60 protein-coding genes (2 of these 60 cut by a window edge) are annotated in these 57671 nt (G+C 53.1%); 32 read left to right on the top strand and 28 right to left on the bottom strand.

The genetic code is table 11. The features are described from left to right. Together glgB and asd are read right to left on the bottom strand one after the other, a co-directional pair. Positions 1-313, bottom strand: partial view of a 1,4-alpha-glucan branching enzyme gene (gene glgB, locus OGX98_RS01950; RefSeq protein WP_048222925.1) — the 5' end (the start) only. It extends 1871 nt beyond the left edge of the window; the window shows 313 of its 2184 coding nt (coding positions 1-313); the start codon lies at positions 311-313; its stop codon lies off the left edge, out of view. Between the two features lie 361 nt (positions 314-674). Next, positions 675-1781, bottom strand: a complete 1107-nt coding sequence (gene asd, locus OGX98_RS01955; RefSeq protein WP_045448491.1) for an aspartate-semialdehyde dehydrogenase — start codon at positions 1779-1781, stop codon at positions 675-677. Between the two features lie 190 nt (positions 1782-1971). Between asd and yhgN the strand changes: the two genes are divergently transcribed. Further along, positions 1972-2565 (top strand): NAAT family transporter YhgN, encoded by a 594-nt coding sequence (yhgN, locus tag OGX98_RS01960; RefSeq protein WP_045448493.1) that lies wholly within the window; start codon positions 1972-1974, stop codon positions 2563-2565. Positions 2566-2671: 106 nt separating this feature from the next. Here yhgN and gntU read toward each other — a convergent pair whose 3' ends face one another. From gntU to OGX98_RS01985, 5 genes are all read right to left on the bottom strand, one after another. Continuing rightward, positions 2672-4012 (bottom strand): gluconate transporter, encoded by a 1341-nt coding sequence (gntU, locus tag OGX98_RS01965; protein WP_045448495.1) that lies wholly within the window; start codon positions 4010-4012, stop codon positions 2672-2674. Continuing rightward, the gene (gene gntK / locus OGX98_RS01970; protein WP_045448497.1) at positions 4012-4542 is read right to left on the bottom strand and encodes a gluconokinase; all 531 of its coding nucleotides are present in this window, start codon (positions 4540-4542) and stop codon (positions 4012-4014) included. The genes gntU and gntK overlap by 1 nt, the downstream gene beginning before the upstream one ends. Before the next feature lie 141 nt (positions 4543-4683). Then, positions 4684-5679 (bottom strand): gluconate operon transcriptional repressor GntR, encoded by a 996-nt coding sequence (gntR, locus tag OGX98_RS01975; RefSeq protein WP_045448499.1) that lies wholly within the window; start codon positions 5677-5679, stop codon positions 4684-4686. Positions 5680-5809: 130 nt separating this feature from the next. Next, positions 5810-6505 carry a quercetin 2,3-dioxygenase gene (gene yhhW / locus OGX98_RS01980; protein WP_045448501.1) on the bottom strand — a complete coding sequence of 232 codons (696 nt, stop codon included), beginning with the start codon at positions 6503-6505 and terminating at the stop codon, positions 5810-5812. 123 nt (positions 6506-6628) lie between these two features. Beyond that, positions 6629-7666, bottom strand: coding sequence for an oxidoreductase (locus OGX98_RS01985; protein WP_045448503.1), 1038 nt, complete (start codon positions 7664-7666; stop codon positions 6629-6631). Between the two features lie 459 nt (positions 7667-8125). On the opposite strand from OGX98_RS01985, the gene yhhY reads away from it, so the two are divergent. After that, positions 8126-8614 carry an N-acetyltransferase gene (yhhY, locus tag OGX98_RS01990; protein WP_045448505.1) on the top strand — a complete coding sequence of 163 codons (489 nt, stop codon included), beginning with the start codon at positions 8126-8128 and terminating at the stop codon, positions 8612-8614. 45 nt (positions 8615-8659) lie between these two features. Then, a complete protein-coding gene (locus tag OGX98_RS01995; RefSeq protein WP_286594754.1) occupies positions 8660-9544 on the top strand; it encodes a hypothetical protein in 885 nt (294 codons plus the stop codon). A 47-nt stretch (positions 9545-9591) separates the two neighbouring features. Here the strand turns inward: OGX98_RS01995 and ggt are convergent, their stop codons facing one another. Further along, the gene (gene ggt / locus OGX98_RS02000; RefSeq protein WP_286594755.1) at positions 9592-11337 is read right to left on the bottom strand and encodes a gamma-glutamyltransferase; all 1746 of its coding nucleotides are present in this window, start codon (positions 11335-11337) and stop codon (positions 9592-9594) included. A gap of 117 nt (positions 11338-11454) precedes the next feature. Between ggt and OGX98_RS02005 the strand changes: the two genes are divergently transcribed. Then, positions 11455-11898: a DUF2756 family protein gene (locus OGX98_RS02005; RefSeq protein ID WP_045448511.1), complete on the top strand. Its 444-nt coding sequence runs from the start codon at positions 11455-11457 to the stop codon at positions 11896-11898. On the opposite strand, the gene ugpQ is transcribed toward OGX98_RS02005, so the two are convergent. The 10 genes from ugpQ to livK all read right to left on the bottom strand — a co-directional run bounded on the left by ugpQ (position 11895) and on the right by livK (position 22052). Then, positions 11895-12638, bottom strand: a complete 744-nt coding sequence (gene ugpQ, locus OGX98_RS02010; RefSeq protein ID WP_048222942.1) for a glycerophosphodiester phosphodiesterase — start codon at positions 12636-12638, stop codon at positions 11895-11897. The two genes, OGX98_RS02005 and ugpQ, sit on opposite strands and share 4 nt — an antisense overlap. Next, the gene (locus tag OGX98_RS02015; RefSeq protein ID WP_200013234.1) at positions 12635-13705 is read right to left on the bottom strand and encodes a sn-glycerol-3-phosphate import ATP-binding protein UgpC; all 1071 of its coding nucleotides are present in this window, start codon (positions 13703-13705) and stop codon (positions 12635-12637) included. The genes ugpQ and OGX98_RS02015 overlap by 4 nt, the downstream gene beginning before the upstream one ends. A gap of 2 nt (positions 13706-13707) precedes the next feature. After that, complete coding sequence (gene ugpE / locus OGX98_RS02020; protein ID WP_045448517.1) at positions 13708-14553, bottom strand: sn-glycerol-3-phosphate ABC transporter permease UgpE; 846 nt, start codon at positions 14551-14553, stop codon at positions 13708-13710. Continuing rightward, positions 14550-15437, bottom strand: coding sequence for a sn-glycerol-3-phosphate ABC transporter permease UgpA (gene ugpA, locus OGX98_RS02025; protein ID WP_045448518.1), 888 nt, complete (start codon positions 15435-15437; stop codon positions 14550-14552). The genes ugpE and ugpA overlap by 4 nt, the downstream gene beginning before the upstream one ends. Positions 15438-15537: 100 nt before the next feature. Then, entirely contained in the window at positions 15538-16854 is a 1317-nt protein-coding gene (gene ugpB / locus OGX98_RS02030) for a sn-glycerol-3-phosphate ABC transporter substrate-binding protein UgpB (protein ID WP_286594756.1), read from the bottom strand. A 304-nt stretch (positions 16855-17158) separates the two neighbouring features. Then, the gene (gene livF / locus OGX98_RS02035; RefSeq protein ID WP_136345540.1) at positions 17159-17872 is read right to left on the bottom strand and encodes a high-affinity branched-chain amino acid ABC transporter ATP-binding protein LivF; all 714 of its coding nucleotides are present in this window, start codon (positions 17870-17872) and stop codon (positions 17159-17161) included. 1 nt (position 17873) lies between these two features. Next, positions 17874-18641, bottom strand: a complete 768-nt coding sequence (gene livG, locus OGX98_RS02040; RefSeq protein WP_003023438.1) for a high-affinity branched-chain amino acid ABC transporter ATP-binding protein LivG — start codon at positions 18639-18641, stop codon at positions 17874-17876. Continuing rightward, positions 18638-19915 (bottom strand): branched chain amino acid ABC transporter permease LivM, encoded by a 1278-nt coding sequence (gene livM / locus OGX98_RS02045; protein ID WP_045448520.1) that lies wholly within the window; start codon positions 19913-19915, stop codon positions 18638-18640. Before livM ends, livG begins: the two co-directional genes overlap by 4 nt. Then, on the bottom strand, positions 19912-20838 hold the full coding sequence (livH, locus tag OGX98_RS02050; protein ID WP_045448521.1) for a high-affinity branched-chain amino acid ABC transporter permease LivH: 927 nt from the start codon (positions 20836-20838) through the stop codon (positions 19912-19914). Before livH ends, livM begins: the two co-directional genes overlap by 4 nt. Before the next feature lie 104 nt (positions 20839-20942). Continuing rightward, positions 20943-22052 (bottom strand): high-affinity branched-chain amino acid ABC transporter substrate-binding protein LivK, encoded by a 1110-nt coding sequence (gene livK / locus OGX98_RS02055; protein WP_045449822.1) that lies wholly within the window; start codon positions 22050-22052, stop codon positions 20943-20945. A 526-nt stretch (positions 22053-22578) separates the two neighbouring features. Here livK and panM point away from each other — a divergent pair. After that, positions 22579-22962 (top strand): aspartate 1-decarboxylase autocleavage activator PanM, encoded by a 384-nt coding sequence (gene panM / locus OGX98_RS02060; RefSeq protein WP_045449824.1) that lies wholly within the window; start codon positions 22579-22581, stop codon positions 22960-22962. Between the two features lie 211 nt (positions 22963-23173). On the opposite strand, the gene livJ is transcribed toward panM, so the two are convergent. The 5 genes from livJ to ftsY all read right to left on the bottom strand — a co-directional run bounded on the left by livJ (position 23174) and on the right by ftsY (position 28899). After that, positions 23174-24277 carry a branched chain amino acid ABC transporter substrate-binding protein LivJ gene (gene livJ, locus OGX98_RS02065; protein WP_200013230.1) on the bottom strand — a complete coding sequence of 368 codons (1104 nt, stop codon included), beginning with the start codon at positions 24275-24277 and terminating at the stop codon, positions 23174-23176. A 270-nt stretch (positions 24278-24547) separates the two neighbouring features. After that, positions 24548-25402 (bottom strand): RNA polymerase sigma factor RpoH, encoded by an 855-nt coding sequence (gene rpoH, locus OGX98_RS02070; RefSeq protein WP_045448525.1) that lies wholly within the window; start codon positions 25400-25402, stop codon positions 24548-24550. A 254-nt stretch (positions 25403-25656) separates the two neighbouring features. Next, a complete protein-coding gene (gene ftsX / locus OGX98_RS02075) occupies positions 25657-26715 on the bottom strand; it encodes a permease-like cell division protein FtsX (RefSeq protein WP_045448527.1) in 1059 nt (352 codons plus the stop codon). Continuing rightward, positions 26708-27376, bottom strand: coding sequence for a cell division ATP-binding protein FtsE (ftsE, locus tag OGX98_RS02080; protein ID WP_006687468.1), 669 nt, complete (start codon positions 27374-27376; stop codon positions 26708-26710). Before ftsE ends, ftsX begins: the two co-directional genes overlap by 8 nt. A gap of 2 nt (positions 27377-27378) precedes the next feature. After that, positions 27379-28899 (bottom strand): signal recognition particle-docking protein FtsY, encoded by a 1521-nt coding sequence (gene ftsY / locus OGX98_RS02085; RefSeq protein ID WP_286594757.1) that lies wholly within the window; start codon positions 28897-28899, stop codon positions 27379-27381. 151 nt (positions 28900-29050) lie between these two features. Between ftsY and rsmD the strand changes: the two genes are divergently transcribed. Further along, entirely contained in the window at positions 29051-29647 is a 597-nt protein-coding gene (rsmD, locus tag OGX98_RS02090; protein WP_286594758.1) for a 16S rRNA (guanine(966)-N(2))-methyltransferase, read from the top strand. Further along, positions 29637-29912 (top strand): DUF1145 family protein, encoded by a 276-nt coding sequence (locus OGX98_RS02095; RefSeq protein WP_045448534.1) that lies wholly within the window; start codon positions 29637-29639, stop codon positions 29910-29912. The genes rsmD and OGX98_RS02095 overlap by 11 nt, the downstream gene beginning before the upstream one ends. A 44-nt stretch (positions 29913-29956) precedes the next feature. Here OGX98_RS02095 and OGX98_RS02100 read toward each other — a convergent pair whose 3' ends face one another. Continuing rightward, positions 29957-30316: a DUF2500 domain-containing protein gene (locus OGX98_RS02100; protein ID WP_048222956.1), complete on the bottom strand. Its 360-nt coding sequence runs from the start codon at positions 30314-30316 to the stop codon at positions 29957-29959. Positions 30317-30457: 141 nt separating this feature from the next. Between OGX98_RS02100 and OGX98_RS02105 the strand changes: the two genes are divergently transcribed. Further along, the gene (locus OGX98_RS02105; RefSeq protein WP_045448538.1) at positions 30458-31084 is read left to right on the top strand and encodes a lysoplasmalogenase; all 627 of its coding nucleotides are present in this window, start codon (positions 30458-30460) and stop codon (positions 31082-31084) included. 75 nt (positions 31085-31159) lie between these two features. Continuing rightward, positions 31160-33358 carry a Zn(II)/Cd(II)/Pb(II) translocating P-type ATPase ZntA gene (gene zntA, locus OGX98_RS02110; protein ID WP_286594759.1) on the top strand — a complete coding sequence of 733 codons (2199 nt, stop codon included), beginning with the start codon at positions 31160-31162 and terminating at the stop codon, positions 33356-33358. Positions 33359-33408: 50 nt separating this feature from the next. On the opposite strand, the gene tusA is transcribed toward zntA, so the two are convergent. After that, positions 33409-33654 (bottom strand): sulfurtransferase TusA, encoded by a 246-nt coding sequence (tusA, locus tag OGX98_RS02115; protein ID WP_003827551.1) that lies wholly within the window; start codon positions 33652-33654, stop codon positions 33409-33411. A 168-nt stretch (positions 33655-33822) separates the two neighbouring features. Between tusA and OGX98_RS02120 the strand changes: the two genes are divergently transcribed. Both OGX98_RS02120 and OGX98_RS02125 read left to right on the top strand, forming a co-directional pair. Further along, positions 33823-34488 carry a 7-cyano-7-deazaguanine/7-aminomethyl-7-deazaguanine transporter gene (locus OGX98_RS02120; protein ID WP_045448542.1) on the top strand — a complete coding sequence of 222 codons (666 nt, stop codon included), beginning with the start codon at positions 33823-33825 and terminating at the stop codon, positions 34486-34488. Between the two features lie 72 nt (positions 34489-34560). Continuing rightward, positions 34561-35118, top strand: coding sequence for a DcrB family lipoprotein (locus OGX98_RS02125; protein WP_045448544.1), 558 nt, complete (start codon positions 34561-34563; stop codon positions 35116-35118). 3 nt (positions 35119-35121) lie between these two features. On the opposite strand, the gene OGX98_RS02130 is transcribed toward OGX98_RS02125, so the two are convergent. Continuing rightward, a complete protein-coding gene (locus OGX98_RS02130; RefSeq protein ID WP_045448546.1) occupies positions 35122-36339 on the bottom strand; it encodes an MFS transporter in 1218 nt (405 codons plus the stop codon). A 132-nt stretch (positions 36340-36471) separates the two neighbouring features. On the opposite strand from OGX98_RS02130, the gene OGX98_RS02135 reads away from it, so the two are divergent. From OGX98_RS02135 to nikR, 21 genes are all read left to right on the top strand, one after another. Further along, positions 36472-37518: an AI-2E family transporter gene (locus tag OGX98_RS02135; protein ID WP_045448548.1), complete on the top strand. Its 1047-nt coding sequence runs from the start codon at positions 36472-36474 to the stop codon at positions 37516-37518. Positions 37519-37970: 452 nt separating this feature from the next. Next, the gene (locus OGX98_RS02140; RefSeq protein ID WP_144243109.1) at positions 37971-38348 is read left to right on the top strand and encodes a hypothetical protein; all 378 of its coding nucleotides are present in this window, start codon (positions 37971-37973) and stop codon (positions 38346-38348) included. A gap of 68 nt (positions 38349-38416) precedes the next feature. After that, positions 38417-39478 (top strand): class I SAM-dependent methyltransferase, encoded by a 1062-nt coding sequence (locus tag OGX98_RS02145; RefSeq protein ID WP_045448552.1) that lies wholly within the window; start codon positions 38417-38419, stop codon positions 39476-39478. A 40-nt stretch (positions 39479-39518) separates the two neighbouring features. After that, entirely contained in the window at positions 39519-40241 is a 723-nt protein-coding gene (locus tag OGX98_RS02150) for a beta-ketoacyl synthase chain length factor (protein WP_286594761.1), read from the top strand. Then, the gene (locus tag OGX98_RS02155) at positions 40238-41053 is read left to right on the top strand and encodes a lysophospholipid acyltransferase family protein (protein ID WP_045448556.1); all 816 of its coding nucleotides are present in this window, start codon (positions 40238-40240) and stop codon (positions 41051-41053) included. The genes OGX98_RS02150 and OGX98_RS02155 overlap by 4 nt, the downstream gene beginning before the upstream one ends. Beyond that, positions 41034-41291 (top strand): phosphopantetheine-binding protein, encoded by a 258-nt coding sequence (locus OGX98_RS02160; protein WP_016154854.1) that lies wholly within the window; start codon positions 41034-41036, stop codon positions 41289-41291. Before OGX98_RS02155 ends, OGX98_RS02160 begins: the two co-directional genes overlap by 20 nt. Before the next feature lie 12 nt (positions 41292-41303). Next, positions 41304-41555, top strand: coding sequence for an acyl carrier protein (locus OGX98_RS02165; RefSeq protein WP_005121566.1), 252 nt, complete (start codon positions 41304-41306; stop codon positions 41553-41555). A gap of 6 nt (positions 41556-41561) precedes the next feature. Next, entirely contained in the window at positions 41562-42143 is a 582-nt protein-coding gene (locus OGX98_RS02170) for a COG4648 family protein (protein WP_045448560.1), read from the top strand. Then, a complete protein-coding gene (locus OGX98_RS02175) occupies positions 42140-43501 on the top strand; it encodes an AMP-binding protein (protein WP_048222965.1) in 1362 nt (453 codons plus the stop codon). The genes OGX98_RS02170 and OGX98_RS02175 overlap by 4 nt, the downstream gene beginning before the upstream one ends. Continuing rightward, entirely contained in the window at positions 43488-43841 is a 354-nt protein-coding gene (locus OGX98_RS02180; RefSeq protein WP_045448564.1) for an ApeI family dehydratase, read from the top strand. Before OGX98_RS02175 ends, OGX98_RS02180 begins: the two co-directional genes overlap by 14 nt. After that, entirely contained in the window at positions 43832-45523 is a 1692-nt protein-coding gene (locus OGX98_RS02185; RefSeq protein WP_048222967.1) for a glycosyltransferase family 2 protein, read from the top strand. The genes OGX98_RS02180 and OGX98_RS02185 overlap by 10 nt, the downstream gene beginning before the upstream one ends. A gap of 3 nt (positions 45524-45526) precedes the next feature. After that, positions 45527-45949, top strand: a complete 423-nt coding sequence (locus OGX98_RS02190) for an acyl-CoA thioesterase (protein WP_045448568.1) — start codon at positions 45527-45529, stop codon at positions 45947-45949. Continuing rightward, positions 45946-46551, top strand: a complete 606-nt coding sequence (locus OGX98_RS02195; protein WP_045448572.1) for a LolA family protein — start codon at positions 45946-45948, stop codon at positions 46549-46551. The genes OGX98_RS02190 and OGX98_RS02195 overlap by 4 nt, the downstream gene beginning before the upstream one ends. Further along, a complete protein-coding gene (locus OGX98_RS02200; protein ID WP_286594763.1) occupies positions 46520-48838 on the top strand; it encodes an MMPL family transporter in 2319 nt (772 codons plus the stop codon). The genes OGX98_RS02195 and OGX98_RS02200 overlap by 32 nt, the downstream gene beginning before the upstream one ends. Beyond that, on the top strand, positions 48835-49419 hold the full coding sequence (locus tag OGX98_RS02205) for a DUF3261 domain-containing protein (protein WP_048222974.1): 585 nt from the start codon (positions 48835-48837) through the stop codon (positions 49417-49419). The genes OGX98_RS02200 and OGX98_RS02205 overlap by 4 nt, the downstream gene beginning before the upstream one ends. A 1-nt stretch (position 49420) precedes the next feature. Continuing rightward, positions 49421-50590: a beta-ketoacyl-[acyl-carrier-protein] synthase family protein gene (locus OGX98_RS02210; RefSeq protein ID WP_286594764.1), complete on the top strand. Its 1170-nt coding sequence runs from the start codon at positions 49421-49423 to the stop codon at positions 50588-50590. Beyond that, a complete protein-coding gene (locus tag OGX98_RS02215; protein ID WP_045448585.1) occupies positions 50587-51063 on the top strand; it encodes a hotdog family protein in 477 nt (158 codons plus the stop codon). The genes OGX98_RS02210 and OGX98_RS02215 overlap by 4 nt, the downstream gene beginning before the upstream one ends. Next, positions 51060-51791: a 3-ketoacyl-ACP reductase FabG2 gene (locus tag OGX98_RS02220; protein WP_045448588.1), complete on the top strand. Its 732-nt coding sequence runs from the start codon at positions 51060-51062 to the stop codon at positions 51789-51791. The genes OGX98_RS02215 and OGX98_RS02220 overlap by 4 nt, the downstream gene beginning before the upstream one ends. Beyond that, on the top strand, positions 51788-53017 hold the full coding sequence (locus OGX98_RS02225) for a beta-ketoacyl-ACP synthase (RefSeq protein ID WP_045448590.1): 1230 nt from the start codon (positions 51788-51790) through the stop codon (positions 53015-53017). Before OGX98_RS02220 ends, OGX98_RS02225 begins: the two co-directional genes overlap by 4 nt. A gap of 1 nt (position 53018) precedes the next feature. Continuing rightward, positions 53019-53597, top strand: coding sequence for a 4'-phosphopantetheinyl transferase AcpT (acpT, locus tag OGX98_RS02230; RefSeq protein ID WP_048222979.1), 579 nt, complete (start codon positions 53019-53021; stop codon positions 53595-53597). 49 nt (positions 53598-53646) lie between these two features. Beyond that, positions 53647-54048 (top strand): nickel-responsive transcriptional regulator NikR, encoded by a 402-nt coding sequence (nikR, locus tag OGX98_RS02235; protein ID WP_137366917.1) that lies wholly within the window; start codon positions 53647-53649, stop codon positions 54046-54048. A 63-nt stretch (positions 54049-54111) separates the two neighbouring features. Here the strand turns inward: nikR and OGX98_RS02240 are convergent, their stop codons facing one another. Beyond that, positions 54112-55236 (bottom strand): ABC transporter permease, encoded by a 1125-nt coding sequence (locus tag OGX98_RS02240; RefSeq protein WP_045448595.1) that lies wholly within the window; start codon positions 55234-55236, stop codon positions 54112-54114. Further along, positions 55236-57671: the 3' portion of a ribosome-associated ATPase/putative transporter RbbA gene (gene rbbA, locus OGX98_RS02245; protein WP_048222982.1), read on the bottom strand. It continues 312 nt past the right edge of the window; 2436 of the gene's 2748 nt are visible here — the last part of the coding sequence; its start codon lies off the right edge, out of view; the stop codon is at positions 55236-55238. Before rbbA ends, OGX98_RS02240 begins: the two co-directional genes overlap by 1 nt.

Raw genomic sequence — 57671 nt, forward strand, 5'->3', positions numbered from 1 at the left:
TTAATGGGCCAAAACGGTAAGGGTCATCAATCAGATTCTGCTGTCCATGCCAGACAACAGCCAGTTGATAGCGAAAGAAATTTTTACGTCGGGGAAGTACAGCACAGAAAAAACCGCGAGAGTCGAGACAGTCCAGTTTGCCGACTTTGCGTCCGGTTTTAGGTTCGATCACCCACACTTCGGTGGCGTCAGGCAATAGGGCACGGACTTCAAGTCCCGCTTCAGTTTGGTGCATACCGAGTACGGAAAAAGGATCCGCAAAATGGCCTGCAATTAGCGCATTAATCACGTCTCTATCAACACGAACGGACATGGTTGTCATCCTGTTTTATGTGTCACCCCTTCCAACTGATTTTCGACATCAGGTAGTGACATTTTTTTGACCTGAACGGCGCAGCACAATTGTGCATCCTCTCTGCGTCGTCCCACCTTCAGGCAACAACTTAATACCTCCGGTACTAAGCCACCCTTAAAGAATAGCCAATGCTTTATCTTACTCCCGGTAAAAAATGAAACATCTGCGCTTACTCCTGTATTACGCAAAAAAAAGGGCGACTCAGCACCCATTGTTTACACATGATTATCATCTACCTGATGACGAACTCGTCTAACCTGGCCTACTGACTCACGTCATGTGCAGGCCAGATAAATAGAGTGCCGTCAGGCAGTCATCATTACGCCAGTTGACGCAGCATCCGGCGCAGTGGCTCAGCAGCACCCCAGAGCAGTTGGTCGCCAACGGTAAAGGCTGACAGGAACTCCGGTCCCATATTCAGCTTACGCAGACGGCCTACTGGCGTGGAAAGCGTACCGGTTACGGCCGCAGGGGTTAACTCACGCATAGTGATATCCCGATCGTTAGGCACCACTTTCGCCCATGGATTGTGAGCTGCCAGCAGTTCTTCCACGGTCGGAATTGACACATCTTTTTTCAGTTTAATGGTGAACGCCTGGCTGTGGCAGCGCAGTGCGCCTACGCGCACGCAAAGACCATCCACCGGGATCACGGAAGACGTGTTGAGAATTTTGTTGGTTTCTGCCTGCCCTTTCCACTCTTCGCGGCTCTGACCGTTATCGAGCTGTTTGTCGATCCACGGAATCAGGCTCCCGGCCAGCGGTACGCCAAAGTTATCAACCGGCAGGTCACCGCTGCGGGACAGGGTTGTCACTTTACGTTCGATATCGAGAATAGCAGAAGAAGGGGTCGCCAGTTCATCGGCCACATGGCTATACAGATGGCCCATCTGGGAGAGGAGTTCACGCATATGACGTGCACCGCCGCCGGAAGCCGCCTGGTAGGTTGCTACGGATACCCAGTCCACCAGATCGTTGGCAAACAGGCCGCCGAGTGACATCAGCATCAGACTAACGGTGCAGTTACCGCCGACAAAGGTCTTAACGCCTTTGTTCAGACCGTCGGTAATCACATCCTGGTTAACCGGATCGAGGATAATGATGGCATCGTCTTTCATACGCAGCGAAGATGCCGCATCAATCCAGTACCCTTGCCAACCGCTTTCACGAAGCTTTGGATAGATTTCGTTGGTATAATCGCCGCCCTGACAGGTCACAATGATGTCGAGCGCCTTCAGCGCTTCCAGATCAAATGCATCCTGAAGCATGCCAGTGGAGGTCGTACCAAACGTCGGTGCCGCCTGTCCGAGCTGGGAAGTAGAAAAGAAAACAGGGCGAATGGCGTCGAAGTCACGTTCTTCTACCATGCGTTGCATGAGTACAGAGCCGACCATACCGCGCCAGCCGATAAAACCAACATTTTTCATAGCGTTTTTTCCTGCAGAGATGTGTGCTGTGTATGCTAACCAGTATCCTACTGGCCTATCCTTCACCATACAAAAAGCAGCCAAAGTCGCAAGTGAAATTAATCAATGATAGCGAAGCCATCAGTAATGCGACTTATCCCGCTGCGCAAGCAAGCAGAAAGTCCGCTGTAATTATCAGGGAATTTGACTTATGAATGAAATCATTTCTGCGGCAGTTTTATTGATCCTGATTATGGACCCGCTCGGAAATCTGCCCATTTTCATGTCCGTATTGAAACATACCGAACCTAAACGTCGTCGCGCGATTATGGTTCGCGAGCTGTTTATTGCGCTGTTGGTGATGCTGATATTCCTGTTCGCGGGCGAGAAAATTCTGGCATTTCTTAACCTGCGAGCGGAAACCGTCTCCATCTCCGGGGGCATCATTTTGTTCCTGATTGCCATCAAGATGATTTTCCCCAGCGCAACCGGCAATAGCACCGGACTTCCGGCGGGTGAAGAGCCCTTTATCGTGCCGTTGGCCATTCCACTGGTTGCAGGACCGACTATCCTGGCATCGTTGATGCTGTTATCGCATCAATACCCGAATCAGATGGGACATCTGGTGATTGCACTGCTGATCGCCTGGGGCGGTACATTTGTGATCTTGCTGCAGTCATCGCTGTTTTTGCGTCTGCTGGGCGAGAAAGGTGTTAATGCGCTGGAACGCCTGATGGGGCTGATTCTGGTGATGATGGCGACCCAGATGTTCCTGGATGGTGTGCGGATGTGGATGAAGGGGTGATGTACTCGTTTTACGCCGGGAGGCGGCTTCGCCTTACCCGGCCTACGGTGTGGATATGTGCCAGTTTGTAGGCCCGGTAAGCGCAAGCGCCACCGGGCTTTCTAACTCAGCTCAGGAGCTGAAAGGCAATCATACCGACAATTGCACCGACCGTTCCGAGGATAGTTTCCATCATCGTCCAGGTCTTCAGCGTTTGTGCTTCAGTCGCACCGGTGAATTTACCGAACAGCCAGAAACCAGCGTCATTGACGTGGCTGACCACGATAGAACCACCCGCGATGCAAATAGACAGCGCCGCCATCTGCGCCCCGGAGAAGTTCAGCTGTTCAATCACTGGCATCACCAGACCGACCGCCGTTAAGCAGGCCACCGTCGCGGAACCCTGGATGATACGAACCGCAGCCGCCAGCACAAAGCAGGTAATGGCAATTGGCAGCCCCATGCCGGTTAACGCTTCACCCAGTGCCGGACCGACACCAGAATCCACCAGCACCTGCTTGAACACGCCGCCAGCACCAATCACCAGCAGAATAATCCCCGCAGGTTGCAACGCGTGACCACAGATCTCCATCACGCGGTCCTTCGCCATACCCTGACGGATTGCCAGACCATAAATAGCGACCAGGCAGGCGACCAGAATCGCGGTGAACGGGTGACCAATAAACTCAAACCATTCGTAAGCGGTAGAACCGACCGGCACAAAGCGAGCAGCAATGGTTTTCAGGCCAACCAATACCAGCGGCAGCAGGATAAGCGCGAGACTGAAACCAAAGGACGGCATTTTGCCTTCGCCCAGATGCGGCTCGGTAATATCGTCCGGCACATGCAGTTCAACGAAACGACTGATGAAATTGCCCCACAACGGTCCGGCGATAATCATGCCAGGAATTGCCGCACACAGGCCAATCAGGATCATCCAGCCGAAATCGGCGTGCATCTGAGAGGCCAGCAGCATTGGCGCAGGCCCCGGCAGCAGAAACGCTGCAGCCGCCGCCACACCCGCAAACAGCGGGATAACCAGCTTCACGAGGTTGGTGCCCGTATGACGCGCCATAGAGAACGCCACGCTTATCAGCAGCACAATCGCAACTTCAAAGAACAGCGGCAGCGCGCAAATCAGGCCGGCCAGGCCAATCGCATAATGCGCGCGGCTGTGGCCGAAAGACTTCAGCATTTTGACGGCAATCTGATCGACCGCCCCGGTCTCATGCAAAATCTTACCGAACATCGCTCCCAGAGCGACCACAATCGCCAGGAAACCGAGTGTGCCTCCCATCCCTTTTTCCATAGTCGCAGCGATTTTATCGAGCGGCATACCGGAAAAGAGACCTGCACCTATAGAAACCACCATCAAAGCAACGAAGGCGTGCATACGCGCCTTCATCACTAAAAACAGCAGTAATAAAACGGACCCTACTGCTGTTAAAACAAGCGTTAATGTACTCACTACTTACTGCCTTGGTTAATGACCTCAATGGTGCTTGCTACCACACCGTCCAGCGGCTGATCGATATCCACCACCAGAACATCACTTTCGTTCGCACCCGGTTCTTCCAGCGTTTCAAACTGGGTCACCAGCATCTGCGTTTTGAAGAAGTGGCCTTTACGCTCCTTCAGGCGGCTTTCGATAACGTCAAACTCCCCTTTCAGATAGATGAAAGAGAGATTCGGGTTACCTTCACGCAGCAGGTCACGATAGTGTTTTTTCAAGGCAGAACAGACGATAAGCGACACTTTGTTGGTACGCTGCATCGCAAAAGCGGCGTCATTCAGCGCCTGTAACCACGGTTTACGGTCATCATCGTTTAACGGCTCACCGGAAGCCATTTTCATGATGTTGCTGCGTGGATGGAGAAAATCGCCATCAAGAAACGCGGCCTGCAGTTGATGCGCCACTTCGCTGGCGACAGCAGATTTACCGCTGCCCGATACGCCCATCAGAACGTAAACGTGGTGATCATGATTAGTCGTGCTCAAAGCGTTGCCCCCACTGGTACAAGAATCAGGAAATTGTTACGGGTAACTGTTATCGGTAACATTGTCCGACCGGATAAATGGAGAAGCAATATCCATTCGTGCCAGAAGTGTATAAGTGTGAGCTACTTCAAACTTGTTGGGCTAAATAGATCCGCCCGGTGACAAGGTGAAACCTAAATCTAACATTTTAGGGGTAACTGTTTCACCACGGATACGCGCCAGCAGACGTTCTGCGCCAATGCTGCCCATCCGTTCACGCGGCGTGAGCACACTCGCCAGGCGTGGCTCCATCACCTGCCCGATATCGTGACCGTGGAAACCAGCAATCGCCATATCATCAGGGATTTTCAATCCTAACCGCTGGCATTCAAATGCCGCCCCGACAGCCAGGTCATCGTTGGTACAAAAGACACCGTCCAGTTGCGGATATTCACGTCGCGCCTGGCGGATTAGCTCAATACCGGAGGAGTAAGAAGAGGATTGTTCCACCATCACGCTGTAAGGCACCAGGTTCGCATCCCGCATTGCCTGTTCGTAGCCTCTTTGTTTGATGATAGTACGTTCATCAAGACGCGCGCCAAGATAAGCAATATGGCGATGTCCGCGAGCAATGATGGCGGCGGTCATCTGGCGAGCAGCCTCGAAGTTGTCAAAACCCACAGCGATATCAAGACACGGAGTCTGGCTATCCATCAGCTCAACCACCGGGATCCCCGCGACTTCAATCATTTTTAACGTGCGGGGAGTATGACTACGTTCGGTGAGGATCAGACCATCGATATTCCACGACAGCATCGATTCCAGACGCTCTTGTTCCATCTCGGGTTTATAGCCATAGTGCGCCAGCATAGTCTGATAACCGTGAGCGTCAGTAACGGCCTCAATACCGCGTAATACTTCAGCAAAAACCTGGTTGGTAAGAGATGGTAACAGTACGCCGATAGCGCGGCTGGTAGCGTTAGAAAGGATATCAGGAGCACGATTGGGAATATAACCCAGCTCATCAAGTGCAGCGGCAATTTTGCCCCGCAGCGCGACGGAGACCTGCTCCGGATTACGCAAAAAGCGGCTGACCGTCATTTTGGTCACACCCACGCGGTCGGCTACATCCTGAAGTACGGGTCTTTTCTTTTTCATCGTCCTGAAGTATTAAAAAGGGGATAGATATCCCCAGTTTACCACGGACGCGCGGAATTAATGACAAACGATGAAAAGCCGGATGTCGACGCTTTCGCGTTTTATCCGGCCTACAAAGGGTTACAGCACATTAGACTGGCGGCAGGTCAAACAGTAACACTTCACTATCACTGTCGGCATGGATAGAAATCGCCTGCTCGTCCCAGATAGCCAGTCCATCACTGGTGGACGCTTTGGTTCCATTAATAGTCACATTGCCTTTTACCACCTGGATCCAGACGCGGCGTTCAGCGGCAATCTGATGCACTGACTGCTCATCTTTGACCAGCGCCCAACGGTACAGCTCCATATCCTGATAAACCTTAAGCGAACCATCGCGAGCATCCGGCGAAAGCACCAGTTGTTTGCCCTGAGCGGCATCGAAACGACGTTGCTCGTAACGCGGCGTAATACCGTTCTCCTGCGGAATGATCCAAATCTGATACAGATGCAGCTTCTCAGTATCGCTCGGATTGTACTCCGAGTGACGGATCCCCGTCCCGGCGCTCATAATCTGGAATTCACCAGCCGGAACCTGCTCTTTGTTGCCCATGCTGTCCTGATGCTCTACCGCGCCTTCGAGCACGTAGGTCAGGATCTCCATATCTTTATGGGGGTGAGTACCAAAACCCTGACCTGCGTCGATAACGTCGTCGTTAATCACGCGCAGTGCAGAGAACCCCATAAAATTCGGGTCATAGTAGTTGGCAAAAGAGAAGGTATGCCAGGAATCGAGCCAGCCATGATTAGCATGACCACGGTCGTTAGCTTTGCGTAAATAGATCATTGTGTTCACCCCCAGATGTTTTCGATGAAGTAAGTGTGGACTTAATCAGTCTGGGATCATAGAGGGTGAAAATTGACTCCTCTGTTCAAAAAATATGAACAAACCCAGAGGAGTCGGTAAACGCTATTTGGCGAGCGTTATCGTCGCAGGAGATGCCTGTTCAAACGCACGTTCGAGGATTTCCAGGTTGGTAAGAACTTCAGATTCCTTGACGTAATTGGGCGTACCGGATGTCAGTGTCTGGTACAGCGCATCATAGACGCGACCATAGTCTCCCACTTCCGGTTTCACCTCTTCTTTCACCGTCACACCTTCATCATTGACGTACTCCAGCATCCCAATGGAATCGTCGGCGGCAAAACCGGGTTCACCCGGCATGATATTCGCTTTCAGGCTGGTTTCCTGTTGGTCGATACCGTACTTCACAAACGAGCCGTTCGTACCGTGGACGATAAACTTCGGGTAGTCGATTTTCACCAGATGACTGGTTTTGACAATCGCCTTCAGATCGCCGTAGAACAGTTGTGCTTCAAAGGTATCATCCGGATTCGCTTTGTTGCGCAGACTACGGATGTCATACGCCACATGATCGGGGCGGCCAAACAGCGAAATAATCTGATCCATCGTGTGCACGCCCAGACCATAAAACGCACCGTCCTGCGGCAACCCTGGTTTGGTTTCCGCAACAGGTCGGTAGTAGTCGAAATGGCTTTCAACCTCAACAATCTCGCCCAACTTGCCGCTCTCTATCGCTTTTTTGGCGGTAAGGAAGCAGGAGTCAAACCGACGGTTCTGATACGGAGTAACGGTGAGTCCCTTACTTTTCGCCAGTTCGAACAACACTTTCGCTTCAGCCAGCGTCGGGGTGAAAGGTTTCTCGACCAGTACACTTTTCCCTGCTTCCAGCGCACGTTTGGCGTATTCAAAATGGCTATCGGCGTGGGTGCAAACGATCACCAGTTTCACCTGCGGATCGTTTAAGATCTCGTCGAGGTCGCTGGTGAAGTGAATATGTGAATACTGGGGTGCCTGCTCTTCCGGTTTAGCATGACGACGGAAGATATGAGCAACATTCCAGCTCTCTTTACGGTTAAGGACGTATGGCAAATGGTAGCGCGTGGTGCTTTTACCAAAACCAATGAATGCGCAGTGTAAGGTCATGGGACAGTCCTTTTGAAGGTGATTGTCTACACCATAGCGCAAAGTGGGGGGAGACTGAATATTGGATTCTTTGCCAGATGTGGCGCGGCCTTATCCGGCCTACAAAACAAAAAGATCGACCATCGGCGTCGCCGTCAGTTTGTTCGCGGCAAGCGCGCAGGGCCAGGAGCGTACACAGAGTATGTGAGGATTGTGAGCACAGCCCGGGATTAAGCTGGCAAGCAAACTAGTCCGAAACCGAGCCAAAAAAAAAGCCAGCGCAAGGCTGGCTAAAGTAATACTGGAAGCAATGTGAGCAATGTCGTGCTTTCAGGTTCTCCGTAGGGTTCCCCTGAACGCAGAGCAATAATAATCATTCTCATTCGCACTTGTCCACTTCTTTTTGCAAAAAAATGCAGTTGACGGCATTTTCAATCTCAGCGAGTGTAAATACACAATTAACCCTGCAGGAGATAAGGAATGAGTGAGATAGTGATACGCCACGCTGAACCGAAAGATTACGACGCAATTCGTCAGATCCATGCCCAGCCGGAGGTGTACCACAACACGCTACAGGTTCCTCATCCTTCTTTGGAGATGTGGCAGGAAAGACTCGCCGAGCGATCTGGAATTAAACAACTGGTCGCCTGTGTTGATGATATTGTCGTTGGGCATCTTTCCATTGAAGTCGCACAGCGCCCGCGCCGTAGCCACGTCGCCGATTTTGGTATCTGTGTAGATGCCCGATGGCAGAACCGCGGCGTTGCCAGCGCGCTAATTCGCACGATGATCGATATGTGCGACAACTGGCTGCGCGTCGATCGTATCGAGCTCACAGTGTTTGTCGATAATGAACCTGCTGTTGCGGTCTATAAGAAGCATGGTTTTGCAATCGAAGGCACAGGCAAGAAATACGGCCTGCGCAACGGTGAATACGTTGATGCTTACTTTATGGCGCGGGTGAAATAATTTTTTGGGCGAGTTATATCGCCCTTTATCTTGAAAGGACGCATTGTGAAAAAGGTTTTTTCGCTGGTTCTGCTGGCAGCAATCTTCCCCGGCTATGCCACGACCGTACAGAATCTGGACTCCGTACCCAGCGCCATTCACCATCCGGAAGGTAAGCAGATCTTCGCCGAACAAATGATGGGTGCGACACCTGCCAAAGGGTTTGGCGAACTTCCGCAAGGATTAGAGGTGGCCCAATGGATTGCCTGGGTTGCGCCGAATGAAGACCCCAAAAACCTGATCATGAGCGGTGCCAAAGCCTGGGGCAAAAACGGGAAATACATTGGTGTTGCCTGTTTTGCAGATAATCAGGCAGAGGCAGAACAAACCAGGAAACGCGCAGATAACGGCTGTCCGGAAAATTACAGTACCAGCCGCGTCAATAAATTATATCTCGGCGTATTTTCCTGGCAGAATCAACAGTTGCAGCCGATCGCACGTTCAGAAAAACCGCTGGACCAGCTCTCAACATGGAATAACGCTGCCGAGAAAGAGAGCAATGATGAATCGGTCAGACCGCTGGCCTATTACACCAAACTGGATCTGGCCCCTTATCGGATCGCACCCGATACCCTGGCATTCGGGGTACGCGGCGGATACTCTGATGCGTATTCCGGCGGCGGTGCCTTCTATGAAGTGCTGGAGCTCTACGCGATCAAAGATAACAGGATAATCAACGTCTTTTCCGACCTTGTTTACCAATATCAGGATCTCGCCGGAGACTGGAATCAGGATGGAACGCGACAGCACGACATCAGCGAAAGTAAATACATCCTGAAAATGCGCTCAGCAAAAACCGAGGGGTTTTATGACCTGGAACGCGTTGATCTACAGGATAAAAGCAGTCACATATTTCGCTGGTCCGAATCGCAGCAACGGTATCTCCCGTAACCGACAGATAAGGCCTACAGCGTTCCAGACGATGTAGGCCACTAACCTTAGAACCCTGCTGTTAAATCATCCACAGAGCGTGGATCGGAAGCTCCGTACAGTGCGCCGTCCGGTCCAACCATGATGCTCTGGGTGCTACCCATAGCCTCTTTCAGCACCACTTTCTGCCCCTTCTGCTCCAGCAGCTTGATAGTATCCGGGCTGAAGCCTTTTTCCACACGCAGTTCATCCGGCAACCACTGGTGGTGGAAGCGCGGCGCATTGGTGGCTTCGGCAACGTTCATCCCAAAGTCGATACTGTTCACCACCATTTGCAGCACAGTGGTGATAATTCGGCTACCGCCGGGGCTGCCAGTGACCAGCCAGGTTTTACCATCTTTGACCACGATGGTCGGTGACATCGACGACAACGGACGTTTCTTCGGACCCACGGCATTGGCATCGCCGCCTACCAATCCGTAGACATTCGGGACTCCTGGCTTGGCAGAAAAATCATCCATCTCGTTATTGAGCAAAATGCCTGTGTTACCCGCCACAATACCAGTACCAAAGGTGGTGTTCAGGGTGTAGGTCACCGCCACAGCATTACCGTCTTTATCCACCACCGAGAAGTGGGTGGTCTGGTTACTTTCATATGGAGCAAGCTTACCTGGCTTAATCTGGCTTGAAGGCCTGGCCTTATTGATATCAATCTGATCGGCAAGGGATTTGGCATAGGCCTTATCGGTGAGTGCCTGCCACGGAACCTTCACAAAATCCGGATCGCCGAGATACTCTGAACGGTCGGCGTAGGCATGTTTCTCCGCTTCCGCCATCACCTGCATGGCATCGGCACTGCCAAATCCGTATTTCTTCATATCGAAGTTTTCGAGAATATTAAGGATCTGCACGATGTGAATACCGCCAGAGGATGGAGGCGGCATCGAGAAAACCTGATACCCACGATAGTCGCCGCTGATTGGCGTACGCTCCACAGCTTTATAGGCGGCTAAGTCCTCTTTGGTCATCAGACCACCGTTCTTCTTCATCTCCGCGGCTATCTGATCGGCAATCGCCCCTTTATAAAACGCATCCGGGCCGTTCTCAGCAATCATTTCCAGGCTTTTCGCCAGGTTTGCCTGTACCAGCTTGTCGCCTTTTTTCAGCGGCTCACCGTCTTTCCAGAAAATGGCTTTGCTGTTCTCGTGGTTTGGGATCACTTCACTGCCGTAGGTCTTTAGATCGTCGGCCAGCGCATCGTTAACCACAAAACCCTCTTCGGCCAGCTTCATCGCCGGGCGCACCACTTTATTCAGCGGCAGGGTGCCATACTTTTCCAGAGCCAGCGAGAAACCCGCCACAGTGCCAGGCGTGCCGGAAGCCAGATGTGAAGTCAGCGACTTTTTCGCATCAGCGTTGCCCTGTTCATCGAGGAACATATCACGGGTTGCGCCAGCAGGCGCCATTTCACGGAAATCAATCGCGGTAGTCTTTCCGTTTTTGGTGCGCAGCAGCATAAACCCACCGCCACCCAGGTTCCCCGCCTGAGGATGCGTCACCGCCAGCGCGTAGCCAACGGCAACGGCGGCGTCTACAGCATTGCCACCCTGCTTAAGGATATCAACGCCAACCTGCGTAGCCAGCGCATCCACGGAGGCCACCATCCCCTGCTGCGCGCGCACAGGATGGAACACATCTTCCTCAACACCGTATGACACCGGTGAGGGTGTCGGCGGTGCGGCGGCAACACTAAAACAACTTCCTGAGAGCAGAGCAGCAATGGCTACCCGGCGTAAAAACGTCGGTTTTATCATCGTTATTCTCCAGATGTATGGGGTCAGCCCCCACTAAGCCTGGTGCATAACTCTGAAATAATCATCGTAACGGTGAATAAGGAGTAAACTTAAGAGATCCCCGGGAGGAGAAAAGCGATGAAACGACTCTTGATATTAGCCATGCTATTGCCGTTTGCAGGCTTTGCACAGCCCATCAACACCATGAATAACCCGAATCAACCGGGTTATCAGATCCCGAGTCAGCAGCGTATGCAGACGCAAATGCAGACACAGCAAATTCAGCAGAAAGGGATGCTCAACCAGCAGTTGCAATCGCAGACGCGTATGCAACAGCAGCATATGGAAAATCAAATCAACACCAACTCCCAGCGAGTACGTCAGTCTCAGCCAGGGGAGTTGAATTCCACCCAACAGCAAATGCTGCCCAACAACAACGGTGGGATGTTAAACGGAGCCCGTAATCCGGACAGCTCGCTGAATAAACAGCAGCAAATGCTTCCGGAGAAAAAGAACGGCGACATGCTGAGACCCTCCAACACGCCGCAGCCTAACGTTCCGTTAAAAACGATTGGGCCTTAATCGGGCTGAAAATCAGGGCCAATCACATCAATAGCATCAGTACAAATGCAGTCCACTCCCCAGCGCAACAGCTCAGCAGCGCGCTGGGGCCGGTTGACGGTATACACCAGAATTCTTAAACCCGCATCGCGCAACGCGTCCACTCTCGCCTCATCCAACAGCTTATGGTTAAGATGAATCGAGATGCAGCCCAGGCGCGCGGTGAGTTCTCGCCAGTCTTCACGCCACTCGTCAAGCAGTAGCCCACGCGGCAGTTCAGGAACAGCCAATTGCGCCGCTTCAAGGGCGTCAATCTCGAATGATGAAAGCAGCGGCGGCGTCATTTCAGCCCATAATTCACGCGCGGCGAGCGCGACGGCTTTCCCCGTGATGGTTCCGCTACCCGTGGTAGGTTTAATCTCTATATTCGCCATCATACCGTGCTGGCGACAGCGCTCAGCCACCTGTGAGAGCAACGGCAACGGCTCGCCTTTGAACTCACCGCTAAACCAACCACCAGCATCCACACGCAGCAAATCCTGCCAGTTCAGTTCACCGGCAACGCCCCAACCGTTGCTGGTACGCTCGAGGTTGTCGTCGTGCAGTAAAAAGATCTCGCCATCCTTCGACAATTTAGCGTCAAATTCAATCATGGTATGCCCGTATCGCGCCCCCATGTCGATTGCCGCCAGGGTGTTCTCCGGAGCCAGTTTGCCGCCACCACGGTGGGCGACAATATGAGGATAAGGCCAGTTACTCATACGCGTTGTCCTGTTTCGCCATCAAAGAGATGCAAATGATTTTCTGGCAGATGCAGCCATAGCGTACTGCCAGCCGTCGGGCGATGCTGATGTGCCAGTCGCACCACCAACTTTTGCTCACCCCAACGTCCGTGTGCCAGGTTATCTGCTCCCAGCATTTCCAGCGTGTCTACAACCAACGGCACGCCGCCTTCGGCTTGCGAGCTTAGCGCAATATGCTCCGGGCGGATACCCAACGTCATTTTCCGTCCACTATAGCGACGATAGTCATGACCGGCAGGCAACGCCATGCCCCCCTCCAGTTCAAAATGGGTACCCGAGGCGCTGATGTGTCCGTTCATCAGGTTCATGGCCGGGCTACCAATAAAACTCGCCACAAAGCGGCTGGCGGGTTTTTCGTATACCTCGACCGGGGTGCCAATTTGCTCAGCGACACCTTTGTTCATCACCAGCACGCGCTGGGCAAGTGTCATGGCCTCAACCTGATCGTGCGTAACGTATAGCGAGGTGGTTTTCAGTCGGCGGTGCAGATGTTGTAACTCAAGGCGCATCTGCACACGCAGCTTGGCATCAAGGTTAGAAAGCGGTTCATCGAACAGGAATACCGCCGGATCGCGCACAATCGCCCGCCCCATCGCCACACGCTGCCGCTGACCACCGGAAAGCTCACGCGGGCGGCGTTTGAGCAGTTCACCCAGTTCAAGAATACGCGCGGCTTCTTTCACCCTCTCCGCAATATGTTCCTTGCCCATCCCGCGGATTTTTAACCCCCAGGCCATATTTTCTTCCACGCTCATATGCGGGTAGAGCGCGTAGTTTTGAAACACCATGGCAATACCACGATCCTTTGGCTCCATCTCAGTGACGCGCTTACGATCAATCCAGATGTCACCGCTAGTCACCCGTTCCAGCCCGGCGACCATTCGCAGCAGCGTGGACTTACCGCAGCCCGACGGGCCGACCATCACAATAAATTCCCCGTCCGCAACATCCAGCGTCAGCGGTTGAATAACCTGGGTTTTACCGTCCCAGCTTTTAGTTACTGCCTGTAGTTTTAAACCAGCCATTTTTATTTCTCACTGTCTACTAAACCACGCACAAATGCGCGCTGCATGGCTAACACGATGATTACCGGGGGGATGAGCGTCAGCAGCATGGCTGCCATTACGTGGTTCCACTGCGTGGTGCCTTCGCCAGTGGCGATCATGCCTTTGATGCCTGCCACGGCCGTGCCCAAATTAACGTCGGTAATAATTAACAACGGCCAAAGGTACTGATTCCAGCCGTAGATAAAAGTGATGACAAACAGCGCCGCCAGGTTGGTTTTCGACAACGGCAGCACGATGTCCCGGAAGAAACGCATTGGAGAAGCGCCGTCAATACGCGCCGCTTCGACCAGTTCATCCGGCAGAGTCATAAAGAACTGACGGAACAGGAAGGTGGCGGTAGCCGACGCCATCAGCGGTAGCGTCAGGCCTGCATAACTGTCAAGCATCTTCAGGTTGGCGATAACCTCCACCGTTGGAAAGATACGCACCTCAACCGGCAGCATCAGCGTGATAAAGATCATCCAGAAAAATAGGTTACGCAGCGGGAAGCGAAACCAGACAATGGCAAACGCAGAGAGCATGGAAACCGTAATTTTCCCCACCGTAATGCTGAACGCCATGATGAAACTGTTCAGCATCATCAGCCAGAACGGCGCGCTATTGACGCCCACGCCGTTGACCCAGATGGTGTACATGTTTTCCAGCAGATGCGTACCAGGAACCAGCGTCATCGGCGTTTCAAACACCGCTTTGTTATCCAGCGTCGCCGCGACGAACGCGACGTACAGTGGAAAAAGGATCACCATAATCCCCAGAATCAACATGGTATGGCTGAATATTGTCAGCCCGCGACGATTCTCAATCATTGGTAACGCACCTTACTTTCGACATAGCGGAACTGCACCACTGTCAAAATAATGACAAGGAACATCAGCACCACTGACTGTGCGGCGGAAGCTGAGAGATCCAGTCCAACAAACCCTTCACGATAGATCTTATAAATCAGCGTAGTGGTCGCCTGTACCGGCCCACCTGCAGTCGCTGCATCGATAACCGGGAAAGTGTCAAAGAAGGCATAAACCAGATTCACCACCAGCAAAAAGAAGCTCACCGGGGCAATTAACGGCAGCGCCAGTTTAAAGAAACGGCGAATCGGCCCTGCACCATCAATTGCAGCGGCTTCTATCAGCGAACGAGGGATAGACTGCAAGGCAGCAAAGAAGAACAGGAAGTTGTAACTAATCTGCTTCCAGACGGACGCGAACACCACCAGGAACATCGCCTGGCCACTGTTTTGCGCATGGTTCCAGTCATAGCCAAATTCACCGAGAAAATGCGTAATCAGCCCACGTCCAGGGTTGAACAGGAAGATCCACAGCACGGCAGCGACGGCGGGGGCCACGGCGTAAGGTAATAGCATCAGCGTCTGGTAAAGACGGCTACCACGCACCACATAATCCACCAGTGCGGCAAAAAACAGCGAAACCAGCAGGCCGCTTGCCGTGACCAGCGTACTGAACTTCATCGTTGTCCAGAAAGAGTCGAGGTAGTAGATGTCATGGAACAGGGCGACGAAGTTATCCAGGCCTACAAACTGGCTGGAAAGACCAAACGGATCGACGCTTTGCAGTGAATACCACAGCGCTTCACCTGCGGGCCAGATAAAGAAAATAACGGTGATGACCAACTGCGGGGCAACCAATAAGTAGGGAAGCCAGCGCGAGCGGAACACCGGACGGGATGAGGACATTGAGGTTTGATTCCTGAACAGCGCCGGATGGCGCTACGCTTATCCGGCCTACGCGCATTTGTAGGCCGGGTAAGGCGAAGCCGCCACCCGGCATTTCACATTAAGACTTGGTCGATTGCTCAAAGCGGCGCAGCAACTGATTCCCACGCTCAACAGCGGAATCCAGCGCCTGCTGTGGCGTTTTCTTACCGGTCCATACGCTTTCCAGTTCCTCATCCACGATAGTGCGGATTTGAGGCATATTGCCCAGACGCAGACCTTTGGTAAACGACAACGGCGGTTTGTTCAGCATCTGACGTGTAGCGATATCCGCCCCCGGATTCTTGTCATAGAAACCCTGCTCACGGGTCAGATCGTACGCGGCGGTAGTAATCGGCAGATAACCTGTTTTCTGGTGCCATTCGGCAGCGATTTCAGGTTTCGCCAGGAAGTTGAGGAACTGCGCCACACCCTGGTAGGTTGCTTTGTCTTTACCCTGCATCACCCACAGGCTCGCACCGCCAATAATCGCGTTCTGCGGCGCGCCTTTCACGTCGGCATCGTATGGCATCATGCCTACACCGTAGTTGAATTTAGCGTAGTGACGAATATCAGCCAGAGAACCCGAAGAGGCGGTAGTAATTGCGCAGTCACCGTTGTAGAACTTCTCAGTGGATTCATCTTTGCGCCCGAAGTAGCTGAAATCCCCTTTCTTGTTCAACTCTTCCAACAGAGCAATGTGTGTCACCTGCTCTGGCTTATTGAACTCCAGAACTGCATCGGTACCGTCAAAGCCATTATTTTTGGTTGCAACGGGTAAGCCGTTCCAGGCGCTGAAGTTTTCAATCTGGATCCACCCCTGCCAGCCGCTGGCGTAACCGCACTTCATGCCTGCTGCTTTCAACTTCGCGGTGTATTCGGCCAAATCCTGCCAGGTTTTCGGCGGCTGATCGGGATCTAAACCGGCTTTTTTAAAGGCATCTTTGTTGTAATACAGCACCGGGGTGGAGCTGTTAAATGGCTGAGAGAGTAAGTGCCCGGTTTTAGAGTCGGTGTAATACCCGGACACCGTCGGCACAAACTGGGACTCATCGAAGTTAATTCCGGCCTCTTTAAACACTTCGAAGACTGGCTTAATCGCTTTCGAAGCCATCATCGTCGCCGTACCAACTTCATACACCTGCAGCAGCGCAGGCGCGTTTCCGGTACGGAAGGCGGCAATACCTGCGCTCAGACTCTGCTCGTAATTACCTTTGTACTGCGGAACAATTTTGTAATCGGGGTTGGATTCATTAAAACGTTGCGCCAGTGAATCAACTTCTTTACCCAGTTCGCCTTCCATTGAATGCCAGAATGGGATGGTAGTTACTGCCAGAGCCTGACCTGCAAATGCCAGACTGAGAGCCAGTCCTAAAGCTGTATGTCGTAACGATATCATCGGTTATCTCTCTTGTTGTGCCGGATGCGCGATATCACGCGTTTTATGCTCGCGGGGGTAACATGACATGCTCGAATGACAGAAAAATAACTTTTTTATTACAAAAAAAAGATAGTAAGGCGACAAACAGATGGCAAGGCAGTGAAGGTTATGAGAGGAGAAAGTGGGAGCTAAGACACGTATAGATACGGTGCTGCTTATGAACACTCTGCAGGATGACAACGCTGGTGCGTTTAATCCGGCCTACGATCACGTGTAGGCCGGATTAAGCGTTTACGCTGCCATCCTGTAGTGCCGCAAAGGGCTAACCGCCGAGATACGCGCTGCGTACCGCTTCGTTGGCAAGCAAGGCGTCACCGGTATCGGATAGCACCACATGACCGTTTTCCAGCACGTATCCGCGGTCGGCGAGCTTCAGCGCCTGGTTGGCGTTCTGCTCAACGAGGAAGATTGTCATCCCCTGCTCGCGTAGCTGCTCGATGGTGTTAAAAATCTGCTGGATAATGATCGGTGCCAGCCCCAGGGAAGGTTCATCAAGTAGCAGCAGGCGCGGTTGACTCATCAGTGCACGACCAATCGCCAGCATCTGCTGCTCGCCGCCGGACATGGTCCCTGCGCGCTGGATACGGCGCTCATGCAGGCGGGGGAACAGATCATATACCCACTTGATGCGTTCCTGAAACTGGTCACGCTCAGCAAAGAAGCCGCCCATCGCCAGGTTCTCTTCCACCGTCATACGGGAAAACACACGACGTCCTTCCGGAACAATCGCTACCGCTTCACGCATAATTTTCGCCGTCTGCCAGTCGGTAATATCTTTACCGTCAAAGACAATATGCCCGCTTGTAGCACGCGGATCGCCGCACAGCGTACCGAGCAGCGTCGTTTTCCCTGCACCGTTGGCACCAATCAGCGTCACGATTTCACCCTGGTTAATATACAGGCTGACGTCGTGCAGCGCCTGGATCTTGCCGTAGTGGGCACTGACTTTGTCAAAGGACAACATGACTTTTTCCATCTTACGCCTCACCAAGGTATGCGCGGATCACGTCCGGGTTATTACGAATCTGTTCCGGCGTCCCGTTCGCCAGCGGCGTGCCCTGGTTCACCACATAAATACGGTCAGAAATGCCCATCACCAGTTTCATGTCGTGTTCAATCAGCAAAATGGTAGTGTTGTGATGATTACGTAGTTCGGCAATCAGCTCGTCCAGCTCTTTAGTCTCTTTCGGGTTGAGACCTGCAGCGGGTTCGTCGAGCATCAGGATTTCCGGCTGCGTGACCATACAACGGGCTATCTCCAGGCGACGCTGATCACCGTACGCCAGGTTACTGGCCTGACGGTTGGCATGCTCCAGCAGACCAATACGCTCCAGCCAGGTAGCGGCGCGGTCCAGCGCTTCACTCTGTGCACGACGGAACGACGGAGTCTTCAGCAAACCAGAGAACACGCCCGTTTTCAGTTGCTGATGTTGTGCTACCAGCAGGTTTTCAATCACCGTCATTTCACGAAACAGACGCACATGCTGGAAGGTGCGCACCACGCCCATACGGGCGATTTGCTGGCCCGGTAGCCCTTCCAGGTGCTGGTCACGCAACTTGATCGTGCCGCCGGTCGGCTTATAAAAGCCGGTCAGGCAGTTGAAGACCGTAGTTTTTCCCGCGCCGTTTGGCCCGATTAACGAAACGATCTCCTGCGGCCTCAGCTCCAGCTCAACGTTGTTGACCGCCAGCAGTCCACCGAAGCGCATCATCAGGCCGTTAACGGATAATAATGGCTGACTCATGCCTGCTCTCCTTTTGCTTGACCGTTTTTCAGCTTCAACTGTGGACGGGTCATCGGCAGCAAGCCCTGTGGACGCCAGATCATCATCAGTACCATTAAACCACCCAGCATCAACATGCTGTATTCATTGAAATCGCGCATCAGCTCGCGTGATACAACCAGCAGGACAGCCGCCAGGATCACCGCAAACTGCGACCCCATTCCCCCCAGGACGACAATCGCCAGCACAAAGGCGGATTCGGCAAAGGTAAAAGATTCCGGGCTGACAAAGCCCTGGCGAGCGGCAAACAACGTTCCGGCAAAGCCGGCAAACGCAGCGCTGATAGTAAAAGCGGTCAGTTTGATGCGCGTTGGGTTTAGGCCCAGCGAACGACAGGCAATTTCATCTTCACGCAACGCTTCCCATGCGCGACCCAGCGGCATACGTAACAGACGGTTAATGACGAAAAGCGAGAAGACCACCAGCAGCAGCGCCACCAGATAAAGGAAAATCACGCGGTCAGACGGATCATACTTCACGCCAAAGAAGTTGCTGAAGGTATCCCAGCCGCCTTCGCGGGCACTACGACTGAACTCAAGGCCGAAAAAGGTTGGTTTCGGGATCTGGCTGATACCGTTCGGACCACCGGTCACTTCAGTATTGTTGAGCAACAGAATACGAACGATCTCGCCAAAGCCCAGCGTCACAATCGCCAGGTAGTCACCACGCAGGCGCAGCACCGGGAAGCCGAGCATAAAGCCTGCAGCTGCCGAAACCAGCCCCGCCAGTGGCAGGCAGGTCCAGAAACCAAGACCGTAATAGTGGTTCAGCAGCGCGAAGGTGTAAGCGCCAATCGCATAAAAACCACCGTAGCCCAACACTAACAGACCGGAAAGACCAACCACGACGTTTAAGCCCAGACCGAGGATGATATAAATCATCGTCAGCGTGGCGATATCCACCGTCCCACGTGACACCATAAATGGCCATGCCACGGCAATGACCAGCAGCGCCACCAGGAACAGCTTTTGTTTGACAGTTGAGCCGTCAATCGCTGGCAGAATAAACTTCGGTCCGGAGACGCTTTTCAAGCTCTTCTGGAACACCGGACGCAGCAGCTGGAACAGAAAAACGACTCCAGTGCCAATAAACACCCACTGCCAGCGAATATCACTGGCGACATCAACAACCAGCTTAGTGCCATCCAGCTCTAGCTGGACGCCCATAAAGACACCCGCCAGGATGAAAAACATAACGGCAGAGAGCAGCGCCATCGCAAAATGCATTGGTTTCATACTTTCTCTACCTCCGGACGACCCAGAATACCGGTCGGCATCACCAGCAGCACCAGAATCAGCAGTGCGAACGACACCACGTCTTTGTATTCCGTACTCAGATAAGCAGAGGAAAGCGCTTCAGCTACGCCCAGAATCAGGCCGCCGATCATCGCACCAGGAATGCTGCCAATACCGCCGAGAACCGCAGCAGTAAAGGCTTTCATCCCGGCCATAAAGCCAATATACGGATTAATTACGCCGTAGAACTGACCGAGCAGCACACCCGCCACCGCCGCCATCGCAGCACCAATCACAAAGGTCAGCGCAATGACGCGGTCAGTGTTGATACCCAGCAGACTGGCCATTTTCAGGTCTTCCGCACAGGCGCGGCAGGCGCGTCCCATACGTGAATAACGGATAAAAATGGTCAGCGCCAGCATCGCCATGAAGGTCACTATCCAGATAACCAACTGCATGGTAGTGATGGAGGCAGAAAAGTTTTCGCTACTGCCGATAGTCCATTGACCGTTAAACAGGCTTGGCAGCGCCACATCACGCGAGCCTTCCGTCAGGCTGACGTAGTTTTGCAGGAAGATAGACATCCCGATCGCAGAAATCAGCGCAATCAGACGCTTGGAGCTACGCACGGGCCGGTATGCCACGCGCTCGATACTCCAACCGTAGGCGCTGGCAATCACGATAGCACCGATAAATCCGGCCGCCACCAGCAGCCAGCTGGTATCAATGCCCATCATCATCAGCGCGGCGATAATCATAAAGGAGACATAGCTGCCGATCATATACACCTCGCCGTGGGCGAAGTTGATCATGCCGATAATGCCGTACACCATCGTGTAACCGATGGCGATCAGCGCATAGGTGCTTCCCAGCGTGACGCCGTTAAACATCTGCTGCAAAAAATAGAGGAACTGCTCGGACATAAAATAACCTTTCCAAACCCGCCCGGACGGGATATTGAATCCACTCTAAATAATTCGAGTTGCAGCCAACGCACCTGCGATTCGAAGTATAACGAGTGGCTGCCTTATTTGGCGGCGGTGGAAGAACCATCCGCGTGCCACTGGAAGACACCAAACTCAAATCCCTTCAAATCGCCTTTTTCGTCCCAATTCAGCGGCCCAATCACGGTGTCAGCCCCGTGAGCTTTCAGATCTTTCACCAGCTCCAGCGGTTCTTTGCTACCGCTACGATCCATAGCTGTCGCCAGCGACTGTACGGCGGCGTAGGTGATCCATACATAAGGTCCGGTTGGATCTTTCTTGTCAGCTTTGAGCGCATCCACGATACCTTTATTCGCCGGATCCTGGTCATAGCGTTTTGGCATCGTAACCAGCATGCCTTCAGCGGCATCACCTGCAATGTTGGACAGTGAGGCATTACCCACACCTTCTGGTCCCATAAACTGAGTTTTCAGACCAACAGAACGGGCCTGGCGCAGCATTTGTCCCATCTCCGGGTAATAGCCACCGTAGTAAACGAAGTCGATGTTCTCTTTTTTCAGGCGAGCAATCAGCGCAGAAAAATCTTTTTCACCCGCGGTGATCCCATCAAAGAAGACAATATTGGCTTTGCCCGCTTTCAGGCTGTCTTGTACCGAACGCGCAAGACCTTCGCCGTACTGCTGTTTATCGTGGATGATGGCGATACGCTGGGGCTTCACCGTCTCCAGAATGTATTTCGCGGCGGTCGGTCCCTGGGAGGAGTCCAGACCTGCGGTACGCATGATGTGCGCGTAGCCGCGTTGCGTCAGTTCCGGGTTGGTGGCTCCCGGGGAGATCATCAAAATACCTTCGTCTTCGTAGATATCGGAGGCTGGCTGAGTGGAGGACGAGCACAGGTGACCAATAACATACTGAATGCCGTCGTTAACGATTTTGTTCGCCACAGCCACAGCCTGTTTCGGATCGCAGGCATCGTCATATTCCACGCCCACCAGCTTGTCGCCTTTGATCCCGCCTTTAGCATTGATATCTTTAATTGCCTGACGTGCGCCATTAAATTCCATATCGCCCCACTGCGCGACCGGGCCTGACATCGCTCCGACAACAGCGACCTTAATATCTTCCGCCATGGCAGTGTGCGACATTGCCAGTGCTATCACTCCCGCGATGATTGTTTTCGCATTCCGTTTCATTAACTGAATCCCCATTCGTGATGTGTTTATACTTCATCCTTCAAGCTGCCTCAGTGTTGGCTGTTCAAATTCGTTCCAGACGAATTTGTCACTCCCTTGCCGCCTTGATGCAACTTGAATGATTTTGCGTATATATTTTGTATTTATATGGTTAAAAAGCAGACTGTGCTTTTTTTGAACTGCGCTATTTTTACCAGTCTCATTAATGGCTTAGCGCAGCTTTTTAAGCATAATCAGGCTAAAATCTCTATTTTTCAGTCGATTAAGAAAAGATAATATTCTGCTTTTCACTATAGATAAACAAAAAAAAGTGCGTTTGTCAGCATAAAATAACGGCATAATGAGCGGAATAAAATGCTGCATTCCAGGGTATTATCCTGCCTGTTTTTCAATCTCTAATGTTTCAAACTGTCATTATCGTTGTTACAAAACTATTAACCTGGTTATTCGCATAAAAAAGAGAAAGCGTCCGGGTGAATTATTTCGGTACACTGATTTCATCTTTTGTGATTTGGACATGCTGTCAATGAAGCTGACCATCATTCGTTTAGAAAACTTTAGCGCTCAGGATCACATCGATCTGGGCAAAATCTGGCCTGAATATTCCGCCTCATCCTTAAGCGTAGATGACGCCCACCGGATCTATGCTGCGCGTTTTAACGAGCGTCTGCTGGGAGCGGTACGTGTGACACTGAGCGGTACGCAAGGCGCGCTGGATTCATTACGTGTTCGTGAAATCACGCGTCGTCGAGGCGTCGGGCAGTATTTAGTTGAGGAGGTTCTCCGGGATAACCCGGACGTTTCATGCTGGTGGATGGCGGATGTTGGCGTCGAGGACCGAAATACCATGGCCGCGTTTATGCATGCGTTAGGGTTTACTGCGCAGGCGGATGGCTGGGAGAAAAGATAAAAAAACCGCCTCGCAATTTTCCAAGAATTTCGCGTTGCAGGAAGGCGGCAAGGGAGTGACAAATTCGTCTGGAACGAATTTGAACAGCCAAAGGCTGCCTTCGGTGAGGGACAGGGATGTCCCTCATTAAATCCCCGGGAACTTACATAAGTAAGTTCCCGGGGGAGAATAACGCAGCCAACGCCCCTGCAGCGCGAAAGGCGCAGGAAAATTATTTGGCGTCGGTTGCAGTACCGTTAGCGTGCCAGTCGAACACGCCAAACTCGAAGCCTTTCAGATCACCCTTCGAATCCCAGGACAGCGGCCCCATGACGGTTTCCACTGAGTTTGCTTTCAGGTATTTGGCAATTTCAGCTGGATCTTCAGACTGGTTCAGACCGGCCTGCAAAGACTGCAGTGCAGCGTAGGTCGTCCACACGAAGGCTCCGCTCGGATCCTGTTTCTTGGCCTTAATCGCATCTACGATTGGTTTGTTCGCAGGAACCTGATCGTAGTTCTTCGGCTTGGTTACCAGCAACCCTTCAGCAGATTCACCGGCAATGTTAGACAGCGATACGTTCGCAACTCCTTCCGGCCCCATAAACTGCGTTTTCAGACCTGCGGCGCGCGATTGACGTAAAATCTGCCCCATTTCCGGGTGATAACCACCATAGTAAACAAAGTCGATGTTCTCTTTCTTCAGGCGCGCTACCAGGGTAGAGAAGTCTTTCTCACCGGCGGTGATCCCGTCAAAGAATACTACGTTGGCGTTGCCTTTTTTCAGACCGTCCTGCACTGCGCGCGCCAGACCTTCACCATACTGCTGCTTATCGTGGATGATAGCGATGCGCTGCGGCTTCACTTTTTCCAGAATGTATTTCGCGGCGGTTGGCCCCTGATCGGAGTCCAGGCCGGTCGTACGCATAACCAGGTTATAGCCACGCGCAGTCAGTTCCGGTGCCGTAGCCGCCGGGGTGATCATCAGAATACCTTCATCTTCATAAATATCTGACGCTGGCTGAGTGGATGATGAGCAAAGGTGGCCGATAACGTATTTGATCCCGTCGTTGACCACTTTGTTAGCGACCGCTACTGCCTGCTTAGGGTCACAGGCGTCGTCGTATTTCACTACGACCAGTTTGTCACCCTTAACGCCACCTTTTGCGTTGATGTCCGCAATCGCTTGTTCTGCACCGGTAAATTCCTGGTCGCCATACTGCGCCACCGGGCCCGACATCGCGCCGACGACGGCAACCTTAATATCCTTAGCAAACGCCATATTGCTCAAAGACAGGGCGATACATCCTGCCAATAACGCTTTACCCTTCATATTCATCCTGACAATCCCCATTATTGTGGTTATTACGTGTGTTGTGATGTTGTTGTTCAGCACTTTATTTCAATTATTGGATAGCCACCCGTGCTTTAGCAGCATACTCTGCTAAAACATACCCGATTTTTATTATTTTGGAATAGCTAAATTTGACATGCAGATAACAACTTGATGACAAAAAGCATAGACCTCAGGAGAGAGCAGGAGAGATAAAAACAAAAAACCCCGGATTTTCATCCAGGGTTTATAAGCATTTCCAGGTTTACTGGAAGGTTACGCTTCGATTGCCGCGCGCAGTTTTTTCATGGCGTTCTTTTCAAGCTGACGCACACGTTCAGCGGAGACGCCGTAGCGATCGGCCAGTTCCTGCAACGTCGACTTGTTGTCTTCGTCCAGCCAACGGGCACGAATGATGTCCTGGCTACGCTCGTCCAGACCCTGCATTGCGTCGGTCAGTCGGTTAGCCGCCTGCTCTTCCCAGTTGTCATCTTCGATGCCGTCAGCAAAGTTAGACGATTTATCCTGCAGATAAAGCACCGGAGCCATCGGCTGGCTGTCGGACTCGTCGTCCGAAGACATATCAAACGTCATGTCCTGCGCCGCCATACGGGATTCCATTTCGCGGACGTCTTTGCTGGAAACACCCAGCTCACGAGCAACCATTTCAACTTCATCCTGATTAAACCAGCCCAGACGCTGCTTGGTTTTACGCAGGTTAAAGAACAGCTTACGCTGTGCTTTGGTGGTCGCGACTTTAACGATACGCCAGTTACGCAGAACGTATTCGTGGATCTCAGCTTTGATCCAGTGCACGGCGAAGGAAACCAGGCGCACACCCACTTCCGGGTTGAAACGGCGCACGGCTTTCATCAGGCCGATATTACCTTCCTGAATCAGATCCGCCTGCGGCAGGCCATAGCCCGCATAATTACGAGCAACATGAACAACAAAGCGCAGGTGAGACAGGATCAGCGTTTTAGCTGCTTCCAGATCGCCCTGGTAATGCAGCTTTTCAGCCAGTGCCCGCTCCTCGTCAGCCGACAACATCGGCCACGCGTTCGCAGCCCGGATGTAAGACTCCAGGTTACCAACAGGGGCTAAAGCTAAATTTTGCATTTCTTTGGTCATTCAAATCCTCTCAATCTGTATCATCTGGCGCGATGGAAAACCAATAGCAACAACCATGCCAGAGCTTATGAGCAACGAGAATATCATTCAATCTTTTATCAGACAGTGATTTTATCCACAAGTTCCATGTCGTATTGTGTATAAATTACGCACAAAATGTGACATCACGATGAATGCGCCGGGAAGAGAAAACAGTGACTCTTTCCCTGCAGAGCGAACTACTCAGTGCAGGGAAAGATTATACCAGAGATTTTTTAATCGGGGGTAAAGTGGCGTAAATGTTGAACCGTGGCAAGCCAGGCTGCCACCCAGCCAATCATCGAGCACACCAGCAGAAGCAGCAGGCATTCATCAAATGATAAGCCATTGATATCAAACTTTGTTCCAAAAATCTGCGCCACTTCTGTTACCGCTGACGACAGCCGCATCACCAAAATTTCTGACAAAATCAGTGAAAGAAATGCGCCAGAAAAGCCTAACAGCGCCCCACCGTAGAGGAACGGTCGCAGGATAAATCCATCCGTTGCACCAATCAGTTTCTGTACGTTAATGGTATCGCGACGAGCAAAGATACTCAGACGTACACTGTTACCGATGACCAGGAAGACCGCTGCCACCATCAGCACGCCAATCATCGCTGACACACGCCCAACCAGTCCCGTCAGCGCAGCCAGCCGCGCAAACCAGCTGTCATCCATGCGAACTTCATCAATACCATTGATTTGCGTAATACGGTCACGCAGCGTATTCAGCGACTCCGTGCCCTGGAAATCCAGTTTCGGGATCACCACCGCCACAGCCGGAAGCGGGTTCTCTTCCAGCATATCCAGCGCACCACCAAAACCGGACCAGTTGCGGAATTCGCCCAGCGCATCATCGCGGGAAAGATAATTCACTTTCTCCACGCCCTGCTCTGCCTGCAATTGACCCACCACCCGCGCCGCCGCATCGTCATCCAGCGTTTTTTGCAGATAAACAGTGATCTGCGGGGACGGATAATACTGGCTTGCCGCCTGGTTAACGTTCTTATAAACCATGTAGCAGACGCTTGGCAGCGTCAGGGAGATGGCGATTACCATCACCGTCAGGAATGTCGCCAGTGGCTTACTTTTCAGATCCTGTAACGCCCCCTGGAATGCATAGCGCACCTGCTCGTTAAAGACGTTGGTTTTACGCGAGTTCGGCTTCGGCGATGATTTTGCACGCTTTGGCGCGTTGCGACCACCGTCCCCCGGAGCACCGCCCGATTTACGGAAGCGGTCCAGTCGGCCACCAAACTGTTTAATTTGATTGATAGCGTCGCGCCTATTCATGAGCCAGGCCTCCATGCAGATGTCCATCGCTCAGGACAAGCTGACGATATGAACGTCGGGAGATCAGCCCAATATCGTGCGTTGCCATTAATACCGTTACTCCTACGCGGTTAAACTCTTCAAACAAGCGTAAGATCCCTTCCGACAGCGCATCGTCGAGGTTCCCTGTAGGTTCATCCGCCAGAAGTACCGCAGGCTTATTCACCACCGCACGGGCAATCCCCACGCGCTGCTGTTCGCCGCCGGAGAGTTGAATCGGGAAGTTCTTCGCTTTGTCCAACAGCCCGACCTTGTCCAGTGCCGCCGACACGCGGCGACGGATATCGTCCCCGCTGGCACCCGCAATGATGAGCGGGATTGCTACGTTGTCAAAAACGGTTCGGTCCATCAACAGATGGTGATCCTGAAAAATCATCCCGATCTGACGGCGCAGAAACGGCACTTCACGGTTTTTTAAACGGCTAATGTCATGCCCGCTGAAGTAGATTTTCCCGGCGCTGGGCCGCTCAATTCCACAGATCAGCTTCAGCAGGGTACTTTTCCCCGCACCGGAGTGGCCGGTCAGAAACGCCATCTCGCCAGGCTGCATATGGAATGTGACTCCCTGCAGCGCTTGTCTCCCACCGAGATAGGCCTTGCTGACATGTTCAAAGCGAATCATTGTTAATCCTCTCGGGCAAAAAGTGCCTCTATAAAATCGTCCGCTTTAAACGGACGTAAATCCTCGATACGTTCGCCCACGCCGATATAACGGATAGGGATGCCAAACTGGTCGGCAACCGAGAAAATTACTCCACCTTTCGCCGTACCGTCCAGCTTGGTCAGGGTAATACCGGTCAATCCCACCGCTTCATGGAACAGTTTGGCCTGGCTTACTGCATTCTGCCCGGTACTGGCGTCGAGGGTCAGCATAATTTCATGCGGCGCATCCTCGTCCAGCTTCTTCATGACACGAACGATTTTTTTCAATTCTTCCATCAGGTGCGCTTTGTTCTGCAAGCGACCCGCAGTATCAGCGATCAGCACGTCAACGTTACGCGCCTTCGCAGCCTGAATAGCATCAAAGATAACGGATGCGGAATCCGCGCCGGTATGCTGAGCAATCACCGGGATGTTGTTACGCTGACCCCAGACCTGCAGCTGTTCTACCGCCGCAGCACGGAAGGTGTCCCCGGCTGCCAGCATCACCGACTTACCCTGCTGCTCAAACTGGCGCGCCAGCTTACCGATGGTGGTCGTTTTACCCACACCGTTCACACCCACCATTAAAATAACAAATGGCGTTTTACCATCAACATTCAGCGGTTCATCAACCTTTGCCAGAATCTCGCCCATTTCATCTTTCAGCAGACCATACAGTGCTTCTGCATCACGCAGTTGCTTGCGGCTGGCGCCTTCCGTCAGATTGGCGATGATCTTGCGGGTGGTTTCCACACCCACGTCAGCGATCAGTAACTGCTCTTCCAGCTCTTCAAACAGATCATCGTCGATCTTTTTACCACGGAACAGACTGATAAATCCGGAACCGAGGTTTTCTTTTGTTTTCAGCAAGCTGCGTTTAAGACGCGCAAAGAAACCTTCTTTCGTCGGCTTTTCCTGCTCCTGCGCGGCCTCTTCTTCTACCGTTTCCTCTACCAAACCCTCTTCCGCTGGGGTATCTTCAACCGGTACAACAGTTTCGGCTTCTTCCACCGCCACGGCTGCCAGCGCCTGCGCTTCCAGCTCTTCGTCAGTCAGTTGCGGTTCGTTATCCGCTTCTTCTTCAACCGCCTCCACAATTTCAACGGTTTCCGCTTCGGCCTGCCACTCCTCAGGTGAAGTTTCTTCAGCTTTCACCTCTTCCGGCAGCGGCAACTCTTCGCGTTCAATAACCTCAACGGCGGCCACTGTCGGTTCAGGTGCTTCAACAACCGGCTGAACATGTTCGGCAACGGGCTCTATTTCAGGCTGCAGCTTTTCGATTTCCGCAACCTGTTCCGTGACTTCAACAACTTCAGCAGCAAAAGCTTCTGATTCCGCTTCACTATGCGTTTCCTGCGCGCGAGGTTGTTCCTCTACAACGACAGTTTCTTCGGCAACCGATTGTTGTTCTTCGTTTTTTAACTCTGTCTCGTTTTCCGGTGCCTGCTCTTTTTGACCAAAGCCCAGCCAGGAAAAAAAGCCACGTTTTTTCTCTTTCGCCATTTGCGACTACACTCCCCCGCTGTTGCTTCATGGCACAGCGTCAACGCTATGTACATAGCAGCTATAAAAATGATGAAATAGTCTATCACTTAACTCAACTCACATCACCGCCTGGAACGACATGCTATAGGCGGATTGAGCAATAATCGAAATGAAAAAACCGAATCACTCAGGCAGCGGTCAGATCCGCATTATTGGCGGGCAATGGCGGGGCCGTAAACTCCCGGTTCCGGACAGTCCCGGTTTACGACCGACGACCGACCGAGTCCGCGAAACATTGTTTAACTGGCTGGCCCCGGTGATGGTCGACGCGCGCTGCCTCGACTGCTTCGCCGGAAGCGGCGCGCTGGGGCTGGAAGCCCTCTCCCGCTATGCAGCAGACACCACGCTGCTGGAGATGGACCGTGCGGTATCGCAGCAGTTACAAAAGAATCTTGCCACACTTAAGGCAAGCCATGCCCGCGTCATCAACACCAACACGCTCGCGTTTCTGGCCCAGGCGGGTACGCCGCATAATGTGGTGTTTGTTGATCCACCTTTTCGCAAAGGTTTACTGGAAGAAACATTAACTCTTCTGGAAACAAACAACTGGCTGGCAAACGAGGCGTATATTTACGTGGAAAGCGAAGTTGAAAACGGTCTGCCTCCGGTTCCTGTTAACTGGTCGTTGTATCGCGAAAAGGTAGCCGGACAGGTCGCCTATCGCCTGTATCAACGCGAAGCCAAAGGAGAGCACAATGCTGATTAATCTGGGACGCTTATTGATGCTGTGCGTCTGGGCCTTTTTACTGCTTAATATTTTTCAGCCGTTTCCACGCCCACTCAACATCTTCGTTAACGTTGCACTGGTGTTTATGGCACTGATGCATGGGATGCAGTTAGCGCTGTTAAAAAGCACGTTGCCAAAAGATGGCCCGCAGATGACCCGCGGTGAGAAAATCCGCATTTTTCTGTTTGGCGTGTTTGAGCTACTGGTCTGGCAGAAGAAAATTAAGACTCAGTTGAAGAAGTAACCGCAATGCCGGATGGCGGTTTACGCCTTATCCGGCCTGCTCAATTACGGTTGTGCGCTAAACCCCTCAAAGCGCGAGCCTTTGTAACTCAGCGTGCCCTTGTCCCCGACTGTTAATGCATGATATTGCTGCGCATCAAGACGAAATGTCTGCTCCAGACCTCCATTTTGCGGCTTGAAGCTCGCTTCATAACGCATGCTGGTGCCCGCCGGAGTCACTTCCTGCTGACGTGAACGCCTGTCGTTAAGTTGCTTTTCTCGTTTATTACTTACCACCACCTGCTTTTGCACCAGCGGTGCGGCATCATTATCCGCTTTTTCACGTCGCTGCTGAACAAAGCGAAACGATGCGGCAATAACAATTAATACAATGATAACAATGAAAAAAAGTGGTGGTTTACTCATATTATTAACCCATCAGAAAATGCGGAAATAAGCATAACCTGCCTGTTATGGTGTTGTCATCTGGCGCTATCGGCCTCTACACTGGTCAGAAGAGCCGTAGGCACCCCGCTTACGAAAAAATAACGAATTCAAGGAACTAAGATGCTTTGGTCGTTTATCGCTGTCTGTCTTTCCGCATGGCTGTTTGTGGATGCCTCTTATCGTGGCCCCGTCTGGCAACGTTGGGTCTTTAAGCCACTCACATTATTACTCCTGCTGTTACTGGCCTGGCAGGCGCCGATGTTTAACGCCGTCAGCTACCTGGTGCTGGCCGGCTTATTTGCCTCACTACTGGGCGATGCACTGACACTGTTGCCACGTCAACGCCTGTTGTATGCCGTGGGCGCGTTTTTCCTGTCGCATTTGCTGTATACCATTTATTTCGCCAGCCAAATGACACTGTCGTTCTTCTGGCCACTGCCGTTGGTGCTGCTGGTGATGGGAGCCTTACTGATCGCCGTAATCTGGACGCGACTGGAAGAGCTTCGCTTAGCAATATGTACCTTTATCGGCATCACCCTGATGATGGTATGGATGGCCGGTGAGCTCTGGTTCTTCCGCCCAACTGCCCCGGCGCTGTCAGCATTTATGGGGGCCGCGTTACTGTTTGTCGGCAATATTGTCTGGCTGGGAAGTCATTATCGTTGCCGCTTCCGCGCTGATAATGCAATTGCCGCCGCCTGCTACTTTGCCGGACATTTCCTGATTGTTCGTTCGCTGTATCTTTAAAAATGCTTGACTCTGGAGTCGACTCCAGAGTGTATCCTCCGGTTAATACGAAATGATTATCGACCGGAGGATGCCATGTCGACACCAGATGCCAATGGCAAAAAGGCCCCACAGTTTTCTTCATTCAAGCTTGCTCCTGCACCACAGAAGGCAGATGACTGCTGCTGTGAAGGGAGTTGCTCAACCCCACCGCCCGTTTCCGATGCCGTTGAAGGTACTCGCTATTCCTGGAAAGTAGCGGGTATGGATTGCGCTGCTTGCGCCCGTAAAGTTGAAAATGCGGTCCGTCAGGTCAGAGGTGTCAATCACGTTCAGGTGCTGTTCGCGACTGAAAAACTGGTGGTCAATACCGACGCCGATATCCGCCAACAAATTGAAAACGCGGTGCAAAAGGCAGGCTATACCCTGCGCGATGAGCAGACTCCGCAAGAGGCCCCCGAGTCCCGATTTAAAGAGAACCTGCCGCTGATTACGCTGGTCATCATGATGGCTATTAGTTGGGGGCTGGAGCAGTTCAATCACCCCTTTGGTCAGATGGCGTTTATCGCCACCACGCTGGTTGGTCTGTATCCCATTGCCCGTCAGGCCCTGCGCCTGATGAAAACCGGCAGCTACTTCGCCATTGAAACACTGATGAGCGTTGCCGCCATTGGCGCGCTGTTTATTGGTGCCACGGCTGAAGCCGCGATGGTTTTACTGCTGTTCTTAATTGGCGAACGCCTGGAAGGATGGGCAGCCAGCCGCGCCCGTAAAGGCGTCAGCGCCCTGATGGCACTGAAACCAGAAACCGCCACACGCCTGCATAATGGCAAGCGTGAAGAGGTCGCCATTAATACTCTCCAGCCTGGCGACATTATCGAAGTTGCCGCGGGTGGACGTTTACCTGCCGATGGCAAACTGGTCTCCGATTTTGCCAGTTTTGATGAAAGCGCACTCACCGGCGAATCTATCCCGGTTGAACGCGCAACCGGCGAAAAAGTCCCGGCGGGCGCAACCAGCGTCGACCGTCTGGTCACACTTGAAGTTCTCTCTGAACCCGGTGCCAGCGCCATTGACCGCATTCTGAAACTGATTGAAGAAGCCGACGAGCGTCGCGCGCCCATTGAGCGTTTTATTGACCGCTTCAGCCGGATTTACACCCCAGCTATTATGGCGGTTGCCCTGCTGGTCACCCTCGTGCCGCCGCTGCTGTTTGCTGCATCCTGGCAGGAGTGGATTTATAAAGGGCTGACGCTGTTGTTGATTGGTTGTCCATGCGCATTGGTTATCTCTACGCCTGCAGCGATAACCTCCGGGCTGGCAGCAGCGGCACGTCGTGGGGCGCTCATTAAAGGCGGTGCGGCGCTGGAACAACTGGGCAGAGTCACTCAGGTGGCGTTTGATAAAACCGGAACGCTGACTGTAGGTAAACCCCGCGTAACAGCCATTCATCCAGCGAGCAATATCAGCGAGTCCGAACTCCTGGCACTAGCGGCGGCGGTAGAACAAGGCGCCACGCATCCACTGGCACAGGCGATTGTTCGCGAAGCACAAACCCGTGAATTGACCATCCCAGGGGCCAAAGCACAGCGTGCGCTGGTTGGTTCAGGCATTGAAGCGCAGGTTAATGGCGAACGCGTGCTGATTTGCGCCGCAGGTAAACAACCTGCCGAAGCCTTTACCGGGCAGATAAGTGAACTGGAAAGCGCAGGACAAACGGTAGTGCTGGTGCTGCGCAACGATGCCGTGTTGGGTGTAATTGCCTTGCAGGATACGTTGCGTGACGACGCCCGTACCGCCATCAGCGAGCTTCATCAGTTAGGTGTGAAAGGTGTGATCCTCACCGGCGATAATCCACGAGCGGCAGCAGCGATTGCCAGTGAACTGGGTCTGGAGTTCAAAGCCGGGCTACTGCCGGAAGACAAAGTTCGGGTGGTAACCAGCCTGAACCAGCAGTCGCCTCTAGCAATGGTCGGTGACGGAATTAACGACGCTCCGGCAATGAAAGCCGCCACTATCGGCATTGCAATGGGAAGCGGGACCGACGTCGCGCTGGAAACCGCAGACGCCGCCCTGACCCATAACCGTTTGCGTGGTCTGGTACAAATGATTCAACTGGCGCGCGCCACTCACGCCAATATTCGTCAGAATATTGCGATTGCGCTGGGACTGAAGGGAATTTTTCTGATTACCACACTGCTCGGGATCACCGGATTGTGGCTGGCGGTGCTGGCAGATACGGGGGCGACGGTTCTTGTGACTGCCAACGCGTTGCGACTGTTACGTAAAGGATAACGCGTTTTGTCGGCCGGATGGGACGCTTTAGCGTCGGCATCCGGCAGCGATTACTGACCCTTACGCACTAAATAACGGTACGGCAGAGAGTCGGTCTCTTTTGCCACCAACTCATGCTCCATAAACGTGCAGAAGCCGGGAATATCGCGGGTTGTCGCCGGATCGTCCGCGACAATCAGCAGCGTTTCTCCGGCCTGCATGCCGCGTACGGTTTTACGCACCATCATTACCGGTTCCGGGCAGCGCAGTCCCTGTGCATCAAGGGTATGGTCGGGAGAGGTAAACAAATCGCTCATCATTATCTCGTTCAATAAAAAACGGCGTTATTTTACGCTCTGTTGGTCAGTAAGCCAATCAGGTTAACGATTGCGTGAAAAACAACCATTGCAATGTGCTCTTAAAGCAGTATCATGCGACGGTTTTTTATTGGGTTCCCTCACCCCATCCAACAAAAAGGTCACAATATGACTCCGTTTACACAAACTCAGCGCGTAAAAGCGTTGTTCTGGCTATCGCTATTTCATCTGCTGGTGATCACCTCCAGCAACTATCTGGTGCAGCTTCCGATCTCCATCTTTGGTTTTCATACCACATGGGGTGCTTTTAGCTTTCCGTTTATTTTCCTCGCAACCGACCTGACCGTACGTATTTTTGGCGCGCCGCTGGCACGACGCATCATCTTTGCAGTGATGGTCCCCGCGCTGCTGATCTCATATGTTATTTCAGCACTGTTTTATATGGGATCCTGGCAGGGATTCGGCGCGCTGCTGCACTTTAACCTGTTTGTTGCCCGTATCGCCGCCGCCAGCTTTATGGCCTACGCACTGGGACAAATTCTGGACGTGCATGTCTTCAACCGTCTGCGTCAGAACCGTCGCTGGTGGCTGGCACCCACGGCTTCAACGTTGTTTGGCAATATCAGCGATACGCTGGCCTTCTTCTTTATCGCCTTTTGGCGTAGCCCGGATGCCTTTATGGCAGAGCACTGGATGGAAATCGCGCTTGTTGATTACTGCTTCAAGGTGCTGATCAGTATTATTTTCTTCCTGCCGATGTACGGCGTGCTGTTGAATATGTTACTGAAAAGGCTGGCAGATAAATCCGAAATATCGGCATTGCAGACGAGTTAAAGGTTCATTTTCCGAGTTGTGATAAGATGGACGAATGAGCCGTTATGGCCGTTTATCGAAAGGAAGAAGTCAATGCGCAATCTGGTTAAATATGTCGGTATTGGCCTGCTGGTTATGGGGCTTGCGGCCTGTGATAATAGCGATTCAAAAGCGCCAGCAGAGGGTGCTGCCGCAGAAAGTAGCGCTACCGGACAACCGGTTAGCCTGCTGGATGGCAAACTCAGTTTTTCCCTGCCAGCAGACATGACCGATCAGAGCGGCAAGCTGGGTACTCAGGCCAACAACATGCACGTGTACTCTGATGCTACCGGCCAAAAAGCAGTGATTGTGATTGTCGGCGACGATACCAGCGAAGACCTGGCTGTTCTGGCAAAACGTCTGGAAGATCAGCAGCGCAGCCGTGACCCGCAGTTACAGGTGGTCACTAACAAGTCGATTGAACTGAAAGGTCACACTCTTCAGCAGTTAGACAGCATCATCTCCGCGAAAGGCCAGACTGCTTACTCTTCCGTGGTACTGGGGAAAGTCAACAACCAGCTGCTGACTCTGCAAATCACGTTGCCTGCTGACGATCAGCAGAAAGCGCAGACTACCGCAGAAAATATCATTAACACCCTGGTTATCCAGTAATCGTTAAGATGATGATGCGGCCTCCGATGATGCAATCGGGGGCCGTTTTTTTAGCCTCCAGGTCAGCAGGAACGCCACCGCAACCAGCCCGGCTGCCGCCAGATAGATAACTGGCACGTCCGCCCATGTCATCACCAACCCCGCCAGCGGCCCGGTGACCCCTAGCGATAAATCCATAAACACCGTATAAGTTGCCAGCGCAGCACCCTGATTCTGTTGCGGTACAGCTTTTACCGCCACTACGCCCAACGCGGGGAAGACCAGCGAGAATCCCGCACCTGCCAGCAAAACGCCTATTTTCGCCATCCACGGCATGGATGCCATCCCTACCAGCAGCAGCCCAACGATCTCTACGCTGAAGCAGATCATCGCCACATTCAAACCACCTAACCGATTGATACCATTTGGGAATAACAAACGAGTACCGACAAACGTGCAACTGAACAGCGTTAGCGCAAATGCAGCACCGTCCCAACCTTTGGCGTCATAAAACAGCGTAATAAAGGTGGCGATCACCCCAAATCCTGCGGAGGCCAGCGCCAGCGCCATGCCATACAACCAGACGCGTCCGAGTACCGCGCGAAACGGCAGCGGTTTGCCCTTGCTGGCCTTCACTGCCGGGCGAGGGAGTGCCAGCAGTATCGCCAGTAGCGCCACCCCCATGACGGTTAATGCCAGTCCTTGTAATCCGCCCCAGGCATAGCACAGTACGCCTAGTGGTGCGCCTATCGCCATCGCGCCGTAGGTGACGATGCCATTCCACGAAATCACCCGGCCAATGTGTATTGACCCCACTACTCCCACGCCCCACAACGTGGATCCCGTGCCAGCAAAACTTTGCCCAATTCCCAGTATCACGCGTCCCAGACACAGCAGCAGCAAACTCGCCATTGGCCAGCCGCTGGTCGAACCTGCCAGCAAATAGCCCAGACCACTTAAAAAGCAGCCACACAGTCCGAAAACTACGATCTTCTTCGGCCCCAGCAGATCGGCATATCGACCAGCATGGGGACGACTCAGTAGCGTGGCGAAATACTGCAGGCTAATCACCAGTCCGGCCCAGAAGGCGCTAAAGCCCATAACATCATGGACATATCCCGGCAGAACCGCGAGCGGCAAGCCGATAGTCAGGTAGCTGGCGAAGTTAAACATCACCACGGAGACAATGCGCAGATTGAGACGTAATCCGCTAAACGTTGGTTCAGCGACGGGTTCGGGCATGGAGGGTCACCACATTTTTACAACAGTGTTTCATATCTACCATGTTGCAGAAGAGAAATCAGCAGCCAGATTAGGAATATCTGTCGCAAGCCAGCCGCTACACTTAATGCAAAACGTAAAAAGGAAGAATACATGACAACCTCTCCGCCCGATAAAACGGGTTTGCACATTCTGCTCAAACTTGCCGCTCTGGTTGTTATCCTCGCAGGCATACATGCCGCCGCAGATATTATTGTGCAACTACTGCTGGCCCTCTTTTTTGCCATTGTATTGAATCCACTGGTCACCTGGTTTATTCGCCGGGGAGTACGTCGACCGATCGCCATTACGCTGGTAGTGATGGTGATGTTGATCGTTCTCACCGCGCTGGTGGGTGTTCTTGCTTCCTCAGTCAATGAGTTTATCGGCATGCTGCCAAAGTACAACAAGGAGCTAACACGCAAGGTACTGTATCTGCAGGATATGATGCCCTTTCTTAATCTGCATATGTCGCCAGAGCGCATGCTACAACGCATTGATTCTGACAAGCTGATGACCTTTACAACCACGCTGATGACCGGAGTTTCCGGTGCGATGGCAAGCGTCGTCCTGCTGGTAATGACGGTGGTATTTATGCTGTTTGAAGTACGCCATGTCCCCTACAAAATGCGTTTTGCGCTGAATAATCCGCAAATCCATATTGCTGGTCTTCATCGGGCATTAAAGGGCGTCTCTCACTATCTGGCGCTAAAAACGCTACTCAGCCTATGGACAGGAGCTATCATCTGGCTTGGGCTTGCGCTAATGGGTATTCAGTTTGCTCTGATGTGGGGCGTACTGGCATTCCTGTTAAATTACGTACCCAATATTGGTTCCGTCATTTCCGCCGTACCACCGATGATCCAGGCACTGTTGTTCAATGGCATCTACGAATGCGTGCTCGTTGGCGCACTTTTTCTGGCAGTACATATGGTGATTGGTAACATCCTTGAGCCACGCATGATGGGACATCGTTTAGGATTGTCGACGCTGATCGTATTTCTCTCCTTGCTGGTATGGGGATGGCTACTCGGCCCGGTAGGAATGCTGCTATCCGTACCATTAACCAGCGTGTGCAAAATTTGGATGGAAACCACCACAGGCGGCAGCAAACTGGCTATTTTACTTGGACCAGGCAGACCCAAAAGCCGGCTTCCCTGAAAAAACTACCAACCGGGGTAGTTCTTACACGACCATTAAACTGGTATAAGCGTAGATATATATGCCGATTTGCCATAAATAAGATAATGAAAATGAGTTCATTATCTTATTTAAGTGAATACATTAAATTCATGAATTGAATATACAAAACAATAAATTTCAAAAGTCATTTAACCCAAACCAACCCTCTATATTTAAAGGTTATTTCCATTGATATCGTTTGCTTGACAACCTATACTTATCACCGACAATAGCGACGTAGACTTTCCGTTGCAGAAAAACATAGAATATTATACTCAGGTAATTCCATCACCTTGCTATCAGTCTTGTGAAATAGACCACAAATTTAGCTTAAATAAAATCACAAGGTGATGCGGGTGATCATTATTTCGCAGCTTATTATTTAACACGTATAAACAGTACTTTGATAGGGAGTTTTAATGAAACAGTATATTAAATGGTTTGCGGCAATTGCTGTTGTCGGTGCGCTGGCAGGTTGTGCGCGTACCGCGCCGATTGATCAAGTACACTCCAGCGTTAGCGCAGGGCACACTCAGGATCAGGTTAAAACCGCAATTCTGAAAGCAGGCGTTCAACGCCAGTGGATCATGTCTGAAGTTAGCCCTGGCGTCATCAAAGCACGTCAGCAAACCCGCGATCATGTGGCTGAAGTCCGTATTACCTATACCGCCACCAGCTACGACATCAAATATGACAGCAGCCTCAATCTGCAGGCTTCAGGCGGGAAAATTCACAAAAACTATAACCGCTGGGTGCGCAATCTGGATAAAGACATCCAGATCAATTTGTCAACCGGTGCCAATCTGTAATTATGCCTAAAGTCGGGCCGATAAGGCCCGATACTCTAACTATCTGCCATTTAACAGGTTGTTCCCACATGTACGAACAGGATTCGCTTAGCGCACTGGATGCCATTACTGAAGCACAACGAATCGCATTTGCCCCTATGCTTTTTCAAACCGCGTTGTGCCTGCGAAATGCGGGAGTACTCGCCTGGCTGGACAAGCAAGGTAAACGCGGCGCGACACTCGACGAAATTACTGAAAACAGTACCATCAACGAATATGCCGCCAGCATACTGCTGGATATGGGGTTAAGCGGGCGAATCATTACCTATAAAGAGGGGCATTATTACCTCGCTAAAGTCGGTCATTTTCTTTTACATGACACGATGACGCGTGTGAATATGGATTTCACCCAGGATGTTTGCTATCAGGGTTTGTTCTATCTGGAGAATGCACTGAAAGAAGGTAAACCCGCTGGATTAAAAATCTTTGGTGACTGGCCAACAATCTATCCCGCTCTGTCGCAATTACCGCCGGCTGCGCGTGAAAGTTGGTTTGCTTTCGATCATTACTATTCAGATGGGGCATTTGACGCCGCACTGCCATATGTATTCGCCAGCGCCCCTGCAACCCTGTACGATATTGGCGGAAATACCGGGAAATGGGCATTACGTTGTTGTCAACATGATGACAATATTGCAGTAACCCTATTAGATTTACCGCAACAAATTGCACTTGCACGTGAAAATATCGAAAATGCAGGATTATCTCATCGCATAAATTTCCATCCTGTGGATATGCTTAGCGATTCGCCTTTACCCGCCGAGGCGGATATCTGGTGGATGAGCCAATTCCTGGATTGTTTTTCTCCGGAACAAATTATCACCATGCTTAGCAATATTGCCCGCGTGATGAAACCCGGCGCAAAGTTGTGCATTATGGAACTGTTTTGGGATGCCCAAAAATTTGAAGCGGCCTCATTTAGCCTGAATGCGTCTTCGCTTTATTTTACCTGTATGGCGAATGGCAACAGCCGTTTCTACAGCGTAGAGAAGTTTTATCACTATCTGAATCAGGCAGGATTTCAGGTAGATGAACGCCACGACAACTTAGGTGTTGGACATACTTTATTGATATGTCAGAAGAAAAAATAATAAACAATCGGAACTACCGATTTATCGCGGACGCGCGTTGATGAAATTTGCATTAAACATTATCGACTGGCAGGCCAAGGCGCCAGGGTTAAGCGAAAGGACACAGTGGCATGAATGGTCACGGCTTTCGCACGCTATCGATCCAGCCGCACCACTGGCTAAACTCAGTGAGTTACCGATGATGACGGCTCGCCGCCTCAGTTCCGGCAGCAAGCTGGCCGTCGATTGCGGGCTGGCGATGCTACGCCGCCATGAGATCGATGCCATCCTCTATACCAGCCGCCACGGTGAACTGGAGCGTAACTACCGGATCCTGCACGCCCTGGCGACAGAGCAGGCACTCTCACCGACCGATTTTGCCCTTTCTGTGCATAACTCCGCCGTGGGTAACCTGACTATCGCTGCAAAAAAACCGATCGTCTCTTCCTCACTCTCTGCAGGCAGGGATACATTCCAGCAAGGATTATGCGAAGTCATGAGCCTGTTGCAGGCGGGATATCAGCGCGTGTTAATGGTCGATTTTGACGGTTTTCTGCCTGAGTTTTATCACCCACAACTGCCTCCTGAAATGCCGACATGGCCATTTGCCGTCGCGCTGGTAATTGAATCAGGTGATACCTGGCAATGCAAAACCCGTCCGCATAGCGCCCATAGTGAGACCTCGTTGCCGCAAAGCTTGTTGTTTTTACAGCACTATCTACAGGATATCGATACGTTTACCCTGCCGGGTGAACGCGTGCAGTGGCAGTGGAGTCAGGGATGAACAGGATACTTCTGCGCCTTAATTGGGGATGGCGGCTGGTAATGACCGGATTTTGCTTTGCCTTGTTTGGTCTCGGGGGACTACTGCTTTCTACTATCTGGTTTAACTTACTGTTAGTTGCGATATGGAATAATACCAGACGTCGGCGCATCGCCAGACGCAGCATTGCCGCCAGTTTTCGTCTCTTTTTAACCGTGGCGAAACGACTTGGCGTACTGGATTACCGCATTGAAGGACGAGATATCTTGCGCAAAGAGCGAGGGTGTCTGGTGGTCGCCAATCATCCGACGCTAATCGACTATGTGTTACTGGCCTCGGTTATGCCGGAAACGGACTGCCTGGTGAAAAGCGCGCTCCTGAAGAATCCGTTCCTCGGCGGCGTAGTCCGGGCGGCAGATTACCTGATTAATAGTCAGGCCGATGCGCTATTGCCTGCCTGCCAGCAACGGCTGGAACAAGGCGATACAATTTTAATTTTCCCCGAGGGTACTCGCACACGCCCCGGAGAGGAAATGACGCTACAGCGCGGTGCAGCAAATATCGCTGTGCGCTGCAGCAGCGATTTACGCATAGTGACCATTAACTGCAGCGAACAAATGCTGGATAAAGAAAGCAAATGGTATGACGTCCCATCGGTAAAACCAGTATTTACTATTTCAGTACACGAACGAGTTAAAATCGATCAATTTTACGATGCAAATTCACAAGAACCGGCGCTGGCCGCAAGGCAGTTAAACCGGCATCTTTTGCTTCAATTACAACCAGGTAATTTACCTCTTTCAGGAATTAATGATGCAAGCGCTTTATCTTGAAATCAAAAATCTCATTATAACGACACTGAATCTCGACGAACTGACAGCTGACGATATTGAAACCGAAGCGGCACTCTTTGGTGATGGCTTAGGGCTGGACTCGATCGACGCTCTGGAGCTGGGTCTGGCGGTGAAAAACGAGTATGGCGTGGTGCTCTCTGCTGAGAGTGAAGAGATGCGCCAGCACTTCTTCTCCGTCGCCACGCTGGCATCTTTCATTCACGCGCAACGTGCCTGAGGATAGTCCGTTATGACCGAACAAAAAGCCATTTACGAAGAAGTCTCCTCGCTGCTGGTTAAGCTATTCGAAGTCGACCCACAGGATATCAAGCCTGAGGCACGCCTGTACGAAGATCTGGAGCTCGACAGCATTGATGCCGTCGACATGATCGTGCATCTGCAAAAGAAAACCGGTAAGAAAATCAAGCCGGAAGAGTTCAAAGCAGTACGCACCGTACAAGATGTCGTCGATGCGGTAGAACGCCTTCTCAAAGAAGCGTAACTCACCGTGTCGGGCACTCGCTCGCTGCCAGTCGTACAACTGCTAACAGGTTTACTGCTGTTGGCCTGGCCATTTTTAATCTGGTTTGGCCTGGCGCATAACAGCCTGCACTGGCTGCTGCCGTTGATGGCGCTACTCCTTTTTTTACGCTTTCGCCAGACCCGGCGACAGGCGGGGCCGTTGCGCGTCGTGACACAGGTAGTGGCGGTCGCTGGCATCACACTGTGCATTGCCAGCTATCTGCTCAAAACGCACCAACTGTTGCTGTTTTATCCGGTGGTGGTAAATGGCGTCATGCTGGCGGTATTTGGCGGCTCACTCTGGTCAGCCATGCCAATTGTCGAACGGCTGGCGCGACTGCGTGACCCAAACCTTCCCGAAGCAGGTGTGCGCTACACTCGCCGTGTGACGCAAATCTGGTGCGCCTTTTTCATCCTTAACGGGAGCGTTGCGCTTTTTACCGCACTGTATGGCGATATGTCACTGTGGACGACCTGGAACGGTATGATCTCCTATCTGCTGATGGGAACACTCATGGCGGGTGAGTGGTTAGTTCGCCAACAGATGATAAAACGAGATACCCAATGAAGCAGCCCCTCACTCTTGCTCAATGGCTCAGTGCCCCACGTCCGGACGGAGTGCCTGTAGCGTGGCAGGAAGAGCACACCTGGACACTTGGTCATCTGCGCCATGATGTGGCCCGGTTGATAACACATCTGCAGCAGCAGGAAGGTGAACGCTGGGCATTGTGCTTCGAGAACAGTTATTTATTTATCGTCGCACTGCTGGCAACGCTCCACGCAGGCAAAATACCGGTGATCCCTGGCCATTGCCGTGTTTCATTATTAAACGAGCAGCATGCGCTGTTTGATGGCGTACTGAGCGATAAAGCACTGGACTGGCAAGGTGCACTGCTGGTTGTCAGTTCTGCCATGAAACCCGCTACCTACGATATTACTTTCCCGGCAATACCCAGCGACGCCTTCGTGGAACTCTTCACCTCCGGCTCCACCGGCCAGCCGAAACGGGTCATCAAGCCAATCAATCGTCTGGATAACGAAGCCGCGCTGCTCGCGACGCGTTTTGCCGATCGCCTGGCAGGTTGTCGGGTGGTCGCGTCAGTGGTGCCACAGCATCTGTATGGTCTGACGTTTCGTATCTTCTTGCCAATGGCCTTAGGTTTACCGTTACATGCTGCAATGCTGTGGTACGCCGAGCAGTTGGCGGCGCTAAGCCATGAACATCGCTATGTGTTTATCAGCAGCCCGGCGTTTCTGAAACGCCTCGATCATCAGCTTACCCCGCCGCCGGTCGAGATGATTCTGTCCGCAGGCGGCATGCTGCCCTGGCAGGACGTCACGCAGGCCGCTGACTGGCTGAACGTATGGCCCGATGAGATCTACGGCAGCACCGAAACCGGCATCCTCGCCTGGCGTTATCGCCAGCGGGATGATGTGGCATGGCAGCCCTTCCCGGGGGTCATATTCCAGCCAGAAAACGAGGCATTTCGCGTGTTTTCTCCACTTATCGCCGCTGATGATGGCCTGTTGCTCGACGATATTCTGCATTTTACAGAAAGCGGGCAGTTCCGTCTGATGGGTAGACGGGGTCGCGTGGTCAAAATTGAAGAGAAGCGTATTTCACTCAGCGAAGTGGAGCAACGCTTACTGGCTCTGGACGGTATCCGCGAAGTCGCGGCATTGCCCGTCTCACGCGGAGGGCGTCAGGGAGTTGGCGTCCTGTTAGTGCTGGATAACGAGGCGCGTCAACGCTGGCATGAATGCGGGGGGAAACCGCAAGAGCTGAGCTGGAGGCGCTCGCTGCTGCCGTGGCTGGAGCCGGTCGCCGTTCCTCGCTACTGGCGCGTGATTGACGAAATCCCGGTCAACAGTATGAACAAGCGTGTCTATGCGCAATTACAGGAGTTATTTCATGAAACCCCATGAAATCGAGCGCCACCAGGCACAGCCTCAACAGGCTGAGATCGTTTTACATCTCGACCCTTCTTTGTTCTGGTTCAGCGGGCATTTTGCTGTGCAGCCACTGCTGCCTGGCGTTGCACAGCTGGATTGGGTGATGCATTACGCCACCACGCTGCTGATCCCCGGCTGGCGTTTTCACAGTATTCAGAACGTGAAATTCCAGTCACCGCTCCTGCCGGGAACAACCGTAACCCTGAGTCTGAGCTGGCAGGAAGAGCGTCAGATGCTCTCTTTCAGCTACCAGCGTCACGACGGCGAAGCGCGTCATACCGCCAGCAGCGGGAAGATTCGGTTATGTCACTAACCTTTTCCCCTTGCGTGCTGATCCCTTGCTACAACCATGGCGCGATGATGTCGCGCGTACTGGCACGTCTACAGCCGTTTGACCTCCCCTGCATTGTGGTCGACGATGGCAGTGATGACGCCACACGGGATGAACTGGCTCGCCTGGCAGCTGAAAATAGCAATCTGACATTAATCCGCCTGCCTGTAAACGCGGGCAAAGGTGCTGCGGTGCTCCGGGGAATGCAGGCCGCGGCAGACGCAGGGTTCAGCCATGCGGTGCAAGTGGATGCCGACGGACAGCATGACATTGAAGATATTCCCAGACTGCTTGCGCTGGCGAAAGAACATCCGACGGCGCTGATTTCCGGACAACCGATTTACGATGGCTCAATTCCCCGCTCGCGCCTGTACGGACGCTGGGTAACCCACGTCTGGGTGTGGATAGAAACGCTTTCACTGCAGTTAAAAGACAGCATGTGCGGTTTCCGGGTGTATCCGGTTGCGCCAACGCTTCAACTGGCGCAGCGCGTGACGCTTGGCAAGCGAATGGATTTTGACACCGAAGTGATGGTACGCCTCTACTGGCAAGGCAACACCAGCTATTTTATTCCAACCAGGGTTACCTACCCACTGGATGGACTGTCCCATTTCGACGCGCTCAAAGACAACCTGCGCATTTCACGGATGCATACACGCCTGTTCTTTGGCATGTTGCCGCGCATCCCTTCCCTGCTTCTTCGCCGCTCATCCACACACTGGGCACATCAGCAAGAGGTCAAAGGGCTGTGGGGAATGCGTCTGATGGTGCTGGTCTGGCGTTTTCTGGGACGCAAGGTATTTTCCCTGATGCTATATCCGGTAGTCGGCGTTTACTGGCTCACGGCTTCGGCCGCTCGTAAAGCATCTCAGAGCTGGATTAGCCGCGTACGGGCACAACTGACCGCACGTCAGATGGCAGTGCCGTCAAACCTGACCAGCTATCAACATTTCCTGCGTTTTGGCGACGCAATGTTGGATAAAATTGCCAGTTGGCGCGGTGAACTGCACTTTGGTCGCGATGTGGTTTTCGCGCCAGGCGCAGAAGAGGCGTTAAACGTCAGCGATCCGCGGGGAAAACTACTGCTGGCTTCACATCTGGGCGATGTCGAAGCCTGTAGGGCTCTGGCCCAACTACAGGGCAGCAAAACCATCAATGCACTGGTATTCAGCGAGAACGCCCAGCGTTTCAGGCAAATCATGGAAGAGATGGCCCCACAGGCCGGACTAAACCTGCTTCCGGTGAACGATATCGGCCCGGATACCGCCATTCTGCTCAAAGAGAAACTGGAGCGCGGAGAATGGATCGCCATCGTCGGCGATCGCATCGCGGTAAATACCCAACGTGGCGGCGAATGGCGCGTCTGCTGGAGCCGCTTTATGGGACAAGCTGCTCCCTTCCCGCAGGGGCCGTTTATCCTTGCGTCTATTTTACGCTGCCCGGTCGATCTGATTTTTGCCCTGCGCCAGCAGAATAAACTACGCATTCACTGCGAGCCGTTTGCCGACCCGTTGCTCTTACCGCGCGCCAGCCGGCAACACGCGTTACAGAATGCTATCGATCGCTACGCCGAACGCCTGGAGCACTATGCGCTTCAGTCGCCGCTTGACTGGTTTAACTTTTTCGATTTCTGGCAACTGCCGGATACCAAAGACAAGGAGTAAAGGGTGCTTAACGATCCCCGATTTACGGCTGAAGTCGAGCTGACTATTCCGTTCCATGACGTCGATATGATGGGCGTCGCGTGGCATGGCAACTACTTCCGCTATTTCGAGATTGCCCGTGAGGCACTGCTGAACCAGTTCGATTACGGCTATCGGCAGATGAAAGAATCTGGCTATCTGTGGCCGGTGGTCGATACACGGGTGAAATACCGTAACGCCCTGACCTTCGAACAGCGTATCCGTGTACGTGCTCAGATTAAGGAATTCGAAAATCGTCTGCGTATCGGCTACGAAATTTTCGATGCTGAAACAGGGAAACGCGCCACCACGGGCTACACCATTCAGGTCGCGGTGGATGAAAAAAGTCGCGAGCTATGCTTCGTCAGCCCGGATATTCTGTTTGAACGCATGGGGGTCACACCATGAAATTATGGCCACTGCTGGCGCTACTCATCAGCCCATTCGTCAGCGCCCTGACGCTTGACTCCCTGCAACAGCGTTTTACCGAACAGCCGGTAGTCCGTGCCCACTTCGATCAAACCCGGACGATAAAGGATCTGCCGCAGCCGTTGCGATCTCAGGGCCGGATGCTGATCGCACGCGACCAGGGCTTACTGTGGGATCAAACCGCTCCGTTCCCGATGCAGTTGCTGCTGGATGACAAACGGATGGTTCAGGTGATTAACGGTCAGCCACCACAAACCATCACCGCCGATAACAACCCGCAAATGTTCCAGTTCAATCATCTGCTGCGTGCGTTATTCCAGGCGGATCGTAAAGTGCTGGAGCAGAACTTCCGTGTAGAGTTTGCAGATTTAGGTGAAGGCCGCTGGACACTACGCCTGACGCCTATTACCACACCGCTGGATAAGATTTTTGCGACTATTGATTTAGCCGGAAAAACCTATCTGGAGAGTATTCAGCTCAACGATAAACAGGGCGATCGCACCGATATCGCGCTTTCTCAACACCAACTGACGCCAGCGCAACTGACCGATGACGAACGCCAACGCTTTGCAACCCAGTAAACGTCCCGCGCTGTTATGGGGAATCGCCTGCCTGATACTGCTGGGCGTTTTGCTGACGCTGCTACCTCAGGCTCGTCTCAACAGCAGCGTGCTGGCAATGTTGCCAAAACAGACGCTGGGGACCATACCACCGAGCCTGAACGAAGGTTTCATGCAGCGCCTCGACCGACAACTGGTCTGGCTGGTGAGTCCCGGTAAACGGCCAGACCCGGCGGTGGCCCGCGGCTGGCTGACGTTGCTGCAAAAATCACACGCGCTGGCACAGGTGAAAGGCCCGATGGATGCCGACAGCCAGCAGGCATGGGGGGCATTCTTCTGGCAAAATCGCAACGGCCTGATAGATAACGACACCCGCGCCAGACTGCAAAACGGCGGTGAAGCGCAGGCCCAGTGGATCCTCTCCCAACTTTACTCAGCCTTTTCCGGCGTCAGTGGTAAAGAGCTGCAAAACGATCCACTGATGCTGATGCGCGGCTCGCAGCTGGCGATGGCCAAAAACGGCCAGCGCTTGCGCCTGATGGATGGCTGGCTGGTCACTCAGGATGAACAAGGCAACTACTGGTATCTGCTGCACGGCGAACTGACCGGTTCATCGTTTGATATGCAACAGACACACCACCTGGTCACCACGCTTACTACGCTGGAAAATGAACTCAAAGCACAATATCCCCAGGCACAACTGTTGTCGCGCGGGACGCTGTTCTATAGCGATTACGCCAGCCAGCAGGCGAAACAAGACATCTCTACCCTCGGTATAGCTACCGTGATCGGGGTGATACTGCTGATTGTGGCGGTGTTTCGCTCGCTGCGCCCGCTGCTGCTATGCCTGATTTCGATTGGCGTTGGCGCGCTGGCGGGTACTGTCGTCACGCTGCTGATTTTCGGTGAACTCCACCTGATGACGCTGGTCATGAGCATGAGCATCATCGGCATTTCCGCTGACTATACGCTCTACTACCTGACCGAGCGGATGGTACACGGTGCGGAAACATCGCCATGGCAAAGTCTCGCCAAAGTGCGTAACGCACTGCTGCTGGCGTTACTCACCACCGTCGCAGCATACCTGATCATGATGCTGGCCCCCTTCCCCGGAATCCGTCAGATGGCGGTATTCGCGGCGGTGGGTCTGAGCGCCTCCTGCTTGACGGTGATTTTCTGGCACCCATGGCTGTGCCGCGGTCTGCCGGTGCGTCCGGTTCCGGCGATGGTGCTGATGTTACGTTGGCTTGCCGCCTGGCGACGCAATAAAAAACTTGCCGTTGGCCTGCCGGTAGCGCTGGCGCTGTTCTCGCTGGCAGGCATGGCGACGCTGCGCGTGGACGATGATATCTCCCAGCTACAGGCGCTGCCGCAGGATATTCTGGCTCAGGAAAAAGCGATTACTGCCCTGACCGGGCAAAGCGTCGATCAGAAGTGGTTTGTGGTGTACGGCAAATCTGCACAACAAACGCTGGAGCGGCTGGAAACCTTTATTCCGGCGCTGGAACAGGCGAAAAAAGAGGGATTACTCGGCGGATATCGCACTATTCCGCTAAATTCGCTCGCCCGACAGCAACAGGATCTCACTCTGCTTAAAGACGCTGCGCCCGCCGTAACGAAAGCCCTGAATCACGCCGGACTGGCAACGGTAAATCCCGACCTTACCGCCATGCCGGTAACAGTCGAAGCCTGGCTTGCCAGTTCAGCCAGCGAAGGCTGGCGGTTACTGTGGCTGACACTGGCTGATGGCGAGAGCAGCGTACTGGTTCCCGTTGAAGGCGTTAAACAAAGTACGGCATTAAACACACTCAGCGCGAAATATCCCGGCGTCGCGTGGGTGGACCGTAAGAGCAGCTTCGACACGCTTTTCGCCCTGTATCGCCATATCCTGACCGGCCTGCTATGCATTGCGCTGGCGGTAATCGCTTGCGGGGCTGTCATCCGACTTGGCTGGCGTAAGGGTTTTATCAGCCTGGTACCCTCAGTGCTGTCTTTAGGTTGTGGCCTGGCGGTAATGGCCCTGAGTGGTCATGCGCTCAACCTGTTCTCACTGCTGGCCCTGGTGCTGGTATTGGGAATCGGCATTAACTACACGCTGTTTTTCAGTAATCCACGCGGCACACCGCTGACATCGCTGCTGGCTATCACTCTGGCGATGATGACCACGCTCCTGACGCTCGGCATGCTGGTATTCAGCGCCACTCAAGCCATCAGCAGTTTTGGCATTGTACTGGTGAGCGGTATTTTCACCGCATTCCTGCTTTCACCACTGGCGATGCCTGGTAAAAAAGAGAAAAAAAGAAAATGATCAAACAGACATTCTGGCGCGCCGCCGCACTGGTCGCTACGTTAATTCTCACCGGATGCAGCCACTCACAGCCGGAACAGGAAGGCCGTCCGCAAGCGTGGCTGGAGCCGGGCACACGCGTGACGCTGCCTGCCCCGGGGATTTCCCCCCAGGTTAATTCACAACAGTTGCTGACCGGCAGTTTTAACGGCAAAACCCAGTCACTGTTGGTAATGCTTAACGCCGACGACAGGAAAATAACGCTTGCCGGGCTGTCGTCGGTCGGCATTCGTCTGTTTCTTGTGACTTACGATGAAAAAGGCTTACATACCGAACAATCAATCATCGTGCCGCAACTGCCGCCCGCCAGCCAGGTGCTGGCTGACGTGATGCTCAGCCATTGGCCAATTAGCGCCTGGCAGCCACAATTGCCGAAAGGCTGGACGCTCATTGATATGGGTGACACACGCGAACTGCGCAACGCCAACGGCAAACTGGTTACGGAAATCACGTATCTGAATCGGAAAGGAAAACGCGAGCCTATCAGTATCGAGCAGCACGTTTTTAAATACCACATCACCATTCAATACCTGGGTGACTGAGATGATCTACATTTCTGCCGTTGGCATGATTAACGCATTGGGCAACGACGCCGATGAAATCGCAGCTAACCTCACACGTGGCATAGCACCCGGAATGCGCGCCCGCACAGACTGGCTGCAAGGGCATCCGTGCGCCGTATTAGCAGGCATTGACGGTGAACTTCCGACCATTCCCGACAATTTTCGCGCCCATCGTTCACGCAATAATCAGCTGCTGCTGGCGGCACTGGCGCAAATCCAGCCACAGGTGGATGACGCCATCGCCCGGTATGGCCGCGATCGGATTGCTATCGTGCTCGGCACCAGTACCTCCGGGCTGGATGAAGGTGACGTTCACGTTGATCTCACGCTCAATGGCAAAGTGAGCACCGAATGGCACTATCCGCAGCAGGAGTTGGGCGATCCCTCGCGCTTTCTCAGCCACTGGCTGGCGCTGGATGGTCCGGCCTTTACCCTCTCAACTGCCTGTTCATCCAGCGCGCGCGCTATTATGAGCGGACGTCGCCTGATTGAATCCGGTCTGGCGGACATCGCGATTGTTGGCGGTGCTGATACGCTCAGTCGGATGCCAATCAACGGCTTCCACAGTCTGGAATCCCTCTCCCTGACGCGGTGTCAGCCGTTTGGCCGCGACCGTAGCGGGATCACCATCGGCGAAGGTGCCGCGTTGATGCTATTGACCCGTGAACCACAGCCCATTGCGCTACTGGGCGTCGGTGAATCCAGCGACGCTTACCATATTTCAGCTCCCCATCCACAGGGGGAAGGTGCTATTCGCGCCATAGGCCAGGCGCTTAACGACGCGGGGATTACGCCGGATCAGGTGGGCTATATCAATCTGCACGGTACCGCTACACCGTTAAACGATCAGATTGAGTCCAAAGTCGTGAACGCGATTTTTGGCGAAAATGTCCCGTGCAGTTCGACTAAACACCTGACCGGGCACACTCTGGGCGCGGCCGGGATTACCGAAGCAGCCATCAGTATGTTGATTTTACAACGCGACCTGCCGCTGCCGCCGCAGGATTTTAGCCAGTCGCCACGCGATGAAACGCTGCCGCCCTGCGGCATCATTGAGCAGCCGCAGCCGCTGGCTCGCCCGGTAATCTTGTCTAATTCGTTTGCCTTCGGCGGGAACAATGCCAGTATCCTGCTCGGGAGAATCTCATGAGCCACTATTTATCGCCTGGCGACTATTTACCGCACGATGCGCCGATGCTGCTACTCGAAGAGGTCGCAAGCGTGACGGACGAGACCGCCATCTGCCACGTGACAATATCAGCAAACAGCGTGCTGGCCCCCTTTCTCGATCCAGACGGCAACCTGCCCGGCTGGTTCGCGCTGGAATTAATGGCGCAGACCATCGGCGTCTGGTCTGGCTGGCACCGTCAGCAACAAGGTCAGGAGAGTATTGCTTTAGGCATGGTGCTTGGCGCGCGCGAGTTAGTCTGTGCTGCGGGGGTTCTGCCTGCAGGCAGGATGCTAAGTATCAATGTCAAATTGCTGATGCAGGACGCACGTTTCGGCAGCTTCGAATGCGCCATTCAGGCGGGCGAAGAGACGCTGGCAACCGGTCGCGTCAACACCTTCCAGCCGACATCTGAAGAAATTAACACGCTATTTCAACAAGGAGCGTCCACATGAGTCGTTCAGTTTTAGTTACGGGTGCCAGCAAAGGTATCGGTCGCGCCATCGCCCTACAGTTGGCGGCGGACGGTTTTGTGGTCGGCGTTCACTATCATCGTGATGCGCAAGGTGCGCAAGAAACGCTAGATTCTATCCTCACCGCTGGTGGTGCAGGGCGTCTGCTGACGTTTGATGTTGCTAATCGCGAACAGTGCCGTGAAGTACTGGAGCAGGATATTGACGCACATGGCGCATGGTACGGCATCATCAGCAACGCCGGGGTCACCCGCGATGCCGCTTTCCCTGCGCTCAACGATAATGACTGGGATGCGGTGATCCACACCAACCTCGACAGTTTCTATAACGTCATTCATCCATGCATTATGCCGATGATTAGCGCACGCCAGGGCGGACGTATCATCACGCTGTCCTCGGTTTCCGGCATAATGGGCAATCGCGGCCAGGTCAATTACAGTGCAGCAAAAGCAGGGATTATCGGTGCAACCAAAGCGCTGGCCATTGAGCTGGCAAAACGCAAAATCACCGTAAATTGCATCGCACCGGGACTCATTGATACCGGAATGATCGAGATGGAGGAAGCCGCGCTGAAAGAGGCCATGTCGATGATCCCAATGAAACGGATAGGTCAGGCCGAAGAAGTGGCCGGACTTGCCAGCTATTTAATGTCGGATGTGGCGGGTTATGTGACTCGTCAGGTGATTTCCATCAATGGAGGGATGTTATGACACGTCGTGTCGTGATTACAGGCATGGGCGGCGTCACCGCCTTTGGGGAAAAATGGCAGGATGTCTCCGCCAGGTTACTGGCGTATGAAAATGCGGTACGCAAAATGCCGGAGTGGCAGGTTTATGACGGACTGCACACGCTGCTTGGCGCGCCGATCGACGATTTCACCCTGCCGGAACACTATACCCGCAAGCGTATTCGCGCCATGGGACGCGTGTCGCTGATGTCCACGCGCGCATCCGAACTGGCACTTGAACAAGCAGGGCTGATTGGCGATCAGATACTGACCAACGGTGAAACTGGAATCGCGTACGGTTCCTCCACCGGAAGTACCGGCCCGGTGAGCGAGTTCGCCACCATGCTGACCGAGAAGCACACCAATAACATCACCGGCACAACTTACGTGCAGATGATGCCGCACACCACTGCCGTTAACACCGGTCTGTTTTTCGGCCTGCGCGGGCGGGTAATCCCAACCTCCAGCGCCTGCACCTCTGGTAGCCAGGCGATTGGTTACGCATGGGAAGCTATTCGACACGGTTATCAAACGGTGATGGTCGCAGGTGGCGCAGAAGAACTATGTCCTTCTGAAGCCGCAGTGTTTGATACACTATTCGCCACCAGCCAGCGCAACGATGCACCGAAAACCACCCCCTCCCCGTTTGATGAAAAACGCGATGGTCTGGTGATTGGTGAGGGCGCGGGCACGCTGGTGCTGGAAGAACTGGAACACGCTAAAGCGCGCGGGGCCACTATTTACGGCGAAATCGTCGGTTTTGCTACCAACTGCGATGCTGCGCATATTACCCAACCACAACGCGAAACGATGCAGATTTGCATGGAAAAATCGCTGAAGATGGCCGGTATTGGTGCCCGGGATATCGGTTATATTTCTGCACATGGTACCGCAACCGATCGTGGTGATATTGCAGAAAGCCAGGCAACCGCCGCAGTTTATGGTGATAATGTACCGCTCTCCTCGCTTAAAAGTTATTTTGGGCATACCCTTGGCGCCTGTGGCGCACTGGAAGCCTGGATGAGTCTGCAAATGATGCGTGAAGGCTGGTTTGCACCTACGCTAAATTTGAGCCAGCCAGATGCCAATTGCGGCGCGCTGGATTACATTATGGGTGAAGCCCGCAAGATTGATTGTGAGTTCCTGCAGAGCAATAACTTTGCGTTTGGCGGCATCAATACTTCCATTATCATCAAACGTTGGCCCTGATATGTACCGGATCGTTCTCGGGAAAGTTTCTACTTTAAGCGCTGGCACATTGCCTCCCGCGCTCTTCGAGCAGGCACCGCAGGGTGCTCGCCGTGAACGCTGGCTGGCGGGCCGCGTGCTGCTTTCCCATACCCTTTCGCCATTGCCTGACATCATCTACGGCGAGCAAGGAAAACCGGCTTTTACAGCCGACACGCCGCTATGGTTCAACCTTAGCCACAGCGGCGATGACATCGCTCTGCTGCTCAGCGACGAAGGGGAAGTGGGCTGCGATATTGAAGTCGTACGCCCACGCGACAACTGGCAGACGCTGGCAAATACGGTGTTCAGCCTGAGAGAACATGCCGAAATAGAAGCAGAACATCCAGACCAACAGCTGGCGGCTTTCTGGCGTATCTGGACGCGTAAAGAAGCCATCATTAAACAGCGAGGCGGTAGCGCCTGGCAAATTGTCAGCGTCGACAGCACCACGCTGACATCCTCGCTCTCTGTTAGCCAGTGTCAGCTCGATACGCTGAGCCTGGCAGTGTGTACTCCGACACCATTTACCCTGACAGCCGACGCCGTTCAGAGGCTGTAACTCCCGCATTCCCTGTGCGCCGACGCACCATATGAAAGGTTAACTGCAGATGCAACGAGTCACCATTACTCTCGATGACGATTTACTGGAAACGCTGGATAGCCTGAGCCAGCGCCGTGGCTACAACAACCGCTCCGAAGCGATCCGTGACATTCTGCGCAGTGCGCTGGCACAAGAGACCACCCAGGAGCACGGCACTCAGGGTTTCGCCGTGCTGTCCTATGTTTACGAACATGAGAAACGCGACTTAGCCAGCCGCATTGTTTCAACCCAACATCATCACCATGATTTGTCAGTCGCCACGCTACATGTTCACATCAACCATGACGACTGCCTTGAAATCGCCGTTCTGAAAGGCGACATGGGCGATGTCCAGCATTTTGCTGACGACGTCATTTCCCAGCGCGGCGTACGCCATGGCCATTTGCAGTGTTTGCCAAAAGAAGAGTAATTGCCCGTTACGTTGCCGGGGGCGCTTAGCTTGCCCGGCCTACGTCGGTTCTGTTTTCCGGCACTACGCCATTGTGCCAATCGTCTTTCTAAAACGCAGCAGTGCTATCAGGAAGAACGCGCAGCCGATCGCCAGTAACGTCAGGAATTGCGGCCAGACGATGCTGAACCCTGCGCCACGATAGAGTATCGCCTGTGCGAGACTGACAAAGTGGGTGGTCGGCATGGTCAGCATGATATCCTGCACCGCCTGCGGCATGCTTTCGCGCGGCGTAGAACCTCCAGAGAGCATCTGTAATGGCAGCAGCACCAGAATCATCAGCAACCCCAGTTGTGGCATTGAACGCGCCAGCGTGCCCATAAAAATGCCAATGGACGTTGTGGCAAACAGGCTCAGCGCCACGCCGAGCATAAACAATGGTATGGAGCCTTCAATCGGCACGCCGAGAACGCCTTTCACCATCAGCATCAACGACAGGCCAGAAACCACCAGCACCACCAGCCCCATCGACCAGATTTTTGCCATCATTATCTCAAACGGCGTCACCGGCATCACCAACAGGTGCTCAATGGTCCCGTGTTCGCGCTCGCGGATCAGCGCCGACCCGGTGAGTACAATCGCCAGCATGGTGATATTGTTGATGATTGCCATTACAGCCCCGAAACGCGCGGGTTCCAGATTCGGGTTGAAGCGCATACGGATCTCCAGCCCGACCGGCGTCATACTGTTATCACGATAGCGAGCAACAAAGCTGTTCACCTCACCACTGATAATATTCTGGATATAGCTGTTGCCAGTAAATGCCTGGCTCATACGCGTGGCATCCACATTAACCTGTAGCTCTGGTTGCCGCCCTGCCAGCACATCACGCTGAAAGTTGGGGGGAATATTCACCGCAAAGGTATAACGTCCGGCATCAAGGCCAGCATCCATTTCATCCGCGGTGATCATTTCCGGCGGTAAAAACCATGGGCGATAAAAACTGTTCACGATACGGTTCGACAGTTGTGACTGGTCCATATCGGCAATAGCAATCGGCGCAAGATGCAGAGAACCCGGCAGAACCGTTGCAGAAGAGTAAACCGAAATGGTGAAGGCGAAGACAATCAGTGCCAGCATCGCCTTATCACCCAGCAGGCTGCGCAACTCTTTGACTCCGAGGTTATAAATATTGCGTAATCGGCGCATCACCCCTCCTGTTTTTTCAGCAGCAACACGCTCAGGCCAATCACCACCGGAATAGCGATCACCAGCGGGATAAACAACTGCCAGAGATCCATCAAATCCAGCGCTTTCGAAAACGTGCCGCGCGCAATGGTCAGAAAGTGGCTGGTCGGGTAAATTTCACCGATCCAGCGCCCCGGTCCTTCCAGCGACGCCACCGGATCGATCATCCCGGAAAACTGCGTTGCCGGGATCAGCGTAATAATCGCCGTACCGAAGATGGCCGCAATCTGGCTTTTCATAAACGTGGAGATCAGCAATCCCAGACCGGTAGCGATAGTGACATACAGCAACGCAGCAAGCGTCAGCGTCAAAAAACTCCCCTTATGTGGCACGCCAAAAACAAATACCGATAGCGCACACAACAGCAGAAAGTTCAGCATCCCCAGTACGATGTAAGGCAGTTGTTTACCGAGTAAAAACTCACTGCGGGTAGTGGGCGTGACATACAGGTTGATAATCGACCCCAGCTCTTTCTCGCGCACCACGCTCAGGGCGCTAAGCATCGAAGGGATCATCATCAACAGTAATGGAATCACGGCAGGAACAATCGCAGGCAGGCTCTTCACATCCGGGTTATAGCGATAGCGTGTTTCAATGGTCATCAGTCCGTTCTGCCCGCTGGCGTTTGGTTGACGCGCCATCACGTCTTGTAGCCAGGCCTGGTGCATCGCCTGTACGTAACCCCTCACCGTTTCGGCACGGCTGGGCATCGCGCCATCCACCCAGACACCAAGCTGCACCGGCGTGCCGCGTGCAATGTCACGACCAAAATTAGGTGGAATTTCTATTGCTACCGCCACCTCACCCGAGCGCATCCGTTTGTCCAGTTCGTCATAACTGGTAAGCGGCGGTTGCTCGATAAAATAGCGGGAACCAGACAGATTCAGCGACCACGCCTGGCTACTGACGGTTTGGTCACGATCGAGCACCGCAAAACGCAGGTTTTCCACATCCATGCTAATGCCGTAGCCCATAATCAACATCAGGATCACCGTACCCATCAATGCCAGTGTTGAGCGGACCGGATCGCGCCGTAGTTCGAGTGCTTCACGGCGGCTGTAACTGAACAGACGCCGCAGGCTAAATCCCTGACGTGGCGGCAAGCTACTCTCATGCTCAACCGGAGCATCTGCTGGCGGTAACTGAGTTTCAGGGGCCGGCCCTGCTGCTTCCTGTAACCAGGAGATAAACGCCTCCTCCAGACTGGCTGCACCACGCTGCTTCACCAGTTCCCGAGGCGTACCACTGGCGAGCACTTTTCCGGCGTGCATCAGCGACATACGGTCGCAGCGCTCCGCCTCATTCATAAAGTGGGTGGAAATAAAAATGGTTACTTTATCCTGACGAGACAAATCAACCATCAGTTGCCAGAACATATCCCTGGCCACCGGGTCAACGCCGGATGTAGGCTCATCAAGAATTAACATTTCCGGGCGATGAATCACCGCCACCGCCAGCGACAGGCGCTGACGTATCCCCAGTGGTAACGCGCCAGGCAGTACATCTTCGACATCGGCCAGCGTAAAGCGCTCACTCATCTCTTTTACGCGCTCAGGGATCTCCGCTTCCGGAATATGAAAGAGACGTGCGTGTAGTTCCAGGTTTTGCCGCACGGTCAGTTCGCTGTAGAGCGAAAAAGCCTGCGACATATAGCCCACCCGACGACGAGTGTCTATATTCTTCGGATCAACCGCTTGTCCGAACAACCACGCCTCACCCTCACTGGCTGGTAGCAGCCCGGTGAGCATCTTCATAGTGGTGGATTTACCGCAGCCGTTCGAGCCGAGAAAACCAAAGATCTCTCCGCGTGGTATGCGAAAATTAACGTGATCAACGGCAACAAAATTACCGAAGCGCATGGTCAGATCCCGCGCTTCGATGGCTATCTCTTCTTGTTCTGCGTGATAAGGCGGGATCACGACCGGTTTGTGCGCCTGACGCTGGGCTTCAGGTAACAGTGCGATAAACGCCTGCTCCAGCGTGTCGCTGTTGGTTTTTTCGCGCAGGTGCTGTGCACTACCTGTGGCTAATACCTCACCCGCGTTCATCGCTACCAGCCAGTCAAAACGCTCGGCCTCTTCCATATAGGCAGTCGCGACCAGCACGCTCATGTTGGTCTGACGCTGGCGAATGCTGTTAATCAACTCCCAAAACTGGGCGCGGGAGAGCGGATCCACCCCGGTGGTAGGTTCATCAAGGATTAATAATTCCGGGTCATGGATCAACGCACAGCACAACCCCAGCTTTTGTTTCATCCCACCCGAGAGTTTCCCGGCAGGACGATCGCGAAACGGCGCCAGACCTGTGCTATCCAGCAGCTCTGTTATTCGCGCCTCGCGCTCTGCTTTATCATGGCCAAACAGGCGTGCGAAAAAATCGACGTTCTCATACACCGA

This window comes from Citrobacter sp. Cm046 (assembly GCF_030333065.1).
Classification (GTDB): Bacteria; Pseudomonadota; Gammaproteobacteria; order Enterobacterales; family Enterobacteriaceae; genus Citrobacter; species Citrobacter murliniae.

Coding starts and splice junctions, on each gene's coding strand:
- OGX98_RS02155 (WP_045448556.1), top strand. CDS start 40,238: ATGAACAGGATACTTCTGCGCCTTAATTGGGGATGGCGGCTGGTAATG.
- livF (WP_136345540.1), bottom strand. CDS start 17,872: ATGGAAAAAGTCATGTTGTCCTTTGACAAAGTCAGTGCCCACTACGGC.
- livH (WP_045448521.1), bottom strand. CDS start 20,838: ATGTCCGAGCAGTTCCTCTATTTTTTGCAGCAGATGTTTAACGGCGTC.
- rsmD (WP_286594758.1), top strand. CDS start 29,051: ATGAAAAAACCGAATCACTCAGGCAGCGGTCAGATCCGCATTATTGGC.
- OGX98_RS02210 (WP_286594764.1), top strand. CDS start 49,421: ATGATCTACATTTCTGCCGTTGGCATGATTAACGCATTGGGCAACGAC.
- ftsE (WP_006687468.1), bottom strand. CDS start 27,376: ATGATTCGCTTTGAACATGTCAGCAAGGCCTATCTCGGTGGGAGACAA.
- ugpB (WP_286594756.1), bottom strand. CDS start 16,854: ATGATATCGTTACGACATACAGCTTTAGGACTGGCTCTCAGTCTGGCA.
- ggt (WP_286594755.1), bottom strand. CDS start 11,337: ATGATAAAACCGACGTTTTTACGCCGGGTAGCCATTGCTGCTCTGCTC.
- OGX98_RS02185 (WP_048222967.1), top strand. CDS start 43,832: ATGTCACTAACCTTTTCCCCTTGCGTGCTGATCCCTTGCTACAACCAT.
- OGX98_RS02150 (WP_286594761.1), top strand. CDS start 39,519: ATGAAATTTGCATTAAACATTATCGACTGGCAGGCCAAGGCGCCAGGG.
- rpoH (WP_045448525.1), bottom strand. CDS start 25,402: ATGACCAAAGAAATGCAAAATTTAGCTTTAGCCCCTGTTGGTAACCTG.
- OGX98_RS02215 (WP_045448585.1), top strand. CDS start 50,587: ATGAGCCACTATTTATCGCCTGGCGACTATTTACCGCACGATGCGCCG.
- yhhY (WP_045448505.1), top strand. CDS start 8,126: ATGAGTGAGATAGTGATACGCCACGCTGAACCGAAAGATTACGACGCA.
- OGX98_RS02105 (WP_045448538.1), top strand. CDS start 30,458: ATGCTTTGGTCGTTTATCGCTGTCTGTCTTTCCGCATGGCTGTTTGTG.
- panM (WP_045449824.1), top strand. CDS start 22,579: ATGAAGCTGACCATCATTCGTTTAGAAAACTTTAGCGCTCAGGATCAC.
- ftsY (WP_286594757.1), bottom strand. CDS start 28,899: ATGGCGAAAGAGAAAAAACGTGGCTTTTTTTCCTGGCTGGGCTTTGGT.
- ugpA (WP_045448518.1), bottom strand. CDS start 15,437: ATGTCCTCATCCCGTCCGGTGTTCCGCTCGCGCTGGCTTCCCTACTTA.
- OGX98_RS02145 (WP_045448552.1), top strand. CDS start 38,417: ATGTACGAACAGGATTCGCTTAGCGCACTGGATGCCATTACTGAAGCA.
- OGX98_RS02100 (WP_048222956.1), bottom strand. CDS start 30,316: ATGAGTAAACCACCACTTTTTTTCATTGTTATCATTGTATTAATTGTT.
- OGX98_RS02120 (WP_045448542.1), top strand. CDS start 33,823: ATGACTCCGTTTACACAAACTCAGCGCGTAAAAGCGTTGTTCTGGCTA.
- OGX98_RS01985 (WP_045448503.1), bottom strand. CDS start 7,666: ATGACCTTACACTGCGCATTCATTGGTTTTGGTAAAAGCACCACGCGC.
- OGX98_RS02180 (WP_045448564.1), top strand. CDS start 43,488: ATGAAACCCCATGAAATCGAGCGCCACCAGGCACAGCCTCAACAGGCT.
- livG (WP_003023438.1), bottom strand. CDS start 18,641: ATGAGTCAGCCATTATTATCCGTTAACGGCCTGATGATGCGCTTCGGT.
- tusA (WP_003827551.1), bottom strand. CDS start 33,654: ATGAGCGATTTGTTTACCTCTCCCGACCATACCCTTGATGCACAGGGA.
- OGX98_RS02200 (WP_286594763.1), top strand. CDS start 46,520: ATGACGAACGCCAACGCTTTGCAACCCAGTAAACGTCCCGCGCTGTTA.
- livK (WP_045449822.1), bottom strand. CDS start 22,052: ATGAAACGGAATGCGAAAACAATCATCGCGGGAGTGATAGCACTGGCA.
- OGX98_RS02095 (WP_045448534.1), top strand. CDS start 29,637: ATGCTGATTAATCTGGGACGCTTATTGATGCTGTGCGTCTGGGCCTTT.
- asd (WP_045448491.1), bottom strand. CDS start 1,781: ATGAAAAATGTTGGTTTTATCGGCTGGCGCGGTATGGTCGGCTCTGTA.
- OGX98_RS02195 (WP_045448572.1), top strand. CDS start 45,946: ATGAAATTATGGCCACTGCTGGCGCTACTCATCAGCCCATTCGTCAGC.
- OGX98_RS02125 (WP_045448544.1), top strand. CDS start 34,561: ATGCGCAATCTGGTTAAATATGTCGGTATTGGCCTGCTGGTTATGGGG.
- OGX98_RS02175 (WP_048222965.1), top strand. CDS start 42,140: ATGAAGCAGCCCCTCACTCTTGCTCAATGGCTCAGTGCCCCACGTCCG.
- ugpQ (WP_048222942.1), bottom strand. CDS start 12,638: ATGAGTAACTGGCCTTATCCTCATATTGTCGCCCACCGTGGTGGCGGC.
- OGX98_RS02165 (WP_005121566.1), top strand. CDS start 41,304: ATGACCGAACAAAAAGCCATTTACGAAGAAGTCTCCTCGCTGCTGGTT.
- OGX98_RS02220 (WP_045448588.1), top strand. CDS start 51,060: ATGAGTCGTTCAGTTTTAGTTACGGGTGCCAGCAAAGGTATCGGTCGC.
- livM (WP_045448520.1), bottom strand. CDS start 19,915: ATGAAACCAATGCATTTTGCGATGGCGCTGCTCTCTGCCGTTATGTTT.
- acpT (WP_048222979.1), top strand. CDS start 53,019: ATGTACCGGATCGTTCTCGGGAAAGTTTCTACTTTAAGCGCTGGCACA.
- OGX98_RS02005 (WP_045448511.1), top strand. CDS start 11,455: ATGAAACGACTCTTGATATTAGCCATGCTATTGCCGTTTGCAGGCTTT.
- yhgN (WP_045448493.1), top strand. CDS start 1,972: ATGAATGAAATCATTTCTGCGGCAGTTTTATTGATCCTGATTATGGAC.
- OGX98_RS02225 (WP_045448590.1), top strand. CDS start 51,788: ATGACACGTCGTGTCGTGATTACAGGCATGGGCGGCGTCACCGCCTTT.
- yhhW (WP_045448501.1), bottom strand. CDS start 6,505: ATGATCTATTTACGCAAAGCTAACGACCGTGGTCATGCTAATCATGGC.
- OGX98_RS02135 (WP_045448548.1), top strand. CDS start 36,472: ATGACAACCTCTCCGCCCGATAAAACGGGTTTGCACATTCTGCTCAAA.
- gntR (WP_045448499.1), bottom strand. CDS start 5,679: ATGAAAAAGAAAAGACCCGTACTTCAGGATGTAGCCGACCGCGTGGGT.
- OGX98_RS02160 (WP_016154854.1), top strand. CDS start 41,034: ATGCAAGCGCTTTATCTTGAAATCAAAAATCTCATTATAACGACACTG.
- nikR (WP_137366917.1), top strand. CDS start 53,647: ATGCAACGAGTCACCATTACTCTCGATGACGATTTACTGGAAACGCTG.
- livJ (WP_200013230.1), bottom strand. CDS start 24,277: ATGAATATGAAGGGTAAAGCGTTATTGGCAGGATGTATCGCCCTGTCT.
- OGX98_RS02015 (WP_200013234.1), bottom strand. CDS start 13,705: ATGGCTGGTTTAAAACTACAGGCAGTAACTAAAAGCTGGGACGGTAAA.
- OGX98_RS02130 (WP_045448546.1), bottom strand. CDS start 36,339: ATGCCCGAACCCGTCGCTGAACCAACGTTTAGCGGATTACGTCTCAAT.
- zntA (WP_286594759.1), top strand. CDS start 31,160: ATGTCGACACCAGATGCCAATGGCAAAAAGGCCCCACAGTTTTCTTCA.
- OGX98_RS02240 (WP_045448595.1), bottom strand. CDS start 55,236: ATGCGCCGATTACGCAATATTTATAACCTCGGAGTCAAAGAGTTGCGC.
- ftsX (WP_045448527.1), bottom strand. CDS start 26,715: ATGAATAGGCGCGACGCTATCAATCAAATTAAACAGTTTGGTGGCCGA.
- OGX98_RS02205 (WP_048222974.1), top strand. CDS start 48,835: ATGATCAAACAGACATTCTGGCGCGCCGCCGCACTGGTCGCTACGTTA.
- ugpE (WP_045448517.1), bottom strand. CDS start 14,553: ATGATTGAGAATCGTCGCGGGCTGACAATATTCAGCCATACCATGTTG.